Source organism: Bdellovibrio sp. SBM16, from assembly GCF_056175625.1.
The window spans coordinates 57,224-105,060 of the sequence record NZ_JBJKJG010000003.1 but is presented as its reverse complement, the minus strand read 5'-3'; the positions used below and the strand labels follow the sequence as shown (position 1 = coordinate 105,060).

Sequence of the window (47,837 nt, the reverse complement as noted above, 5' to 3'; positions counted from 1 at the left end):
CTACTTGTTTTTAGTGACTTGCGCTGTGTGATAAACTGTTAAGTGAGAAGAGCCTGATAAACTGTTAGGTGAAAAGAGCCAGAAGAACTGTAAAAAAGCCTAAATGGCGGAAAGTGAGGGATTCGAACCCTCGAGCCCCGCGAAGGGCTGCCAGTTTTCAAGACTGGTGTATTCAACCGCTCTACCAACTTTCCGTCGATTGTTTTATAAAAAATGAGGTCGCGGTTCAATGAGTTTTTCGCAAATCAGCATTTCAACGCTACGCACATAAAAAGCTAAATCCCCAAGACAGACGCCCTTTTTGCATAAGAAAATTTCAATATGAAAATAAATGACTGGGTTTATACCTTTGATGCCGAATTGGAGTTGTTCAAAAACTTCTCGTTGCCCGTTAGATCAACAGTTTTGCGCCTGAACAGCGGCGAAAGCATTATGATCTCACCGATTGATTTTACCGAGGCAGATTGGGCCGAAATTAAGCCAGCACTGAAGGTAAAGCACATTGTAGCCCCGTGTGATTTGCACCATTTATATGTCAAACCGGCCAAGCATAAACTTAAAGAAGCTAAGCTGTGGGCCGGTAAAGAGTTAACCCAGAAACGTAACGATCTGACCTGGGATTACGAGCTGGTGCCGAAAAATTGGACAATGTCAGACGAAATTGAACTGATTCCAGTGTTGGGCGGAAGCACCCACGAAGTTCTGTTCTACCACAAAAAAGCCAAATGCCTGGTGGTGACCGATCTGATTTTTAATTTACATAACCGCAAAGGTTTTATCAGTTGGGTGATCCAACACGCGTTCGGCACCTGGAATAAACCGGCAGTAAGCCGCTGGTTTAAGACAACGATTAAAAATAAAAATGAGTTTAAAATTACGCTGGAAAAAATCTTATCGCTGGATATCGAGATGCTCGTGATGGCGCACGGAAATATTATCACGGAAAATGCGAAGGGCGTTTTAACCAACGCCCTTCGTGAAAGAAAGTTTATTTAGTTCAGCGACCGCCGATTATTTAATTTCGGTCTTATTGCCCATGTAGCCGCGTAAGACTTTCGGGATTTCGATTGAACCGTCCTCGCGCTGGTAGTTTTCAAAGATGGCAATCAGTGTTCTACCGACTGCTAAGCCGGAACCGTTTAAGGTATGCACGAACTGCGGCTTACCGCCATCTTTTGGTTTAAAGCGGATATTTGCACGGCGGGCCTGAAAGTCCTCGAAGTTTGAGCACGAACTGATTTCACGGTACGTGTTCTGTCCCGGCATCCACACTTCCAGATCGTAAGTTTTAGCCGACCCAAAACCCATGTCGCCGGTGCAAAGTAAAGATTTACGGTAAGAAAGTTCTAGTTCGGTAAGTACTCTTTCAGCATGTGAAGTTAACTGTTCATGGATCTCATAAGACTGAGACGGATGGCAGAAAGTCATTAACTCAACTTTATTAAACTGATGCTGGCGGATTAAACCTTTGGTGTCTTTACCGGCGCTGCCGGCTTCAGATCTGAAACATGGTGAGTAAGCACAAAACGATTGTGGTAACTGCTCTTCAGTTAAAATTTCGTTATTGTAATAGTTAGTAACCGGAACTTCGGCCGTTGGAATCAGACAGTAATCAGTTCCTTCTAATCTAAACACATCTTCTTTAAATTTCGGAAACTGGCCAGTGCCGACAAAGCTATTACTGTTTGCCATAAACGGTGGAATCATTTCAGTGTAACCATGCTGGGTCGAGTGCATATCCATCATAAACTGGATTAAGGCACGTTCCATCTGAGCCGCGGCCCCTTTTAAAAAAGTAAATCTTGCGCCGGCAACTTTGGCAGCACGTTCAAAATCCAAGACATTTAGTTTTTCGCCAAGTTCGATATGTTCTTTGGCTTTGAAAGAAAATTTCTTCGGTTCACCGACAGTCTTAACAACTTTGTTGTCGTGTTCAGACGAACCCACCGGAACAGACGCGTGTGGTTTGTTCGGGATTGTTAATAATAAGTTGTAAACCTGTGCATCAGTTTCAGCGGCCTGTGTTTCAAGTTCTTTTACGCGCGCTTTTAGCTGGTCAACCTGAGAAAGAATATGCGAAGCATCTTTACCTTCGCGTTTAAGCTGGCCGACTTCGGCGCTTAATTTATTCTGGCGGGCTTTTTCGGTTTCTGCGGTATTGATCATTTCTTTGCGGGTAATGTTTGCCTTCATGATCTGTTCTAAGATATCCGTGGAAGCTCCGCGATTAATTAAACCTTGCTTGTATTCGTCAAAGTAAGAGGTTCCGTTTTCAGCTTTTTTTTCTAACAGCTTAATATCAATCACAAAATTTCCTTGGTTCTAAAGTGGTCACACGCTTAAGGCGTTGGTTAATTTACGCACCTATGGTGCGATCATAATATACATACGAAGCACAGTGCCAATCAACACACAGATGAGATCAAAGATCAAAATCTGCATCATGCCGAAGCGGCTGAGGGATTTAAAGATGGCCGCGGTAAAGACAATCGTTAAAAATAAAAGCATAAAGGTGCCGGACTGAGTCAGTTCCTGGATAATTAACGATAAGACCAAGCCGATAAAGAAGCCGGACACCAGGCGTAACATAGCATGCGCAAAACTGTGAGAAGCGTTCTTAGCTCCGACTTGCAGGTCATTGGAAAAGCCTTTAAATTTTTCTCCCAGAGTCATGATGAGTTATCCCCCTAATGAAGATATTTTATCTTCAATTTGTTTTCTGTCCAGAGCATTTGGCGAAAGTTCGATATAAAGTTTAAGTAAATCACGGGCTTGCCTGCGATCGCCTTGGGCTTCCATAATAAAACCTTTTTCACGGTAAAGCGGGGCAAAACCGCTTTCTTTGCTACGGGCGATTTCTAACATATCAAGGGCAATATCTAAAGCCTCGCTTTTGCGGTAACAAGAAGCGGCCTTTACATACAGGTCGGCCGATGTCGGGCGCAGGCGAATACCTTGTGAGTATTCAGCCGCACACTCTTTGAACTGTTCTTTGCTGTTGTAAACCTCGGCTGCAAGCAGATAAGGATCGGCAATGCCCGGGTTTTTTGTCTTTTCTTCTTTGATCATTTCCAGTGCTTTATCAAATTCAGCTAAAGCAAAATGGCAGCGGGCCAAGAAATAAGAAATGCGCGGGTAACTTGGATTAACCCGTTTAACCATTTCAAATTTTTTGTAGGCGCTTTGAATAACCGCGCTGGGATCTTTACTGCCTGGATTTTCAAGTTCCAGCTGCGCTGTCGCAAATAAGGGCTCAACATCGGATGGATCCAATACGGCGGCATCCATGTAGTATTTCTGCGCGGTTTTAATTTCATTCATAAACTGATTACAACGCGCAAGTCCCATTAGGGCTTTTTTATTTTTGGGATCAGCTTCGATAATCTGCAGGTAAATATCAGCCGCCGAGCGGTATTTTTCCTGCAGTTCATAGAACTCTGCTAAGCCCACGCGGTAATCGATAGTGTACGGGAAGGTTTCGATTAATTTTTTGAAATTAGTTTCAGCGGCAAGATTACCCTGTTTAGCGTAGAGGTATTTAGAGTAGGTAATTTGCGCTTCCGGTTTTCCGGGCTCAAGATCGACGGCTTTGCTTGCGTATTTCTGTGCATCTTCTAAATATTTGGTTCTTAAGTTTTTATCTTCCTGGTTTTTTCCGTCGGCCGAGGTGCGTGTTGGTGCGTGCAGGTATAGGTTGATATTCGCATTTGCGATTAAACTTAACAGCTCAACATCGGCATCATACATCTTTAACGCCTTTTCGCCGTAAGTAATGGTGGTCGTCATGCTGTTTTTTCTGAATTCAACCAGCGCCTGGGTTTTTACGATATCAAAATTATTACCGGTTGCTTTTAAACCATCTTGCAAAGCCTTAGTCGCTTCGCCGAAGGCAAACTTCTGCGACAGATAATCAGCCTTTTGTGCGTAGGCCTGGGCCAGTTTGGTATCGGCTCTGATCGCTCGGTCTACCCAAAGAAGAGCTTCGCGCGTTTGATTGATCGCCCATAAACTCTTGGCCGCTTTTAGCGCAGGCTCGGCATTGGTTTTATCAAATTCAAACGCGGCTTTGTATTGCGCCTGTGCCGCCAGATGATCGCCCGATCTTGCGAACTGATCACCTAAGAATACTAACTCGGCCGATTGATTATTGCCGCGGTCTTCACCGCCTAACGACATGACAAGTTCTTTGATCGCACGGTGACTCGGGCTGATGGTTAATGCAAACTGACCGACTTCAAGTGCTTTTGAATTATCTTTTCTGGCAATTAACAGCTGGATGAACTCCAGCAGTGCTTCCATATGAAAGCTTTTTGGCAGCTTGCTATCGATCGCATAAGCGCGGTTAAACAGGTTGAATGCTTTTTCATTAGAAGCGTTTTTCAGCTCAACCAAACCCATACCGTAGAGCGCTCCCTTGTGTTCAGGGTAATCGCGCAGAATATTTGTGTAAGCATCTTTAGCTTCGTTGTATTTGCCTTGTTTAAACATCGAACGCGCCAATGCAAACTGGGCCCACGCCCAACCTGGAAACGATTTTACCGCTTCGGTATAATAAGCTTCGGCACTGATATGATTGTGCATTTCTTCAAGGATTTGCCCTTTGATCAGGTATAAAAACGGAAACAGGATAAAACGTTCACCATTTTGCTGATCTAAGGTTCTTTCAATTAAACCACGCGCATCGCGCGGTTGTCCCTTGGCTAACAGATAGATCGACTGGCAGGTGTCAGAGTAGCTTGAGATCGGGTTAATCGTGCGGCTCATTTGCGTTACAATGGTAATCGCTTTTAAGTCGTTCGAGTTTTGTTTGGTGTAAGGCCAAAGCTGTTCGTACACCACACACAGTAATCCCAGAGACTCTAAATCATTTGGGGCATTTTCAGAAGCCTGTGCCAAAAACTTCTGTGAATCACGGGTATTTTCTAAGGTTCCGGTTTTGATCAGTTGGATGGCTTTGGCTTTTAAAGCTTTAACTTCGTTATCGGTTAAAGTTTTTTGTGCTCCGCGCGTCGGGGCAATCAATACCCAGCCAGTGTTTTGTTTAGGATCTGGTTTAATCAGGTAATAAAGTGCAGCCGCAATGACAACGATCAAAATGATAAAAGGAAAGAATTTTTTTGATTCTTTTGCCTGAATCGTTTTGAGCTGCTGCATTTCGATTGTTAATTGCTGATCGCGCGCAACCAAGAGTGCATTGTTATCCGGAGGTGCAATCGTTGAAACACCGGTCGTACGGGCTACAGCGCGATCAGGAATAATTGGCGATGTCGGTTTTTTTCTTTCTTCTTCAACGAGTTGTTTGATCTCGTCTTTAAATTCCGCAACCTCCGGCTCGGGCGGAGGTGGTTCCTCAACGCCTTCAGAGCGCGATTGAATCTGCGTTTCTGCATCCATCTTGGCCGCTTTTTTTTCGTCGCGCTCGGTTGGATTTTCAAGAGATTCTAACAGGGCTTCGTAAAATTCGTGAACCTTAGCGAGCGGACGCCATTCGGCGCTGGGGTGTTGTGCTACTTCTTCTTGGCCGGTTAAAATACCTTCCACGATCATCTTGCTGATCGATTCACTCGGGAACGGCCCCTTGATTTGGCCATTCTCCATTTTGACTCTCCACTGATCGTTAAAATTAACTCGTTTCCCCATCATTTCTATTATGAAATGGATTCGAAATTCTGACATTTAAATCGTATAAATTCGGACCCAACTTATGACCAAAGTCCATCAATGGAACCAGAGGCCGGTTCCAAGTTGGAACTATTTGATTTCACTGGGGTTTTAATAAGAATTTTAGGGCATTTAAATGGACTCTTGCGCGTGTCTCAAGTTGGCACATCAGTTGCTTTAGACAATTTGCATGAAATGGGTTGCGGTAGCATACATCATCGCGGTTTTGGTGATCTCAGCGAAAGCTAAGGCCATCAGCGACGAGCAGCTAGTAAACACAACTTCATTTTCAGATTCAGATACGGTTTTTGATTACCAAGCGAAGATCTCTGAATAGCTAATTCAGGATCCCCTCCCAGGATAGGCATCAGAGCTTTGTTTGGTAAATATAGATTCTTAATTTCAAAATCACTGCTTAACAGCGGCCGATTTTTAAAAGGCAAGTTTGTGGCCCCTCCTCGAACTTGCCTTAATTTTTTTCCCCGACAATAAAATTTCGACTTCGTTGCTGGCGCTGGCGGCCTATTGCACGCGTTTGATTTTTGCGCCTAGAGAAGAAAGTTTTCCTTCTAGATTTTCGTAGCCGCGGTCTAAGTGGTAGATACGGCCTACCAAGGTTTCACCTTTAGCAACTAAACCGGCTAACACTAAACTTGCCGATGCCCGTAAGTCAGTGGCCATGACCGGGGCGCCAGATAAGCCGCCGGGTTTACCGCGGACAACTGCGACCTGGGTTTTTGGGGTGATGTCAGCGCCCAAACGCATTAATTCATTTACGTGCATGAAGCGGTTTTCGAAAACTGTTTCTGTGATCACACTGGTGCCGTGTGCGACGGTCATTAACGCCATAAACTGCGCCTGTAGGTCGGTTGCAAATAGCGGATGTGGTGCAGTCGTGATATCAACCGCTTCCCATTTGTCTTGTGGAAGTACTCGGATCGAATCTTTTGTTGTTTCGATTTTAAAACCAGATTCGCGCATTTTATTGATGAGTGCTTCTAAATCCTGGGGGTTACATTTTTGTACAAGCACATCCCCTTTAGTGATGGCGCCGGCGATCATTAATGTTCCGGCTTCGATACGATCTGGCATAATGCTGTGGCGGGCTGGTGTTAATTTTTCAACGCCTTCAATACGCATCACACTTGTACCGTGCCCGGTGATTTTCGCACCCATTTTATTTAGGTAAATCGCAAGATCAACAATTTCGGGCTCTTTAGCTGCATTTTCGATGATCGTTGTGCCTTCAGCTAAAGTTGCGGCCATCATTAAATTTTCGGTACCGCCGACGGTTGTTTTTTCAAACAGCACGGTTGCGCCTTTTAATTTTTTACATTTGGCTAAGACATAACCGTCTTTAAGTTCAATCTCTGCACCTAAAGCTTTCATCGCATCTAAGTGAAGATCAATCGGACGTGTACCGATCGCACAACCACCCGGAAGCGAAACTACCGCTTCACCGTATTTCGCCAGAATCGGACCCAAACAAAGAATGCTGGCGCGCATTTTTCTGACTAAATCGTAATGGGCTTCAAATGTTTTTAATTTGGTGACGTTTACGCGAAACGTGTGACCATCGCGTTTTGATTCACAACCTAAACTCTGTAAAAGTTCTGCTGTTGATTCGATATCCTTTAACAGCGGAACATTGTCGAACGTGTGTTCGCCTTCAGCTAATAGAGTAGAAAATAAAATCGGTAAAGCTGCGTTTTTTGCACCGCTGACTTCAACAGAACCTTTTAAAGAAACACCACTGGTAACAAGCATTTTATCCATAGCGGATATTATGCTCTTGCTTTAATGATTCGATCAAGTCCTGACAAATCTTTTAAAACGGCAACATCTTTCAGGCCGGGGATATCGGAAAAATATTTTTTCATGGCCGGTCCCTGAGTGTGGCCCATTTCAAAAAGCATTAGGCCTTGGTCGTTAAGGCAAGGGGCAAACTTTGTCGACCAAGTTTTTAGATCTTTTAAACCCTGATCATCCGCAAATAAGGCCGAGGCGGGCTCATATTTACGCACGTTGGGTTCAACTTGTGTGTCTCCCGCATCGATATAAGGCGGGTTTGCCACGATGTAGTCGAATTTACCCAGTTCGCCAGGGTTTAAGGTGCTCACATCTGCATGGATCGCTTCGCTGCGCTCGCCAAGGTCAAGTAATGCGATATTTTGTTTAAGCAGAGCAAAAGCTTCAGCTGATTTTTCAATAGCAATCAGTTTTCCTAGCGGGATGTGCTTTAGAATCGACAGGCCGATACATCCGGTGCCGGCGCCTAAATCCAGAATGCGGATCTGATCACGCGGATGTTTCTTAAAATCATTTAAAACTTCATCGACGATCATTTCGGTTTCGGGCCGCGGGATTAAAACTCCGGCTCCTACTTTGAAAATGTGGCCGTAAAATCCTTTTTCGCCGATGATGTAGGCGACGGGCTCGCCCGCGGTTCTGCGCTTAACATACTCGCGGCACAGATTTACTTCGGCTTCAGTAAGTGGTGAATCAAATTTAACATACAATTGAATACGCGGCATATTGAGAGCGTGGGCAATCAATAATTCCGCATCCAAACGTGGGGTATCGAAGTTTTTATCTTTGAAGAACTGAATTGTTTTTTGCAGGACATCATTCAGTTTCATGTCGATTCCTAGTAGGCGTTAGACGATTGTTTTTTTAACTGTTCCGCCTGGAAGTGAGCATTAATTGGATCGATTAACAATTCAAACTTACCACCCATCACCTGATCTAACTGGTGAATCGTTAAACCGATGCGATGATCAGTGATACGCGTCTGAGGAAAGTTATAAGTGCGGATACGCTCTGAGCGATCGCCAGTTCCGATTTGATCTAAACGGGCATCAGAAGCTTCTTTCATACGTTTTTCGTCTTCGATGGATTGTAATTTTGCAGCTAGAATCTGAAGTGCTCGCTCTCTATTGCTAAGCTGAGACTTTCCCTCTTGGCATTTAACTTCGATTCCTGTTGGGATATGAACGATACGGACAGCTGATTCCGTTCTGTTGACCGACTGTCCTCCAGCTCCTTGCGAACGCATGGTTTCAATATGAAGATCACTTTGGTTAAGTTTAATATCTTTAACTTCAACCTCAGGAATAACCGCAACTGTTACAGTTGAAGTATGGATACGACCAGCAGCTTCAGTTTTAGGTACACGCTGTACACGGTGAACGCCAGATTCGTATTTCATTTTTGAGTAAACCGATTCGCCAGAAATTGAAACGATAACCTCTTTAGCGCCGCCAACGTTACCCTGTGAGTAAGATACCATTTCAGCTTTCCAGCCCATAGTACTTGCGTAGTGAGCGTAACCACGGAAAAGTTCATCAGCAAATAACGACGCCTCATCGCCACCGGCACCGGCACGAATCTCAAGTAGAATGTTTTTATCGTCGTTAGGGTCTTTAGGTAATAAAGCAATTTTTAATGCGTCTTCAAGTTGCGGAATTGCTTCTTCAAGTTCTTTAACTTCTTCGCGGATCATTTCGCGCATTTCAGGATCTTGTTCGGCGGTAAGAAGTTCTTTGCTATCTTTTAAGTTCGCGGTTTTCTTTTTGTAATCGCGGTAAAGGATGACGATTTTTTCCAGTTCAGCCAATTCTTTCATTAGCGCGCGATACTTGGTCTGATCAGACGCAATATCAGGACGCTGAAGTGACATATTCACTTCTTCATATCTTGATTCTACTGAGTCTAATTTTGAAAACATGGTCTAAGCTCCGGCGTTACTGAGTGGATAATATTGAATTCCAGAAAAACAAAAAGCGGCCATATAAGCCGCTTTTCTAAATAAATAACCTTGCGAGAATCTATTTGCCTGTAGCTGATTTCGATCCGAATTTCTTTTTGAAACGATCGATACGGCCTTCGGTATCAAGTACGCGTTGTTTACCAGTGTAGAATGGGTGAGAAGCAGAAGAGATCTCAACTTTGATAAGTGGGTATTCTTTGCCGTCAGTCCATTTAGTAGTTTCTTTAGAGTCTAACGTTGTTGTTCCTAAAAATTGGAAGTCACAAGAGATGTCTTTGAACACAACAGTCTTAACTTTTGGATGTAATCCTTCTTTCATATTATCCTCTATCTTTAATCGTAAATTCGAGAACCTAGGTGATAGCATAAAAATTGGCCCAGGCTCAAGCGGAAATCCGCGTTATTTTGCCTATTTGCCGGTGATTTCAAGGCAAACAGGCCAAAGCTGAATGGCCGGGACCACCGTTACCCTAGAATTAAGAGCACTTTTGTTTATATGTAAGTATTTGAAATCACTTGGATATAGCGGAACACAATAAAATTATGGCGGGATGCCTATGGTCTGCTGGAGTTCTAACCGATGAGAGGTCCGATAGACTTAGGTCTATGAAGGGATGCAGATCTATGAAAAAGGCTCACAAGTTTTTAATGGCATTAGTGATAGCGGCTGCTGTACCGGCGCAGGCCGGCTGGTTTGACGATGACGACGACTATGTAGCTATTTGTAAAACCAAAGCGCTAAAAATCAAAACTAAGGCAGCTATGGCCTGTGCTGAGGGTGATGAGGTTGCCTGTGAAGCTCAAGAGGCTATGCAAGACCGTAAGTATGACGAAGAAGGCTGCAAAGCTATCTCCATCACACATAAAAAACTTACCGGTAAATAGTTAGAATTATTCCACACCGTCAAGGTTGGTGACTAGCAACGAATCCAGATACAGACAACCATCTGGGTTTGTTGCCACTTTTAATAAAGCGACCACATCAGACCCTTTATTGATTTCGATAAAGGTATTCATTGAATCAGTTTTTTCTTCACTGCTTAAGCCAACATTTGAAGATTGGTTTAAAGCATTAACCAGGCTCTTCGTTATTTCTTTTAAGCTTTCGGGACAAGAAACATCTGAATCGCGTAAACCTAATTCAGGTACGTGATTACTCCATAACATCTGCTTTAAAAAAGCGAGATCTTTGCTTTGTAACTGTTGAATTACTTTTTCAAGATCTGCAGATTTGGTGCAGCTAAACGTAGCGTCGGCTGCATAAGCATCAAGATAAGCCGTTAACGTTGATTTAGAGTCACAGGTGATCGGACCCATGTTAACTTCCCAAGCCGGGATTTCTGCTTCGGCTTTCTTTAATAAGTTAATCGCTTGAGTCACCTTATCTCCGCCCATTTTTTTATAACAAGCGGCTACTTCAAAAACGATATCGGCGTACTGCCCGTCACTATCCAGAGATTTGGGGGCTTCCAGCGAAAAACTGTAACCGGCACAATTTCCGATTTTAGCTAAAAACTCTGATTCTTGTTCTTCGCAAGAATCCAGCTTATCGATCTTATCAACTGAAGCCTGACATTCAATTTGAAGTGAAGTTGAAATTTCGGCCGGAGCCTGGAAGGCATCCTGGCCGATGGTTACATCGGTGCCCGGCAGATTGATCTTACTTCCCAATAAAAATTTATAAAGAATAACAAAGATCAGTAAACCACCGACAAACAAGGTCAGTGGCAGTACTAATTTCTTGATCAGCGGACGGTTATCGCCGGATTGGTTTTTTTTATCCATTCATGCTCTTCAAGAAATCAGCGTTGGTTTTTGTTTTTTCCAATTTATCCATTAAGAATTCCATGGCATCAACTACGTTCATCGGCGCTAATACTTTACGTAAAATCCAAAGACGCGATAAATCGCCTTTTTCGATCAATAGATCTTCTTTACGGGTTCCTGATTTGTTGATGTCCATACAAGGGAAAATACGTTTTTCCATCAGCTTTCTGTCTAATTGGATCTCTGAGTTGCCCGTACCTTTGAATTCCTCAAAAATAACCTCATCCATGCGCGAACCGGTATCGATTAACGCCGTTGCGATGATGGTCAGTGATCCGCCTTCTTCGATATTTCTGGCAGCACCGAAGAAACGCTTGGGTTTGTGTAACGCATTTGAATCCACACCGCCCGATAAGATCTTACCAGATGGCGGAACAACCGTATTGTAAGCACGCGCTAAACGCGTAATCGAATCTAACAGGATAACAACGTCATGTTTGTGCTCAACTAGGCGTTTTGCCTTTTCTAAAACCATTTCAGCAATTTGTACGTGGCGCGTTGGTGGTTCATCGAAGGTTGATGAAACGACTTCGCCTTTTACCGTACGCTGCATATCCGTTACTTCTTCCGGACGCTCATCGATTAATAGCACGATGAGTTTTACTTCAGGGTGATTGGTAGTGATCGCGTTGGCGATTTTTTGTAGTAAAACTGTTTTACCTGTTTTCGGCGGGGCAACGATCAAAGCGCGTTGGCCTTTACCTAAGGGAGACATCATATCAACGATACGAGTAGTCATCTCATTAGGTGTGCTTTCAAGTTTTAACTGCTTGTTCGGGTATAACGGCGTTAAGTTGTCGAATAAGATTTTATCTTTAGAAGCTTCTGGAGCTTCGTAGTTTAAAGAATCAACTTTGATTAAGGCGAAATATCTTTCACCTTCTTTAGGAACACGAACAGTACCGGTTACGAAGTCGCCGGTACGTAAGCCGAACTTGCGCATTTGTGACGGAGAAACGTAAATATCATCTGGTCCCGGTAAGTAATTGTAATCAGGAGAACGTAAGAAACCGTAACCATCCGGTAAAATTTCTAATACGCCGGAACCGAAAATATCACCCAGCTTAGCTGCGCGTTTTAAAATTTCGAACACCATATCTTGGCGGCGCATACCTGCAGCGTTTTCGATTTTTAATTTGGTAGCGAGATCAGTTAATACCTGGATGTTTTTAGATTTTAAATCTTTAGAGTTTAACCAGCTTTTTTCTTCGTCAGTTAAATTAATGTCTGCTAAGTCAATTTCTTCTACCGGAGTGCCTTGTTGCTGAGGCGGTTGGCTGTGGCCACCTTGTTGCTCGTCGCGGTCGCGGTAGTCACGGCGTTGGTTTTGGTTGTAACGGCCGCCACCTTGCTGCTGACCATGTCTTCCGCCGCCTTGATTTCTATTTTGATTGTTGTCGTATTTTCTGAAGTCACGGCGTTGTTGGTGTTGCTGCTGCCCTTGTTGTTGCTGTTGTGAACCTGGATTTTCGCCTGAAGCCGCTGGTGCTGCGCTAGCTGCCGGAGTTTCTTGTGCTGCTGCGCTTGGGGCATCTGCCGTTTGCGCTACGGGAGCCGGTGCTTCTTGGGCTGGAGCTGAGGCCTCTGCACTTGGTCCGCTGTCTGCGGTTGCTTCAGTATTCGTTTTTCTAAACTTTTTCTTAGTAGGTTCGATGACAACTTCTTTTTTAGCCAATTGGAGCTCCTGGAATGTGGATCTATTTTTAAATAGGATTTAGTAGAAAAAAATAAGAGATTATTTTTAAAATATCGCTGTGGGCCTAATTAAAGTCAATCAATTTGAAACATGGAACATTTTTATCGTCTCAATTCGAGAAAAACTCTAAATCTTTCAAGTACTTAACCGATAAATACTCACAGGTATGCGGACCACCCGGACTTCAACATTGAGGAACGAAACCACGTATCTAAACAAGGAGTATCAAGTGGATACAATGACCCCAGCACCTAGAACGCCGCTGCATTTAGATGTCAGTTTTAGAAGAAGCTATGCTCGTCAGGATTCAGTAGCTGTGCTTAGAAACATCAGTTTATCGGGAGCTTTTTTAGAATTAGCCAACCACGATTTACGTGTTGATGAAAAAATTAATCTTACTTTCGTTGTTGCCCAACGCGAGAGAAAAATTACCGCCCAGATTGTGTGGAAAAACTCTTTAGGGGCCGGCGTTAAATTTTTGCCGCAGAATAATCGCGACGTCCAAATCGTCGATGATCTAATTTATTTCGTGGAAACGAAACGCATGGGCCATCGCGGAATTTTAGACGGCATCCTGAAAAAAGCTGCGTAAAAATACTGTTCCAAAATTAACAAATAAAAAAGGCTTGGTGTTTAAACCAAGCCTTTTGTTTTTTGATTTCAATTTAGAATTACGTTCCTAAACCTTCACCCATTTGAGCATCATTGCCATGGGCGCGGTTGGCCTGGGCTTTTTTACGTTTAACCAGTACAAATGCCAGGGCACCGAATAATAACACCCCGATACCTAACATGGTCATCATATCATCGCCACCTTCGGCAGCGGCCATCTCATCACCTTCTTCAGAGCCTGCCGGAGCTTTGGCAGCTTGCTCTTCTGGCGGCGGAGGCGGAGGAGTCTGTGCAAATTGCGAATCATCTGGTGGTGGAGGCGGCGGCATTGCTGCATCTAAAGCCGGATCCGCAGGTGGAGCTGTGTTTGCTGCCATCGCGTCTGTTGGCGGAGGCGGTGGCAGGTCAGCTTGCGGCGGAGGCGGCGGAAGATCGTTCATCGCCGGTGGTTGTGGAGGAGGCAACATCTCAGCCGGAGGCGGAGGTGTCGGATTGTTTGCGATGATATTGTTAACTGCAGCTTCCGGAGTTTTCGGAGGTTCTGCGGCCGCCATAGTCGGCGGAGTGATCGAAGAAGGTGATTTCCAGTATTTGAACGTTTCGCCTTCTGCTAATTTCGTTTTTGATTCAATCGCGTTAGTCGACCAAACTTCTTTCCAGGCATTGTCATAACCTAAAAGCTTTTTAGCCACTTTTCTTAAGTTATCACCTTTTTGCGCAACGTAAGTCTCAGGAATCATGCCTGTGTCTTCGTAGTATGTGATGGTTTTAGAAGAATCTGTCGGGCGGTTCGGAGAAACATAGGCGATTTTATCGCCGGCGCGAGGAGCACGGGCTTTTAAGAATGAGTTGATCTTTTTAAGCTCTTTTGTTTTATCAGATCCGTAGATCGTCATGCTGATGTCTTTTAATTTTTCTTTCGGACGGGCAATGTAAATTGTATTTACGAAGCCATCACCGAAAGCGTATGGAGTCGCGTCAGCAACTTTTTTAAGAGATGTTGTGCCGGCAGAACCTTTTACAGCTGTCGGTTTAACATCGGCGATTTCTTGTGTTGGAGTCTCTTCAACCGGAGCCTCTGTTGCTGCAGCCGGAGGAGGAGTCATTGCAGTTGCAGGAGGATCTTGCGGAGTTTCTGTCGGTTGTTCGTTCATGGCTGCTGTCAAACCATCATCGACAGGAGCTAAAGCATTTGGATCATCTAAGCTTAAATCAGACGGAGGTAAATCGCTGCCAGCAAGAGTATCTGCCGGCACATCAGCCGGAACATCTGATGGTGGAGCTTCTAAAGAGCTTTCATCTAATGTTGGAGCTGCTGCGATATCAGTAGGAGGAGGATCTTGCATTGCTTGGTCTAGCGATAAATCAGTTGATGCCGTCGTGTCAGCCGGTGCTTCACCTAGCGCTGCTTCTAACGAGCTATCAGTTGATAAGCTTTGTTCAGGTGCTGTGCCGTCTAAAGCCTGTGCGCTGCCATCATCTAATGAAGGCTCTTCAGCTTCAATTTTCTCAACGTCTGCATTTTCAACAAACTCAGCATCATCTTGAGCTTTGTTCGCTGTACACGCAGAAAATTGCGCCATAAGGCCAAGTGCTGCTAAAACCAGTAACAGTTTTTTCATATTTTTTATCCTCATCCTTGAAAATAATTGCGACTCGAGGTCTTTACTTTCTTACCATAATATTACAACACGAAGAATGTGTTGCAGCAAAGCAGATGTATTGATCATTACTAAAGCTGGACTTGACGAAAGTTGTTGGCAAAAAGCAAATACGGAGTTGTGGCTGGACCTAGGTCGCGAAATGTTTACTGAGAACGAGGTAATACCAACAAGTCCCCGATTTTAATGCGGTTTTTTGTAAACCAGCCCTGATTCATTTCAAGCGCGTACATGGCCGGCTTCGAGCTTGGATAAGAAGGAAATTCTTTTTGCAGGCTGGACGTGGCTTTCATGTCGATGATGTCGATGATCTTTTTGTCTTTGCCGATATAAGCGATACTTAAGTCGATATAAGTGTTCTTCATCCAGAAACTTAAAGGCTGTTCGCTATCAAAGATAAATAACATGCCGGTGTCGGCGCCCATTTTTTCACGGTACATTAAACCGCGTTCGTGCTGTTCGCGTGTGACGGCGATTTCCACGGTAATTTTTTTTGTTCCGATTTGAATCTGTTTTTTATCAAATGAAATTTTAGGATTTGTGGCAAATACCTGCGATACAAAAAAGAAACTAAGTATTAAAACGTTTCGCCAGTTCAAGTGCGACACCATAACGTACTCCTCGGGTTGAGACAGAAAGCTTATTTAGATTAAAAGCTTTTAACGTCTCAAGTAAAGTGATAACGCCGACAATGATCACATCAGCACGACCTTCGGGAAATCCGGCAGCGATTTTTTCAGTGACTGACATTGGTGTTAACTTTTTTAGCCAGGCCTCTAGTCCTTGTTGGGTTAAAACATAACCGTCGATCTTGGCCGCATCAAAACCACCCAGCTCAACCTGCGCGATGGTGGTCGGCGTTCCGGCTACGGCCAAAATTTCTTTTGGCTGGCTCGGGGCCAGGTTAATAATTTGCAGCAGTTGCCCGCGGATAAAATTTTGCAGGTTGTCGATTTCTGATTGCGGGGTCGGCTGTGCAGAAATAAATTTTTCAGTTAAGCGCACACAACCGATATCTAAACTTTTTCCGGACAGGATTTTCTGATCTTCACCGAAGATAAACTCGGTCGAGCCGCCACCGATATCAACGACCAGACGTGATCCGGTAGAAGTTAAACCAGAAACTCCACCGCGGTAAGTGATCTCGGCCTCTTTATCACCCGGGATAATTTCCAGCGGGATATCTAAATCTTTGCAGATTTTAAAAAGCTCTTCCTGGTTTTCGGCATCGCGGGCCGCCGATGTGGCCATGGCCAAAACAGCCTCTGGCTTTTCGCGATCCAATGTTTTCTTAAAGTTTGTCAGGGTATTTTTTGCTCTGACCAAGGCATCGGGGTGAAATCTTTTACTGGCCGATAATCCCTGGCCAAGTCTCACCATCTCAACTTCATCAGAATAGATCTTTGTGATCTTTTGGTTCTGCACTTCAGAAACAAGACACAAGAATGTATTTGAACCTAAATCAAGACTGGCAAGTTTCATTTTATTCCTTAAGTTTCTTCATTAAAATTTCGTTCACAATGGCAGGATTGGCTTTGCCTTTTGAGGCCTTCATGATTGCTCCGACAAAAAAGCCAAGCACTTTATCTTTGCCCGCTTTAAATTCGGCGACCTGACTTGGGTTGGCGGCTACAACCTCAGCGACGATCTTTTCAATTTCGCCAGTGTCTGAGACCTGCACTAAACCTCTGGCTTTGATAATTTCGGCCGGAGTTAATCCTGAATCCCACATTTCTTTAAAAACTACTTTGGCGATTTTTCCGGAAATGGTGCCTTTGTCGATTTCAGTAATCAGCGCTGCAAGGTTTGCGGCCGATACTTTTGATTTATGGATTGAAAGTTTATGATCATTTAATTCACGTAAAAGTTCAGTGATCATCCAGTTGGCCGTAGCTCTGTAATTGCCGCAGGCTTTACCACACGCCTCGAAATAATCCGACAGTTCACGCTCTTCAGTTAACAGGTGCGCATCGTTTGGATTTAACTGCATGTCTTTCACAAAACGCGCGGCGCGCGCCAGGGGCAGTTCAGGTAAAGAATTCCTCATCATCTGCAGCTGGGCATCAGTTACGATAACCGGCAACAGATCCGGATCGGGAAAATAACGGTAGTCTTGTGCATCTTCTTTGGTGCGCATGGTGAATGTGCGGTTTTTATCCGGATCGTACAATCGGGTTTCCTGCACAATTCGTTCGTTGCTCTCGATGGCATCAATCTGGCGGTGAATTTCGTATTCAACAGCTTTTTCCACAAAGCGAAACGAGTTGATATTTTTTAGTTCGACCTTGGTTCCGAACTTAGTATCGCCTACGCGGCGAACCGATACGTTACAATCGCAGCGCAACGAGCCTTCTTCTAAGTTACCGTCGCAGACATCCAAATAACGAACAATTGAGCGGATAGAGCGGCAATATTCAGCTGCTTCCTGGGGTGAATGCATTTCCGGTTCAGAAACAATTTCAAGTAAAGGTATACCGGCACGATTATAATTAATTAACGTGTACTGGCCAAAGTGGGTTGATTTTCCCGCATCTTCTTCTAAATGTGCGCGGGTAATGCCAACGGTTTTTGTTTTGCCACCGACTTCAAACTGAATCGAGCCTTTTTCGCAGATCGGTTGGTCATACTGTGAAATCTGATACCCTTTTGGCAAATCAGGATAAAAATAATTTTTTCTGGCGAACACTGATTTTTGACGGATGTTACAGCCAAGAGCCAAACCGGTTTTGATCGCATATTCGACGGCTTTTTTATTTAATACCGGTAAAGTGCCGGGCATACCGACTGAAACCGGCGAAGTATTTTCGTTATCGGCCGAATCAAATGTGGTTGCATCGGCGCAAAAAATCTTTGAATCAGTTTTTAACTGCACGTGCACTTCAATGCCGATAACTGCCTCAAAACCGCGGAAAGAAGGATTGCTAGTAGACACTTGGAGTTTTTCCTTTCACCGGTGAATTTTGCTCTAATGCATAAGCTACATTTAGAATTTTTTGTTCCTGAAAGTGATGGCCGGTTAACTGGATACCGATTGGCAGTCCGTCTGTTGTTAAACCAAACGGCACACTCATACCCGGAAGACCGGCTAAGTTTGTCGAAGTCGTAAAGATATCGTTTAAATACATTTTTAACGGATCATACACGCGCGTGCCGATTTTGAAAGTTGGTGTAGTTGAAACCGGCGAAATGATGGCATCACATTTTGCAAACGCCTCGTCATACTGGTTTTTTAATAACCGGCGCACCTGGCAGGCTTTATTGTAATAGGCATCAAAATAACCCGACGACAGACAGAATGTGCCCAAAATAATTCTGCGTTTTACCTCTTTACCAAATCCTTCGGCGCGCGTCTGCGCGTAAAATTCATCGAGCGGCAATGCTGCTAAATCTTTAAAGTCAGAGCGATATCCGTATTTTACCCCATCATAGCGCGCTAAATTTGACGATGCTTCTGATGCTGAAATTAAATAATACATCGATACGGCATACTTGGTTAACGGGATAGAAACTTCAACAAATTCTGCACCTAAACGTTTTAAAGTTTCTAGCGCTTGTTCGTAAGTTTTTCGGATATCCGGGTGAACAAGTTCAGAGTTGTGATACTCTTTGACGATTCCGATTTTTTTACCCTTCATGTCGGCTGAAAGATTTTTAGAAAATGCTTCAACCGGTCGGGTTGAGGTGGTGCCATCAAGATCATCTTTGCCGCAGATAACTTCTAGGGTTAATGCCGCATCTTCAACAGTTGAAACCATTGGACCCGCCTGATCGAGCGACGAGGCAAAAGCGACGATACCATAGCGGCTGACACGGCCGTAAGTTGGTTTAATGCCGACGATACCGCAAAAGTTTGACGGTTGGCGGATAGATCCGCCGGTATCCGTGCCGATAGTTCCCATCACGAGCCGTGCAGCCTGGGCGGCAGCTGACCCGCCCGAACTGCCACCGGGGACATATTCAGGATTCCACGGGTTTTTACACACGCCGTGAAATGAACTTTCATTGCTTGAGCCCATGGCAAATTCGTCAAGGTTCAATTTTCCAATCACCGTGGCACCGGCGTTTTTCAGGCGCGCCACGACTGTTGCATCGTACGGTGGCACAAAGCCGGTTAACATTTTTGAAGCGGCCGTAGTTTCGATACCTTTGGTGCACAGTAAATCTTTAATGCCGAAGGGTACACCAGCCAGCACCCCGACACTTTCGCCTTTTGCGATTTTTTGGTCGATTGCTTCGGCCTGTCTTACGCAGTCTGGGTTAAGTTTAATAAATGCATTTAATTGCGGGTTTAGTTTCTCTGAGCGGGCAAAGAAATATTTCGTCACTTCAACTGCCGAAACTTTTTTCTCAGCGATCGCGTTGCGGGTTTCTGTCATCGAAGCTGTTAATAAATCCAAAGAAGAACTCATGGTTAAACCACCGGTGGAACTTTAAAAAGGTTACCCTGTTTATCAGGAGCGTTGGCGACCATGTCTTCCGCGTGATAAGTCTGTTGTACGCAGTCTTCGCGTAAGGTGTATTCGATTTCTGACGGGGTAATCAACGGCTCAACACCTTCGGTATTGATCGAAGAAATTTCGTCAAAGTGCAGAATAATTTTTGAAAGCTGTTCGCTGTACTCATTGGCCTGTTCGGGCGTCAGGTGCAGGCGCGCTAAATTAGCTATTTTTTGAATCACATCTTTATTGAATTTGCTGTCAGACATAGAGATCCTTTGTCGCTCAACAATATATCCAAATTTCAGTGCAGTTGTAACGAGAAAAATGTTAGATTTCTGCCTATGTCCAAAACCAGTAAAACTGCAGCCAGCGCGCAGATCAAACGTCAGCATACAGAGCTTAAAGAGAAGGTTAACTACCACAATGAGCGTTATCACACTTTGGATAAGCCCGAGATCTCTGACTATGAGTTTGATCAAATGTTTAGCGAATTGCTAAAGCTTGAAGAGCAGTATTCGGGGCTGGATTTATCAGACTCACCTTCGCAGCGTGTAGGTGGCGAAGCTATTGCCGCTTTTAAAAAGGTGGATCACCGGTTGCCGATGATCTCGTTGGCTAACAGCTATAACGAAGACGACATCAAAGAGTTTAATGCCCGCATCAAAAAATTCTTAAGAAACGATAAAGACGTCGAATATTTCGCCGAACTTAAATTAGACGGTCTTTCGATGGAACTGGTGTACGAAGACGGCCAGTTGGTGCGAGCTTTAACCCGTGGTGACGGTGTTACCGGCGAGGATGTGACCCATAACGTAAAAACGATTAAATCGATTCCGTTAAAAATTTCGCATAAAAAGCTTTTAGAGGTACGCGGTGAAGTTTTAATCGATAAAAAAGATTTTGTTGAGATGAATCAGGCCTATGAAGAAGCAGGTCAGATGGTTTTTGCCAATCCCCGCAATGCGGCAGCCGGCACGATTCGCCAGTTAGATCCGAAAATTGCGGCTTCGCGGCCGTTAAAATTCTACGCCTACGGGCTTGGGGCCTTTGAAGGCATTGCCTTTGATTCGCAACAAGATATTGCAGTTAAACTGGCCGAGTTAAAATTTCCGGTGATCAATCGTAAATTTACTGAATGTACGACAAATGAAAAAGAATTGATTGAATATTACCACTGCATCAATCAGCACCGCGCGCAGCTGCCGTTTGATATCGACGGCATCGTGATTAAAGTAAACTCACTGTCACTTCAGGAAGATTTAGGTATGGTGGCGCGTTCTCCTCGCTGGGCAACGGCGGTAAAATTTCAGCCTGAGCAGGCACAGACCGTAATTGAAAATATCGTGGTGCAGGTAGGCCGCACCGGAGCATTGACCCCGGTGGCCGTGATGAAGCCGGTTAAAGTCGGTGGGGTTACAATTACCAACGCCACTTTACATAATCAGGATGAAATTAACCGTAAAGACGTGCGCATCGGTGATACTGTCGTTGTTCAGCGTGCCGGTGATGTTATTCCTGAAGTCGTGCAGGTTATCTTGGATAAGCGGCCGAAGAATTCTGAAAAATTTGAAATTCCTTCTCACTGCCCGACCTGCGGTACAAAAGCCAGTAAAGAACCGGATGAAGCTGTTCTTCGCTGTCAGAACGCCTTTTGTAAATCAATTTTGATCGGGTCACTGATTCACTTCGTCTCTCGTCGTGCAATGAACATGGAAAAAGTTGGGGATAAGTTAATTGAAGCCTTTGTCGAGCGCGAGCTGGTTAAAAGTTTTTCTGATTTATATAAACTTACCGCAAAAGATCTTCAGACGTTAGAACGTCAAGGCGAAAAGTCGATCGAAAATATCTTAAACTCGATTGAAAAATCACGCCAGACCACACTGGCCAGATTTATCTATGCATTGGGTATTCGCTTTGTCGGTGAACAGACAGCAAAATTATTGGCCGACCACTATGGGACGATTGAAAATTTTATGAAAACCGATGCCGAAGAATTAGAAAAGGTTCCAGAGATCGGCGAAAAAGTATCGGCCACAATTTTGAAATGGCTGCACGATAAACGCATGCAGGCCGAAGTTAAAACTTTGGCAAAATACATGACCTTCGAAGCTCCGAAAAGAAATCTTGAAGGTAAACTGACCGGCATGAGTTTCTTAGTCACCGGAACACTTCCGGTTAAGCGTAATGAAGCTCACGAAAAAATCGAAGAAAACGGCGGTAAGCTTCTATCTGGTGTATCGGCGAAATTAAGTTATTTAATCGTCGGTGATGATCCGGGCTCAAAAGTCGATAAAGCCCAGTCGGTCGGCGTAAAAATTATTTCTTGGGAAGAGTTTTTAGAACTATTAAAATAAAAAAGCCGAAGTTACTCACTCCGGCTTTCAATAAGTCTTAAAATATTAAGAACTAAATATGGTCGATGATAATGTCACGAGCCATAACAGTTTTGCGGCCGTCAGCTTTAGCTGATTCGATGCCTTTTGCGCAAAGACGCTCAACTGCTTTAGTTAACATGTCGATTGTTTCGGCAGACGTGTTCATTTGACCTTTTTCTTTGATGAATTTTTTTACTTTGCTAGTTACCACTAAGATATCTTCAGACATGATGCCTCCAATTAAAATTGATTTAACCTACCCTTAAAATGCTTACACACGACTTTAGTGATGACAAATACTAATATAATGCTTAATAGCCTTTTGCTGCGCCGCATTTCAAAAAGGCACGGCCTGCCTAAGTTTTGCGGTGAAATTGAATTAGCTCGGCTTTGCGCACTTCGGGGTTTTCTTCGGATGGATAAATCCAGACGTAGTTGTTGCGTTCGGAAGCCTGCGTACATTCAACATCGGTAAAGGCCGGAGACCAGGTGCCCGAATTTAAATGTTCAACCGAACCATAAAATTCATGGCGCGGGATATGGGTATGACCATAGACGATCCGGTGAACACCGGTGATTTCAGATTGCTGGGCAAATAATAATTCATCCGGTTCTTTGTAGGTGCTAACCAGTGATGTGATCGAACGGGCGTAAAAAAGAAAAAACGGAATCAATAGTAAAATCGGCACAAATACCCAGTACAGCGAAATACCGAATAATAACTTTAACTGGGTGGTAAAAATAAAAACTCCGGCTAAACCAAACAAGATCATAAACGCACGATCAAGCCATAATTCTTTGGCGATTAGCCACGGGTTCTGGGTTGCCGGAGTCGCAAAATATTCCTGTAAACCACGCACCACTTTCGGGGTGGTGTTGGAATCTTTCGCGGCTTTTTCGACGATGTCTTCCATTTTTTCTAATGGCTTATACACTTCACCGAAGCGGTCAAAGGTGACGTGAATCAACGTGGCTATCGCGCCCCAGAACCATGTCCAGATAATCAGTGGCTGGGTCAGCAGTAAATAGCGGAAGAAAAAACGTAAATACTCGCTCACCGACATGATGTAGTTTTTTTCGATGTGCGGGTTAAATAAACCCATACCGTTCATGATATAGCGGCAGGCCACATTGCCAAACGGCAGACGGATACGCAGCTCATTGTAACTAATAATAAATGGATTGAGCGGATTTTCACACAGGCAGTACGGGTCTTGCTGATGCCCGTGTTCAACCAACGTATCGTTTTCACTAATATAAAACCACTTTACAATCCTGACCCGTTTTACATCTTCGGGCCCTAGATTTAAGACATCAAAAAATGTTTTCTGTACTTTCGGAAAATGCAATTCGACATCGTGATTACCCGGGATCAAAATTAACGAATGCCCTTTTTCGACAAAGCGGCGAAGTGCATTAACAAATTCAGCATGCTCTTCTAAAACCACCTGCATTTTAAAGACCGACCGCTCTTCGCGCGGAAATAATCCACGGCGGGTTTCGATCCAGTGAAATTTGTAAATCGGCGCGATCGGGTAAGCCATCACGCTGTCAAAATCAAAAATATCGCCGTTTAAGATAAGTTCGATGGGTTTGCCGCCGGACTTACGGTCGATTTCATCTAAAAAATCGATAAGTGCGGGATCCATAAAGAATTGCTTGGTCTTAAATTTTTTCCAAAGCGGATGGCGCACCTGGTGTTTGGGGCGCGAAGGTTCGGCGTCAGTTAAATGAAGATCGCTGATAATTGCGGTATACTTTAAACTCATAAGTCTAACTGCGTCTCCTTGGCAATCCGCCGATGACATTATTTCATGGGTCTGTTTTAATGTCACGGATGCAAAAATTAGAAAAATTTAAAAAACCTTTTGTTGTTGTAGGTCTGGGTAAATCCGGAATGGCGGCAGTGCAGTTGCTGCAGACCGCAGGATTAAAAGGGGATGAAGTTTTACTTTTCGACGAAAAAAAAGACGGCGATTTAAAATCGTGGGATGATATTGCCAAGCTATCTCCGGGAACACTGGTGGTTTCACCGGGGGTTCCGCTTAAAGGGCCGCCTATTCAGAAGCTAAAAGCCTTAAACTGGGCCATTACTTCTGAAATTACCCTGGCCTGCCAGTTTTTAACTGACGAAAAACTGATTGGCATCACGGGCTCGGTGGCCAAAAGCACAGTAACATCGCTGGTCGGCACTGCACTTAAAAGCGAAGATGCAAACGCCTTTGTCGGCGGAAATTTAGGTTACCCGTTTTGTGAGTATGCCGTCGGTTTACTGCAGGGAAAACCCAAAGCCCGCTATGTTGTGCTTGAGTTATCGAGCTACCAGCTAGAAAACTGCAGAGATTTAAAATTAGAAACTTCGGCCATTACGTTTTTATCCGCTAACCATTTAGAGCGTTACGCATCGGCTGATGAATATTACATGACCAAATGTCAGATCGGTTCGATCACCAACAAAGTCTGTGTGTTAAACAGCGCTTCTGAAGACAACGTGAACTATGCGCCACGTGTGCCGGGTAAAACGTTACTCACTTCGAGTAAAACTTTTGCCCACCCAGAGCTGTTGCAAAAGGTAAAACTTCTAGGTTCGCACAATAAAGATAATTTCTGTGTCGCCTACGAGCTGGTGAAAGCTATGGGCTTATCAGATAAAGCCGTGCAGGCGATGTGTGATTTTACCGGCCTTGAACACCGTATTGAATTCGTCGCTGAACACAAGGGTGTTGTGTATATCAACGACAGTAAAGCCACGGCCATGGATTCTGTGTTAGTCGCCGTAAAAGCCGCGCAGGAAAAAGCGGGCTCAGGTACGGTGTATTCATTGCTTGGCGGAAGAGATAAAAATCTTCCGTGGGAAGAGTTACAGGTTTTAGCCAAAGAAAAGCAGATTCAACCGGTGTTCTTCGGTGCCTGTGGTGAACTGGCACGTACGAAAATGCAAATGCCGGAGCGACCATATTTTGCCAAGCTTAACGATGCCCTGGATGAGGTGTTTAATAAAACCAAGTCTTCAGATGTGGTGTTGTTAAGTCCGGGTGGGACAAGTTTAGATGAGTTTAAAAACTTTGAAGAACGCGGTAATTTCTTTAAAGAAAAAGTTAAAAACTTTATTCAGAAAAATGGCTAACAAATAAAACTGAAGGACGGCTGTAGAACACCGTTGAAAAGCTTCTTTCAGTTTTCTGATCCTGTAAGATAAGCTCTTGAATACCTTGTTTTAAGTTAAATGCGACAAACCCGCCACCGGCAGTTTGTTTCGGCACGATATTGCCGGCCTGGTCAAAGAACACCAGGTGCGCCGGATTAAAACTTTCACTGGCTACATGCACATCAAAATAATTATTCGGCGTAAAACCGACAAACGTTGAAGTCTCCGGTTCGATCTGAATCTGAGCCTGCGCGGTTACGTATTCAAGAAACGCTTCTTTGATTTGCGGTAAGTGTAAGTGGTCTTTCGAAAGACTTTGGATATAAACATAGGCTGCGTAATCACGAATCAGCGGGCGGTTAACTACTTCGGTCAGGCCGTACTGGGCGTGATGGCGGTAACGCAGCAGTTCGCCTTCTAAGGATAGAATATCTTTTTGCCCAGGAACAAATAGCTCAGTCATGATCTGCTCGCCGGTGAAAGAGTCAAAGCTTCTGGCGATAACCGAGGTTGGCAGCGCTGAAGAATAAATTTCTTGGTAAGTAACGGTATCGGCTGCAACCAAGTACTGTTGGGTACCTAAGCGGCGGTCACCCATATAAGCCGTGATCTCATACACACCGTCGTTTAAACCAGGGATAATGAAATAGCCGTTTTCAGAAGAGTAGTTCTGCGACTGCTGCGGAATTAAAAACTGATCTAAGTAGTAAGGTTCAAGACCCGGTTGGTTTTCAATCATGACCTGGGCACCTTGAACCGGTTTACCATCGACAAGTATCCGGCCGATGATAATTCCCGTTTCAGGCAAATATTGAATCTGTAACTGTTGTGATAAGTAATCGACCGCACCTTCAACCCACTTGCGTGAGAACAGAACGGTATCGCTTCGGTCTGCCGCAGAACGCACAGAAAGTGTCGAAGCTACATTGCCGGTTGTGTCTTTGATAAAGCCAAGTGTTGACGAATGTCTCGCGACATTGGGATAGACGTCATCGGTTTTTTTTAGATCATAATGACCTGAAAAAAAGCTTGCCTGTAAATTTTTATCTGAAAGTTTTCTTTGATCGACTGAGCGTCCGTTCATCGCAAATGCCGAAGGGCGGCCTAAACGTAACGTCGGACCTTCAAAAAAAGTACCGCTGCGTTTTAAGTTGTAAATTTTCTGGCGGTCTTCACCAATTAAAATGCCAGTGCGGTCTTTGACTTCGGCTACGATTTCACCTTCAAAAGCACCGACTGCGATCTGGTAAAGCCCCGCGCGCAGATCAACCTGGCCGATCTCAATCTGCTGGCCTTCAAATACGCGTCTTAAGACAACCAAGTGGTCGACGATGCCAACACCGTCTTTTAATTCAAAGTGACCGCGGATAACAGCACCTTCTGACATTTGTGTAAACGTCGGGGTCACTGAAGACTGCGGTTGTTTATTTAATAGCGCGTGAATCTGGCGATCGGCTTCAGCATGCAATTCAGCTTTATCGATCTTGATTTCGGCAACCGAGGCAACTGCCGCAACTTCTTCGGTGTTTTCGGTTGAAAGCTGAACCACACGGCTATGGCTGGCTAACTCACGCAGCTCTTGTTGTTTTGCCACTTGCAGGTTTTTCTGAATAATCTGTGATTGCTGAAATAGATTGTAGGCCGGCGTATTACGCTCTTGCGTAATTGTTAATGGTTTTGTGACCATCACAATATTTGATTTTTCTATCTTCGGAGAATAGAAAAAAGTCAGAGGTAGAATAAAGGCCAGTAAATACGCCATCTACTTACAGGATATTTAAAAGACCTCTTCGGCGTCAATGGCCTGATAAGTATCGAGACTTTTGTTAAGGGCGCGCTTAATTTCCAGAGCCCGCTTGTGAGTTAGCGGTTCGTCAATACCTTGGTCGACAAAAGCCATGGTTTGCAGGTCTAAAACCTCTTTATTAACCTGGACGCTGATTTCATAGGGCCGGCGCGGTCCCAAGATCACGACTTTGGTGTAGTAACGGGCTTTGATTTTTTTAGTTTCGTCGAGCTCTTCAAATTTGCGGTCATGAAAGGTCGAGGTCATTTCGCGGCCGTTAAGGCTTATGAGACGCGGTTTTCCGATGATTGCGGTTACAACTTTTCGCGTTTCAGGAACCGGAAGGGTTGAATCTTCAATATAATAGGCTGTTGTCTGACAGCCTGTTAAAAATATTAAAAAAAGAAACGCGCTTAAAAACTTCACTCTTTTAAATTATTCCGACTATTTTTTATTCCAGTCAGCTAAAAACATTTCGATGCCTTTAGTTGTTAACGGATGTCCGGTCATTGATTGCATCACTTTAAACGGGATGGTGGCGATATCTGCACCCATGATCGCGGCATGCTGGATATGCATCGGTGATCTGACAGAAGCCACCAGAACTTCAGTGGCGAAATCGTAGTTTTGATACATTTGTACGACATCAGCGATCATGCTCATGCCATCTGTTCCCACGTCGTCTAAACGGCCGACAAACGGAGAAACCATCGTCGCACCCGCTTTAGCCGCCAATAACGCCTGCACCACAGAGAAAACCAAGGTAACGTTAGTTTTGATACCCATGGCTGTGAATTTTTTAACGGCGATCATGCCGTCTTCACACATCGGAACTTTAACAACCACGTTGTCAGCTAATTTTGCCAACACTTGGCCTTCTTTAACCATTTCATCGGCTTTTAATGAAATCACTTCGGCTGAAACAGGGCCCGGAGTTATTTTACAGATTTCTTTGATCACTTCATGAAAATCGCGGCCTGATTTGGCGATTAAAGAAGGGTTTGTGGTCACACCGTCTACCCAACCACGTTCGTTGGCCATTTTAATTTCGTTAACATCAGCTGAATCGATAAAGAATTTCATTAGTTATTTCCTTTGCGCGTCTGCGACGCGACTTTCCTTTTTTTAGCAGGGCTGTTCGCTTGCATGAGATCGTCCATAGAATATAAACCCGCAGGCTGTTTGACAATCCACTTTGCAGCTTTGAGTGCACCTTCAGCAAACACTGTGCGATTTAGAGCATTATGCTCGAGTTTAATCATTTCACTTTGCGATGCTGCGGTAATGGTATGAATGCCGAAAACACCGCCTAGACGGTGGCCCACTGCCGGAGCAATTTTTTTGCCCACCGCTTTTTCCAGGTCTTGGTGTAAAGTCACCGCCGTGCCAGACGGGTTATCTTTTTTCTGCGTATGATGAATTTCGTCTAAAGCAAAATCAAAATGCGAAACGGTTGCTAACGCTTTGATAGCCTGGCGCACAGTCCATAAACCTACGCTCATGTTGGAAGACCAGAATAGCGGTATCTTTTTGCTGGCCGCTTCAACTTTGGAGAATTGTTTGCCTTCAAAACCGGTTGATCCGCTGACCAAAGGTTTTTTCACTTGTTGCAGCACTGCCAGTAAAGCCATTAAACCTTCAGGGCGAGAAAAATCAATCCATACATCGACCTGTTTTAACGTAGAAACCGGAACTTTGCTGATATCAGTAAAACTTGCAGCAAAATCTCCGGTGGGTTTGCTGGCAATTTCGACCAACGCTTTAAAATCGTCGTCCGCTTTAATCAGCTGTCGCAGGGCCACGCCCATTTTTCCGGACGAGCCGAAAAGGCCCAGGTTAATTTTAGCCATTACAGTAATCCTAACGTTTGCATCTCAGCCGTGATTTCAGCATGAAATTTTGCATCTAAGGTGACTAACGGTAAGCGCATCTCTGGGGATTTGATAATGCCTTTTTTATAAAGCATCCATTTTACCGGGATCGGGTTGGCTTCGCAGTACATCAGTCCGATTAACTTCTGATATTTTTTAAAATCAGCCTCAGCATCAGAAACTTTTCCTGACAGCATTAACTCTGTCCAGCGGGTACATTCTTTGGTGATCAGATTAGACATTACAGAAATAATTCCCTGGCCGCCAATTTTAAGAAAGTCGATGTAAGTTCCATCGTCGCCCGAAAGCATTAAGAAGGATTTCGGCAGGCGGTTAATAAGCTCCTGATCGAATTTGATATCGCCGGTGGCTTCTTTGATGCCGATGATATTTTTTATTTCGGCAAGTTCAGAAACCGTATCAGCGGTCATGCCGGTGATGGTGCGGCCCGGAACGTTGTAAAGAATAACCGGAACCTCAGAAGCTTTAGCTACAGCTTTGAAGTGTTCTACTAAACCGCGCTGCGGAGGTTTATTGTAATAAGGCACAACAACCAACGCTGCGTTGGCGCCAAGCTCGGAGGCTTTTTTAGTGGCTTCGACAGTTTTGGCAGTTGAGTTAGAACCAGTGCCCAGGATTAACGGAAAATTCACTCCCGCCTGCGCCCGCACTAAAGAAAAAATTTTGCTCACTTCAGAAGTCGTTAAGGTCGGGCTCTCCGCCGTTGTGCCGTTAACAACAAAACCCTTGATACCGTTTGCAAGCTGATAGGCGACAAGCTTCTCTAAGGATGCGTAATCTACTTCGCCGTTTAAAAACGGGGTAACTAAAGCCGAGATGGCACCGTTAAAATCAGTTGCTCTTCGTTGCATGGTATTCTCCTATTTGAACTGCAGAGCCGGTCATAAGTGGGTTCTGCAAATCTGAAAGATTCATTTTAAGTAATCCGCCGGGCATTTCAACTAATGTTTCACTTTGCCCGCGCTTGTTTAAATTATAAAAAGCAGCGGCCATGGCTCCGGTGCCGCAGGCCTCGGTAAAGTCTTCGACCCCGCGCTCGTACGAAACGGCTTTAAGCTTGTTGGCGGCTGCATCTAATTGCACCAGGGTTACATTGGTGCCTCGTGGCTGAAAATCGGCATGAAAACGCAGTTCACGGCAGTAAGATTTTAAATCGCGGTATTTCGCAAAATCAGGAATTTCAATCACGATATGCGGAACACCGGTATCGCACCAAAAATATTTCTCGTGATTAAATTTTTGCACTGCCGTCATTCTGACTTCGAAAAGTTCTGTATCTAAAATTTTAATATCAATGGCACCGGCAATCGTTTGCAGTTTTAAATGATTACCGTGAACGTGCATGATGTTTTTGGCATAAAACGCCACGCAGCGAGTGGCATTACCGCACATCTCGGCCATCGAGCCGTCGTTATTATAAAAATCCCATTGCAGATGGTGCTGGTTTTCATCTAGCCAGGAAAGAAAAATAAAGCCGTCCGTTTTTGTAGCCTCACACACACTGCGCACAAACTTCGGCCGATCAGTCAGACTTTGTGTCTCGGTATTTTCCCAAGTGACTGAAAAAGTGTTTCCGGCGCCAGAAAGCTGGTAGGTGTGAATCATAGACTATTTATTTTTCTTTTTAGCAGGTAAAGTTTTAAGTGGTTGCACTTTTGCCGGTTGTGAAGCCGCTTCGGTTTTTTCTTCGGTGATTAAAGCCGGCTCTTCTGCAAGCGGCGGCAGGGGCTTACCTTTAATTCCGCAGGCGGTAATTGATAATAGCAATGTTAAGGCTAACACGGTTTTCATTCTAAAGTCCTTCTGCAAAAGTCGATATCAAAAAAGTATTTACGGGCCACTTCGGCAGAAACAGCTTCGCATTTTTTCTTATAAACGGTTACGACATTTAATAAATTATTAAGAGACTCTTCGCCGTAAGTATGGCGGTAAAGCTGTGCCCGCATCATGGTGATATCGACATAGTCAGGCGCCAGTTGCTGTAACCGGTCCAGCGACTCTCTGGCCAGTAAAAAATTCTTAGCCAGGATCGAACGGTCAAATTCTAAAATAGCCGACAGCAGTTGGGCATCGTAGAGTTCGGTTTTACTGTTGGGATCAAGTTGTAAACTTAAAAAGTCTGACTGGGTTTTATCCAGAGATAAAATCAAAGGTTTTAGTTCGGGGACATCCAGTGCCACGGTTTTCATTTTTTCGATAAATAAAGAATAGCGGTTGTTGCTTTTGTTGTTGGCTTTGGCCTCGGCCCACAGACACAAGAAGTTTTCGGGATCAACGCTCAGGCATTTTTGTGTATTTTTAAGAGAAGTTTTGGCCTCGTTTAAGTACTGACTGGAAGCCAGCTCAAAAAAATCCTGTGCTTCCGATGATAAAAATGAGCTTAAGACGACGAGCTTAAGCTGGATAATTCTTTTCTGAAAATCCGGCACCAGGTTGGTACGGCTTAATTCCTGGATAATTTCTAAGGCCTGCGGTCGCTGTTTTAATAAGAGTAATGAAGTGATTTTCTTTTTGGCTTCGTCGATTTTTTTTTCCTGGATTTTAACCTGCGATTTAACCAAAGAGTTTTTATTAGGGACAGCTGCCCAGGCTGGCGAGACGCCAGAAATAAAAAAAGCCGCGACGAGCGCGGCTATTTTCAATTTACAGACTATGAATTGAAAAGAAATCGACATTAATTCTTTTTAAATGAAGTTAACTCGATTGTCACCTTTCCAAGTGGGCTGTCGCTCATAGACTTAGCCATACCGTTAACTGGGATATCGCGGCCATTAACCCATTGTTCAGTGATTTGGCCGTTGTTGCCGTTATCCTGGATTTTGATGTACATAGTTTTGAAGGTGCCTGCAGGAACAGTTACTTGCGCCTCTTTTTGATCGATGATCTCATAGTTAGCAGCCGGGATTTGCTGTTCTTGGCCATCAACTAACATTTTTTTTGTTTCGCCGGTGTTCATATCGATTAAAGCTTCGATTTTTTGTTTTTGGATTAATAGGTTTACATCCTGAACTAACCAAGCTTCTGTTCTGTCAGCGTTGATTTCGCGCACGAACATTTTCATGGTGCCCGGTAAAAAACCCATAGTGATTTTGTAGTTATTCTCGTCGCCAACGTTCCAAGGTAAACCCTGAGCTACAACGTCCTGCATAACAGCTTGTTGATTAGCAAATAAAACTTCGGCTGGTGAGTTAGCTTGCGCTACTGCTGAGACAGCTAAAGTAGCTGCGATAATTAAAGACTTAAACATAGATCCTCCTTAAAGTTAAAGTCGTGATTATTGGAATGCAATAATCACATCACGAAGGCTCTGGCGATTACAAAAATATTGTTTGTTTTTATGCACGGGGTTATCAATTTAAGATCAGATTTAAGAATCTGATCTCAATTGTATTGCATTTGGCTTATCCCTGGTGATTTGCGACGAGAACAGCTCTGGGTTTACTGCCGTTGGCAGGGCCAACGACACCTTCACGTTCAAACACTTCAATCAAACGGGCCGCCCGCGGGTAGCCTAGTTTAAAACGGCGCTGGATTAATGAAGCCGAGATCGCTTTTTGGGTGGCTGCCCAGGATAAAATCTCGTCATATTTTTCGTCGTAGTCATCACCGCCGTCTAACCCATCACCGCCGCCGTACTCGGCTCCTTCGCCGTTCATACCGGCAAAGCTTGATTGCGTCGGGCCGCCTTCAAGGGCCCGCATCGCGATCGGGTCGAATTCTGGTTCGCCCTGGTCAGCCCAGAATTTGGCAACGGCATTGATTTCTGATTCTTTTAAGAATGGCCCGTGGTGACGGGCCGATTTATCAGAACCTGCCGAATACAACATATCACCCTGTGATAACAGACGTTCGGCGCCGGATTCATCTAAGATAATACGCGAATCCATTTTCGAAGCTACGCGGAACGAAATACGCGCCGGAATATTGGTTTTAATTAAGCCGGTAACCACATCCTTACGCGGCGACTGCATCGCCAGCATTAAGTGCATACCACAGGCACGCGCCATCTGGGCCAGACGCACCACTGATTGTTCAACGTTTTGTTTGTCTACAGCCATTAAATCACCGAACTCTTCCACCGCAATGACGATATAAGGCTGAGGGGTGTAGTAGTACTGTTCAAGCTTAAGAATTCCGCCCTGTTGTTCGTATTCTTGGTTTACTTTTTCGTGTTCAGCAATTTGTTCTGCCGTCAGCGATTCCATTTTTTCATTGAACTGCTCTAAGCCACGACAGCCGAACTTTGACATTGATTTATAGCGTTTCTCCATCTCTTTAACGGCCCAGCGTAACGCGAACACGGCTTTTTTCGGTTCGCGGATCGGCGGCATAATTAAGTGCGGGATATCACTGAAGGCCGCAAGATCGACCTGCTTAGGGTCAACTAAGATCATGCGTAAAGTTTTCGGAGAGTGTTTAAATAAAAATCCGGTCAGTGTAGAAACAGTAAATACCGATTTACCGGAACCGGTGGTTCCTGCAATAAGCAAATGCGGCATTTTGCGAAGGTCTACGATACGCGGTTCGCCATTGGTTTGCTTACCTAAGGCGATCGGAAGTTTCATTTCATCAGACCAGAACTTTTCATCACCCAGCAGGTCTTTTAAGTATACGGTTTCACGTGTCGTATTAGATGTTTCAATACCGACCACATCACGACCCGGAATCGGGGCAATAATACGTAAAGACTCTGCAGATAAAGCTAAGGATAAATCGTCAGCTAAATCCGATACACGGTTAACGCGCACGTCGACATTCGGCTTAAATTCGAACATCGTAACAACCGGGCCCGGTTTGGCCGCCACGATTTGTCCGCCGACACCGAAAGTTTTTAATTTTTCAAGTGTGATATCAGCTTTTCTGCGGATTTCTTTTTCGTCGATTTTAATGCGCATTAATGGCGGGTCTTCTAACAGCGATAGCTTCGGCATTGACCAGTTTTCGACGCGGCGAGGAGTTCGCACCGGAGCGACCACTTTACGACGGGCCGGTGGTTCATAAGCTGATACCTGCACGGCTGCGTCAGCAGAGTCTTCATGATCATCTTCATCTGCGTCCTCGTCTTCGTCATCCGCATCGGCGGCATTCATGCCGTTAACTGCCTCTTCGTCGATTTCCTGATCTTCTTCGTCATCTTCTTCGATGAACTTCTCTTTTACTTTGGGCTGCGCAATTAGGTTTTCAGCAACAGAAGATTCAATTTCAGCTTTTTTAGCCTCAGTTTTTTTCTCTTTGTTGGCTTCTTTGGCTTTTTCTTTTTTCAGGGCTTTAAGGGTAGGCCATTCCCAGCCGGACATGAAAGAGGTCTTATCCAGCTTGTTCCACCAAGCAAACAGTTTCTCCAGCGGGCGCTCGGCGGCTTCCTGGATGGAAAATTCAAAATAAAACACAAACAACACCAAGGACATCGTCCAGAGTAAAATCTGCGCGCCGATCGAGTTTAACAGTTTTACAAACCCCATCGAAATGCCAAGGCCCACTAAACCACCCGGGTAAATCTGGTTATCGAAGATTTTCGTGTTCGGCATATAAATAGTTACAAGCGCTGCGGTAAAGGCGATTAAGGCTACGGCCAATAAATGGCGGGCGTCTTTAAACTGGATTTTCTCACCGCGAAAACTTTCGACAGCCGCATGGAAAAGACCGGCGATACCTACCCAAACCGTTACGCCGAAGGCCTGATACAATAGATCAGCGATAAAGCTGCCTAAAAGACCACAGTAATTTAGGGTATTTAAACCTTGGCCTGTCGAGTTGAAAGAGGGGTCTTTGGGGTTATAGCTCATTAGCGCCAGGGCTAAAAACAAACCCAGGCCTAAAAAACCGATGGCGCGTACGTCTTGTTGAAATCTCTTGAAGAATGAATTCATAGTCCTTTTAGTGTAAATTCTATATAGACTTGTCGCAAAGCCCCTGAAGTCTAGTCGTGCTTTACCGGCGAAAGCTTCTTCTTGAGGGCTATCCAAAAGGCTGGTACTAAGTATGTCTTTTTTATGCAGTTGAAGATCAATGAAATATTCTATTCCATCCAGGGGGAAACCAGCTATGCCGGGCTTCCTACGGTATTTATAAGAACGACCGCCTGTAACCTGCGCTGCACGTACTGCGATACCAAATATTCGTATTACGAGGGCGAATATATGTCGTTTGAAAAAATTTTAGAGATCGTCAAGGGCTACGGCGCCGAATATATTTGTTTAACCGGCGGCGAACCCCTTTTACAGAAGGATATCCACAAACTAATCCACATTTTGTGTGATGCAGGATACAAAGTTTCGCTTGAAACCAGCGGCTCAAAATCAATAAAAGAGGTCGATCCGCGCGTTAAGGTTATTTTAGATGTAAAGACTCCAAATTCCGGCGCAGCAAATAGCTTTTTATTGGAAAACATCGATTTCTCGAATGAAAATACGGAATATAAGTTTGTAATCTGCAACCAAGAAGATTTGGACTGGTCAGAAAATTTTTGCCGTCAACATGATTTATCAAAAAAATTTACAGTGCTTTTTAGCCCTTCCCACGGCCAAGTATCTGAACAGTGGTTGGCCGAAAGAATTTTGCAAAAAAAGTTAAAAGTTAGGTTGCATTTGCAGCAACATAAGTATATTTGGTTACCCACAACTCGCGGTGTTTAGAAAAACATCATTAATTTAAAACCTACGGTATCTTCAGCCTATACCTATATGTAAGGTGCATATAGGGTCGCACGCAGTGCGATGATAGACTGAAGAGACTGTTATAAAATCAGCGAAAGCTGCTACACGACCACAACGAAAGAGGGAGTTCCATGACGCCAAATCTGAACAATTCAGAAAACCTTTTTGTAGCTAACTTACAGCAAGTTTCTTTAGAAAAACTTGTAAAAAGCAAATTGGAAGTATTATTCCAACAACAAAAAGAAGCACAAGTTGAGTTAAACGGTTTATACAATATCGTATTAGAACAAGTTGAGCGTCCACTTATCGAACTAGCTCTTAAAGCATACAACGGTAACCAAGTAAAAACGGCGTTAATGTTAGGTATCAACCGTAACACTCTTAAGAAGAAAATCGACAACTACAAGTTAAAACCTAAAAAAGGTGCTGCTGCTCAAGTAGCTACTGGCATGGTAGTTCCACAAACTATCGAAACTGCTCCAGTTCTTACTCAGTAATCTTTACTGATTAATAAAATTCTGATTCAAATTTAAGTTTGATACGAAACATTAGACATCGACAGACCACAAGTCCTCGATGTCTAATAGTTTTAGGGCTCTTTAAGAGGGGTAATTAAAGATGCAAATGGATCGCAATACATACAAAAAACAACCAGAACAGTTAGTTAATAAAATTCCACCGCAACATCTTGAGGCGGAATATTCTGTTATTGGCGGTTTGATGTTAGATAGCGACGCGCTTGATGAAGTTGCCGATCGCATTACCTTTAGTGATTTTTATAATCCTGCCCACCAAATCATTTACCAGACAATTGTAGATCTGAACCAAAAAGCGCAACCCGTAGATTTAGTGACGGTGACGAATGCGTTAATTGCGAAAAACCAGTTAGAACAAATCGGTGGATCACAGTATTTATTAAGTTTACTGGAAAAAGTAGTTTCTGCGGCGAATATCGAAGCGCATGCCGATATTATCAAAGAAAAATCAAAGCTGCGTCAGCTGATTTCTACATCGACTCATATTATTGAAAAAGCCTACAGCGGTGATTTTGATTCGGTAGCGTCAGTTATCGACTTTGCTGAAGCAGAAATGTTAAAAGTCGGAGAGGATAATACCTCTGGCGGTTTAACGAGTTCGACAGAAATCGTGACCGCGTCGATTAAAAAAATCGAAGAATTATACCAACGTAAATTAGATGTAACCGGTGTTCCGACCGGCTTTACTGAATTAGATAAAATGACTGCCGGCTTCCATCCGGGAGAGTTAATTATTATTGCCGCCCGTCCGTCGATGGGTAAAACCGCTTTCTCTCTGAACGTGGCTTCACATATGGCGCTGCGTGCAGGTAAGTCGGTGGCTTATTTCTCGGTCGAAATGGGTAAAGAGTCGTTAATGATGCGTCTTCTTGCCGGAGAATCGCGTATTTCGATGAATGAGTTACGTACCGGTCGTATCCAGGATGCGTCTTGGCCGAAGTTAATTCAGGCTGCAGGTACCTTATCAGAATCAAAATTTTTCATCGATGACACTTCGGGGATTTCACCATTCGAGATCCGCGCGAGATGCCGTCGTTTAAAAGCGCAGCACGGTTTAGACTGTATCATGATCGATTACTTACAGATCATGCAGTTAAAAGAGAAAAAAGTAGATAACCGTGAGCGTGAGATTTCAGAAATTTCTCGTAGCTTAAAAGCGATTGCCAAAGAGTTACAGGTTCCGGTTATTGCCTTAGCGCAGTTAAACCGTGGCGTAGAGGGTCGTGCTGACCGCCGTCCGATGTCTTCGGATTTACGTGAATCAGGATCGATCGAGCAGGATGCTGATGTGATTATGATGTTATACCGTGATGATTACTACGACCGTGATGATGCTGAAAAACAAGGTCACGCCGAAGTCATTATCGGTAAACAGCGTAACGGTGCTACCGGTACTGTGAAAATGCGTTTTGATGCGAAAACCAATAAATTCCGTGATGCTGATCCGGAAGCGATTTCGCCGTTACCGCCGCCACAGGCCCCACCGCCGATGCCGGGCCAGTTCGGTAAACCGAAAAACTTTGCCCCTGGGGCAAATAAATAACAATAAATTTTACTGGGGCGTGTTTGCAGATTTGATCTGGTTAACCTGCTCTTCTGTCATCTCAGGCAAGAATGTTGCGATATCACGTAGGTTCGTGCAACGGATATTAATGCGGCCCTGTTTGTCCTGTACGATCGAGCCATCAGCGCGGTAGACCGGGGCAAACTTAAAAGTCTGGTAATACTCTTTACCCTGCATTTCTTCTGAAAGGGCAAACCAGCTTTTCGCTTTCGGTAAATGACTTAGAAAAACTAAATGGCCATGAATAGTGATCTGGCCGTTGGCGGCTGTGGTTTTGCCGATAAATTTATGGGTAAAAGTTGCTCCGTCAATATATGAAAACCTGATGCCCGGCGAACTATCCTCATGCACAATGCCGCCGACTTTAAGATTTGTTTTTGCGGTAGAACAAACTAAAGCACCGCGTGACATGGCGGCCTGCACATGGGCCGGAACCGGCTCCTGTTGGGCCTGGGCGCTGACTGAAAGAAAAACTAAACTTAAAAGTAACTGTCTCATTTTAAGACCTCACGGTTTAATGTTTGTTACTTTTAAAGTTAGCAAGCCGCGGGCCCGTAGCCTGTAACTAATGCGATATAGTTGTCTCAGAAATAGAAGGCGACAGTTTTCGTAAGTCAGGCTAGCCTTATTCGGTATGTACTCAAATAGAAAATCACTCAGTTTAGGTCTGTTACTGCTTGTCACAATTGCCGCGTGTGCGATGAAAGAGAAATACCCGGTTGGCGATCACTTCGACGGGAAAAAATTTTTTCACGCCGGCTTAGAAAATGATAAAGATTTCTGGACAGTGGTGAAATGGCTGCTGTCGCGTCCCGAATTAAATTATCCTAAGTGGTTAGACAACACGTCAAAGCCACAACTTCCCTCAGATCTGGCAGCAGATAAAGTTGCAGCTACATTTATCAATCACGCCAGTTTTTTACTGCAAACAAAGAATTTTAACTTTTTGACCGACCCGATCTGGGGGCAGCGAGCAAGTCCGGTGTCTTTTTTAGGGCCGAAGCGGTTTCGCGATCCCGGAATTAAACTTGAAGAACTGCCGCCGATTCATTTTGTCGTGCTGTCGCATAATCACTATGATCATTTTAATCTTGAATCGATCAAAAGCTTACATGAAAAATTTAAGCCCGTATTTATTATGCCGCTTGGTAATGCAAAGCTGGTCGATGACATCGAAGCCATCAAAGTTGTCGAGCTGGACTGGTGGCACTCGCATACCATTAAAAACGGTGACTCGTCTGCAACCATTACGCTTGTGCCATCACAGCATTGGTCAGCCCGCGGCCTGACTGATAAACGTGAAGCTCTGTGGGGTGGCTATGTGGTTGAGTCCGATGCAGCAAAAGTTTATTTCGCCGGTGATACGGGTTTTAATCAGGAGATCTTTACTCATATCGCTGATAAATTTAATGATCTGGATTTAGCGTTGATTCCGATCGGCGCTTATGAACCGCGCTGGTTTATGAAAGTAAACCATGTTAATCCAGAAGAAGCGGTACAAATCCATTTAACACTTAAACCCAAAGTGAGTGTGGGTATGCACTATGGCACGTTTCGGTTGTCAGATGAAGCCTACGGCCAACCAGAAAAAGATCTGGCAACAGCGAAGACAAAATTATCTGTGGATAACTTTATAACCCTAGATATAGGACAGACGCAGATTTTCTAACCTAAGAGTTTTTTAAAATCCGGCGGTAGCGGAGCTTCTACATTAACCTGTGCTTTGGTGATCGGATGTGGAAAATTAAGTTGAAAAGCATGTAACATCAAGCGAGGGACTTCACTGCTCTTGCCGCCGTAGATATTGTCGCCCAGGATAGAGCGGTAGCTTTCCTGCAAGTGCTGGCGGATCTGGTGGGTGCGCCCGGTTTTCGGGGTGCACTGGATATAGTGAAACTTTTCTGTTGTCTGCAGAATTTTAAAATGTGTTTCTGCTGCCCAGCCACCGCTTTTGACAGAGATCATTCTGGTTTTTTTACCCATGCCTTTAGCCGGAGCCATAAAGTTCTTAATGATCCACTCAGAACCATCGGTATTAATTTTTTCACACTGCACCTTTTTACCGGCATCAAGTGGGTTTGGACGGCTTAAGCAGTGATAGATTTTTTCAAAGCCGTGCGACTTAAACATTTCAGTCAGTGGATGGTTTGCCGCTTTGTTTTTACTCATCAGAAAAACGCCGGAGGTTTCATAATCAAGGCGGTGATGCAGATATAAGGCTCCTTGAAGATCGGGACGAATTTTCTGCAGCTGTTCCATGACAGGTATTCTGTCTTTGTTAAAAGATGGCTGCGATAGAACCATCGCAGGCTTATTTACACAGATAATATATTCGTCTTCAAAAAGAATTTGCATGGGTTAGAAAAGGTATTCGATACCAACCAGGTATGTCGATAACTTTTCATCCAGCGAGCGTGATGGCGGGTTTTTTGTGCCGTTGCCGGAGAACGTTGCCTGAATATTGGTAAAACTGATCGAACCTTTAATATTTACGTTGGTGGTGTACTGATAAGTACCTATAACATCAAACTGGTTAAACGATGCCGAAGGGCCACCTGAGGTAACCGGCTTTTCTGCATAGTCTTCAAAGAATAAAAATTTTGCCTGCGCACCGATTGCCACATCATTTTTTAAGGTCACCGGAAACATACCACCCACAGTTAAATCAATACCGGTTAAATCAAAAGATGTAAAAGCTGTCGGTGTCGAGTCGGATACCCGTACGCTGTGGGTGTAATAACCAAGACTTGCCATAATCTGGGGGCCCCAGAAGTTTCCGTCGATTAAATATTTATAGCCAAATGAAAGATCCATTTTATTAAGTGTATAGTTTAACGAACTCGGTGCCGAGCCTGCTAGGCCGTTATCTGCCTTAAAGCTTGCTTGCTGCAGTTGCAGTTCGGCAAAATATTCCGGAGTAATCCAGATTTCAGTAGCTAAATCAAACGTTAACGCCAGCGATTTTTCTGATTCGATGCTGGTGCCGTTGACTAAAACGGCATTGTCAGAAAAATCAGTGAAGCCGCCCATAAGTGAAATTTTTCCGTATTGTGGTGTTGGAGCCGGTAACCACTCAACCGGGTTATTTTCATTAGGTAAAATTTCGGCCAATGCCGGAGCCCCTTTAGGTGCGTACTTTACACCTTCCAGCGGTAAAACTTTTGTGCCACGTTCGATAACGCCGGTTTCTTTTTCAAAGGTAATTTCGCCGAAACTCGAATCTGATTCGACCTGCGTTAAAGACACCCGCCCGATGATTTCTTTTTCAACGCTGGTCATGAATTTTAATTTAGGGTGACGGTTGATTTTTAGAATCTGTGCCAGGGTTAAAACATCGCCGTTTTTAACGCCGGCTTTGTTACCAATATTGACGGTTACGTTGTTGCCGCTGCGGCTGGTGATGTACCCGCTGTAGGGAAGTTTTGACTTTAAAGTTGCATACATTTTTGTAAGAACGTCTTTAACTTTAGCTATCTCGAACAGTTTGGCATCTTGGTACTCTTCACGCACCAGCAGTTTACCGCCATCACGGGTGTACAGGTTCATCTGAATATTTAGTCCCTGCGGGCCTTTGATCAAAAAGCACGTAACTACTGCATCAGCCTGTGATTTTTCTAAGACTTGTAAAGTCAATTGTGCGTCTTCATCGAATTCATCAACGCGTAATTCTTTTTTGGGGGCCGAAAAATCAGCCAGGGCCCAGAAATAATCTTCTTTGATTAGCGTTTTTAAATGCTCTTCGGCTGATTTTTTATAGATATTGTTTGAGTTATCATAGACCGGCGCAACAGTAACGGCTTTGATCACCAGGGCCTGATCGGCGGCACTTGTATATTTGGTCGGAAACGGGGTTTTACTTTTTACGCTGGTCGATTGCGCAAACGCCGAAAAGCCAAAAAACAAAAAACACAAAGCTGACAGTCTGATGATGTTCATAGCTATATTGTCTAACGAAAGGGGTTCGCTCGCAAGCTTGTGGCTGTGCTTTCGGCCAGCTTTAATGAACGTAGTTTGTGTTTGATTTATCATTCTATAAACTAGAGTAAGGACAACGAGGTAACCAACATGGACGAGTTCAAATTTGTTCTTAAATGCTTATTAATTTCTTGTGTAATCGTAATCTTTTCACAGACCCGGATCTCGGGCGAAACGTTAGAGAACAAAGCTTTTATATTCTTTAAACACTCAGATACGGCCCATTGGGTGCGCGCAGCTGCTGATGGCGGCGTAAAGCTCATTCGCGAAGGTGTGGCTAAGACGCAAAATTTTATTTCAGATAAATTCGGTGATAGTGTTTCTGGCTTAAGCTCGGCCTCTTACCGCCGCAGCGAATCGGTTCCTGCCGGACAGGCCAGCGCCAACACGGGACTTTTTCGTAAGCTAGAGAAAAAAGAAAAGACCCAGCAGTTGGGGGAGACTGCTGAGTCTGATTATAATGAAGACGAAATAACTGAAGAGTAAATCTTAGTTAGCTGCTTTACCTGGCTTCATGTTGCTTGAAGTACCAGTAGATGATTTAGCTAACATCTGCGCATAAAAATTTGATTTTTTATCATCACGGGCTACAGATTTAGTAAAAATTTTGCCGCACGGTAATACGATCGGTGCATTCGATGCGGATCCTGGCGTAGATAATGCCATTGAGATCGATGTGAATAATAAGCCAGCTGCTAGTGCGATAATTGATTTTTTCATGTGAGCCTCTCTTTTTAAAGGGTTCGTTATACCAGAATACATAGCGAACCGAGTGCCAAGACTCACGACTTTAGACAATAAAAAATCCCCTGTGATTTCAGGGGATTAGCAAGTCGTCTCAGTTTGAGAAACGACTAAAGTTTTGACAGCTGTTAAGCCAGAAAAAGTAAAAGCGAGGCTATTAGTTACCGGTGCCCACAGGGTCACTTGAATTTGATGAACCCTCATTACCACCAACTCCTGTTTGTTGTCTTACACCCGGACTGGCACGGCGGGTTGATGACGACAGCAAAATTTTTCCGGCAGTTTGGCAGCCGATGCAGGTTTTGGCCTGTTGTTTTCCCGCACCTAATACGGTTACGCCGGCTTGATTTACTTCTTCAACCGGTTGGCCATCACCATTAGGCTCATCACCTGCTGCGGCAGTACGGCCTTTAGGAAAAGAATCTTCAGCCGAAGCCTGGGTAGAGTAAGCAATTACCGAGAACAAAACGATCATTAATAAAGAGATTAATTTTTTCATCGTATCGCTCCTATAAGTATAATTCTTGTGTTGCCGGAGCAATCACATCTAATAAATTGTTAAAAGTGCTGGCAACCTGTGACGCAACTGCAGGGCCGTCAGCGCTATCTACTTTGGCGATATCACCGTTAGCTTTATAAGACACTTTGATCGAACCTAAACCGGGACGAGTGACGGTCTGCGGTTTACCGAAGCGCTCTTCATAATCAATCTTCACGACTTTTTTAGCCTGGTCAGTGATTGATTGAATGCGGCCTTTCATATCATACGTCATATTGATTTTTTGACCGTCTGAGTTTTCAGCGTAAGTTAAATTACCTTTAGCATCATATTTAAATGCAGTTACACGCACGACAGTCGCTTTACCTTTTTCGTTAATAAAGCTGGTCTTAACATTGGATACACGTTTGATGACCGGATCATACGAGTATTCTAATTTGGCTGTGGCCGTTGTTTTGGTTTTTGGCAGACCGTCAGCATAGTATTCAAAATCAATGCGATCGTTATTGATTTTGATCGTTACCGGCTTACCGAAAGTATCATGGTAAGTGATATCGCGGATCGAGCCATTTACATTGGTTAATAAGCGCGAGAGAACCACCTGACCGTTCGGTAATTGTTTATGCCAGAACTCGTAGCGGTTCGTGGCCAAAGTTTGCTTGCCGCAGACTTTAGTAGCCGTAGACCAGTAGTTAAATTTCGGATTCGAGGTTGAAAATTCGTATTTGTACGACTCAACACACTTATCGCGGTCAGTGAACGATAAAACCCAGTCTTTGACGTTATCGTATTTGATAGAGATCGATGTTTTATCCGGCCAGCTGGCTTTAGTTAAGTTGTGGAATTCGTTGTACTCGTAGGTGTAAACATCAGTTTCTTTTCGGGCCCAGGCATTGCGGTTCCAGATTAAGTCTTCCTGCTGGTTGTATTTGTACTCAGTCATTAAACCGTTCGGGCCGGTAATACGTTGTACTTTTTTGTTCGGGTAGTATTTAAAAGTTAATTTACGGGCATTGTTATCCGTAATTTCCATTAATAAATCTTTTTGGTAATCAAATTTTAAAAAGTTACCGTTTTTATCATACATGTGGGTTAGGCGGCCAGCGCCGTCAAAACGTTGCATACTGCCATCTGGTAACGTTCGGGTGTAAACACCCTTGGCAAAAACAACATTTTCAACTTCTTTTGCGTTGGCACTGTATTTAGTACCTTCTTTAACCGGAACGATAATCCCGAACTGGCGGGCATATTGCGAACGCAGCTCTAAATCATCATAAAGTTGCGATTCGATGTTTTTCCAGTAATCTGCCGTGTTGCCGCTGAATTTTTTATCGGCACGCATTTTCGTGATAATCTGTTTGATAGAACCTTCAACATCTTTTTTTGTCAGTTCACGCGATGAATACACGATTTCCTGACCGTCACCACACTCAGAAATTTTAATGTTACCTTCAGGTGTTGTTTCTAATTTGGTCTCGAATTCAGAACACCAGCCAAAGCCGAACAGACCGTTATAAATCGTACGTGATTTGTAAGCGCGCAATACTCGCATATCGTAGCCTGTGCCGGGTACTTCTAAGTCAGTCCACGTGTTAGAGTAACCTGCGTTATTCATATCCACTAAAGCATAAGCTTGCTGAGATAAAGTTAAAGTCGCAAAAGTCGCAGTGACCGCAAGAAGAACGTTCCATGTCTTCATCATTAGTAACCTCGTATGTCTTGAATAGCCTTACAGTTAAGGCTCTACACTTTTATTGTAACAACTTTTTTGATTACGATTCCACCAATGATTTGCAAAGCTAGCATAACGGCGAGCATAATTATGCCCAGAGTGGTTTCGAACATAGGTTTGATAAAATTAGGGTCTAGGACAAAGAAAACGATACCCATTACAAACGGGATGCAGGAAACGATGATTCCCTGCATGATGCCTTGGGCAGTCATAGCGGAAATCTTCTTCTCTAATTTCTGGCGTTCACGGATTGTCGAGACGATGGTCTGGAAAGTCTCAGCCATATTACCGCCGGTTTCTTTTAGAATGACCACCGCAGTTACAAACATCTGCACGTCTGGTCTAGGAATACGTTCGGCTAAATCAGTTAAGGCTTCTTCGAAACTTTGGCCGAATTGTGTTTGTGTAAGAACCTGATTGAATTCGGCTTTAACAGGATTAGCCATGATTTCAACAACACGTTGCATGGTTTGCTGCGGATTCGAGCCCGATTTAACCCCGTTGGCCATAATAGTTAAGGCATCGACCATCTGGCCGACAAAGGCATTACAGCGTCGTTCGTAAAGTGTTTTATAAACGATAGGTAAAACCTGAAAACCGGCGATACCAATTGATGTTCCCAGAAACAGGCCGACCGCGGCGTTTGGCCAAACCAGCATAAAAAATAGAAAGCCGACTCCGAGACTTGAAAGCAGCTGCAGACGAATAACTTTTTTCTCGTCAACATCCATACCTAAGAGCTTCATGTGCATCATGATCTCTGATTTTTTTTGTGCTCCGCTGCGGCTGATTTTGTTAAAAATCGTATCGGCGTACATATACACCGCAAAGAATACTGAGATTCCAAACAGCGGAAAAACTAACCATTCATGTCTGAAAATACTCAAATCCATACGTTACTCCACTATCCCGCTTTTTTCGGTGGTGTAGTTGGCGTTCCTGTTCCAGTTCCCGGTTTTGCTGCCGCTGCCGCCGGAGCCGCTGCTGCGGCAGGGGTTGGCTTTGGTGATTCGTTAGAGAAGATTTCCATCGGGATGTTGCCACCCTTATCTTTGATTTCTTGTACAAACGACGGAACCGTACCTGTTGCCTGGAACTGTCCGATGATGCGACGGTTTTTATCGTAACCGGTTTCTTTAAATCTGAAAATTTCGGCTAATGTTACGACATCACCCTGCATGCCGACGACTTCGGTGATACTGATGATTTTACGCGAACCGTCTGAGAGACGCACGATCTGTACGATCAGATCAACTGCACCGGCAATCTGTTCACGGATTGCACGTACCGGTAAATCTAAACCTGACATCATAACCAGTGTCTCTAAACGGGCGATACACTCACGTGGCGAGTTGGCATGTGTCGTTGTCATTGAGCCATCGTGACCGGTGTTCATTGCTTGAAGCATATCTAAAGCGGCGCCGTCACGCGTTTCCCCCACCACAATACGGTCGGGACGCATACGTAAGGCATTCTTAATTAAATCACGGATGGTGACAGCGTTTGTACCTTCCATCGAAGGCGGGCGTGTTTCTAAACGCACCACGTGTTCCTGTTGCAGTTGCAGCTCGGCCGCATCTTCCACGGTGATCACACGCTCGTGCGCCGGAATCCACGAAGATATCATATTTAATAGCGAGGTCTTACCGGAACCGGTACCGCCGCTGATAACGACGTTGTAACCGTATTCAACCGAAATACGCATGAACTCTAACATGTTCTTAGTTGCAGAACCGAATTCGATGTATTTTTCAGGGTTGATACCGCCTTTTTTAAACTTACGAATTGTCAGGGCCGGCCCGTCTAAAGCCAGAGGCTCAATCACCGCATTAACACGCGAACCGTCTTTTAAACGCGCATCCACATAAGGAGTGGCATTGTTAATCTGACGTCCAAGCGGGGTTACGATGCGTTCAATAATACGGCGCAAGTGATCATTCGAAGTAAACTTAATTCCGCTTAACTGAACCTTACCGCCTTTTTCGATAAAGATTTTGTTGGCACCGTTGACCATGATCTCTGAGATACCAGGATCGGCTAACATATCTTCTAACGGGCCAAGGCCCAATGCTTCTTCTAGCACTTCTTTGGTTAATTTTTGACGGTCTTCACGCGAAAGATCCGGAGCTTCTTTGTCGACAATCCCCGAAATATCACGCTGGGTTTTATTGCGTAATTCTTTTTCTTTACTTTCGCCTTCGTTGGCTTCTGCTAAAATCTTTTTTAAATCAATGGTTCTGATTAATTCAGAATGCACACGCAGCTTTGTTACAATCCACGGATCCATACCCTTAGCGACTTCAGGATTTGCTGCTCCCGGAGCTGCACCCGAGGCCGCTGCCGCAGGCGCGGGCTTTGGTTTTTGCATGCTCTTAAGACGTTGTAAGGTACCACCGGATAATTTTCTGACGAAATCAAAATAAGCCGCAGAGATCGGGGCTTTCGGATTTACGACAACAAACGGTTTCGATTGTGAAATTGAAGCCATGGTCGTGTTTTCATCAGACGGAATCATCGCCATCGGCGCTAAGGCCAAGTGCTGTGCGATCATCTGAGGCTGTAAACCATTCGGTCCGACTTTATTTAAAACTAACTGAAACATTTCGCGCGGAATTGACTGGGTCATTAACTCGTTGATCATTCTTTGCGTTTGTTGCACCACCAGGATTTCCGGTGTTGAGATCAGGGCAATAGCCGTAGCATCTGCTAAAATAGTGTTTTGCATCGGGCCTAAGTCGTTACCGCAGTCGACAACGATAAATTTAAAACTGCGCGAGAAAAACTCGATCAGCTTGGATAAATTATCCGGGTTAACACTTAAAATTTCTTCCGGACCGCGAACTGCGCCTATATATGAAAAGCCTGCGGGATGCTGGGTTACGATCTGCTGAATCGGAGTAGAATTCAGTGATTGGGTCGAGGTCGCAAGTTCACGCAAAGTTTTCACTGGCTTTAAGCCGGTAATAATATTCTGGTCGCCCACAGATTTAGTGTCGCAATCAATTAACAGAACCGGAGTTCTCAGCTCGGCTGTAAGAGCCGCTGTTAAGTTGGCCGCAAATACGGATTTACCGACGCCACCTTTACCGCCGACCACAGCGATTAATGCACAGTTTGAATTTATTGCCACAAATACTCCTTTTGGGCGTTACTAATCTTTAAATCGAAATTTCTTTTTTACCTGTTCAACACCGGCACTTGCTGATGATTTGATAATTGGTGTTACGAACAAGACATAATTGTTTGAATTTTTGGTATAACTTTT

The 47,837-nt window shown here is 44.2% G+C and carries 47 protein-coding genes and 1 tRNA gene (1 of these 48 cut by a window edge); 11 read left to right on the top strand and 37 right to left on the bottom strand.

What is annotated here, in order from left to right; genetic code table 11:
- Positions 1-104 precede the first annotated feature (104 nt).
- Positions 105-194, bottom strand: a tRNA-Ser gene (locus AC04MM_RS04620).
- 127 nt (positions 195-321) lie between these two features.
- On the opposite strand from AC04MM_RS04620, the gene AC04MM_RS04615 reads away from it, so the two are divergent.
- Positions 322-996: a DUF4336 domain-containing protein gene (locus tag AC04MM_RS04615; protein ID WP_475379151.1), complete on the top strand. Its 675-nt coding sequence runs from the start codon at positions 322-324 to the stop codon at positions 994-996.
- A gap of 15 nt (positions 997-1,011) precedes the next feature.
- On the opposite strand, the gene serS is transcribed toward AC04MM_RS04615, so the two are convergent.
- From serS to AC04MM_RS04600, 3 genes are read right to left on the bottom strand one after another with little or no spacing between them, the layout of a single operon-like run.
- Positions 1,012-2,307, bottom strand: a complete 1,296-nt coding sequence (gene serS, locus AC04MM_RS04610) for a serine--tRNA ligase (RefSeq protein WP_475379150.1) — start codon at positions 2,305-2,307, stop codon at positions 1,012-1,014.
- A gap of 57 nt (positions 2,308-2,364) precedes the next feature.
- Positions 2,365-2,673 (bottom strand): hypothetical protein, encoded by a 309-nt coding sequence (locus AC04MM_RS04605; RefSeq protein ID WP_475379149.1) that lies wholly within the window; start codon positions 2,671-2,673, stop codon positions 2,365-2,367.
- A gap of 6 nt (positions 2,674-2,679) precedes the next feature.
- Positions 2,680-5,598, bottom strand: a complete 2,919-nt coding sequence (locus tag AC04MM_RS04600; protein ID WP_475379148.1) for a tetratricopeptide repeat protein — start codon at positions 5,596-5,598, stop codon at positions 2,680-2,682.
- A gap of 253 nt (positions 5,599-5,851) precedes the next feature.
- On the opposite strand from AC04MM_RS04600, the gene AC04MM_RS04595 reads away from it, so the two are divergent.
- Positions 5,852-5,998, top strand: coding sequence for a hypothetical protein (locus tag AC04MM_RS04595; protein WP_475379147.1), 147 nt, complete (start codon positions 5,852-5,854; stop codon positions 5,996-5,998).
- Positions 5,999-6,183: 185 nt separating this feature from the next.
- Here AC04MM_RS04595 and murA read toward each other — a convergent pair whose 3' ends face one another.
- The 4 genes from murA to AC04MM_RS04575 form a co-directional block, all read right to left on the bottom strand.
- Positions 6,184-7,437 (bottom strand): UDP-N-acetylglucosamine 1-carboxyvinyltransferase, encoded by a 1,254-nt coding sequence (murA, locus tag AC04MM_RS04590; RefSeq protein ID WP_475379146.1) that lies wholly within the window; start codon positions 7,435-7,437, stop codon positions 6,184-6,186.
- Positions 7,438-7,445: 8 nt separating this feature from the next.
- Positions 7,446-8,300 carry a peptide chain release factor N(5)-glutamine methyltransferase gene (prmC, locus tag AC04MM_RS04585; protein WP_475379145.1) on the bottom strand — a complete coding sequence of 285 codons (855 nt, stop codon included), beginning with the start codon at positions 8,298-8,300 and terminating at the stop codon, positions 7,446-7,448.
- 8 nt (positions 8,301-8,308) lie between these two features.
- Positions 8,309-9,388, bottom strand: a complete 1,080-nt coding sequence (prfA, locus tag AC04MM_RS04580) for a peptide chain release factor 1 (RefSeq protein ID WP_475379144.1) — start codon at positions 9,386-9,388, stop codon at positions 8,309-8,311.
- Positions 9,389-9,488: 100 nt separating this feature from the next.
- Positions 9,489-9,749, bottom strand: a complete 261-nt coding sequence (locus tag AC04MM_RS04575; RefSeq protein ID WP_475379143.1) for a type B 50S ribosomal protein L31 — start codon at positions 9,747-9,749, stop codon at positions 9,489-9,491.
- A gap of 305 nt (positions 9,750-10,054) precedes the next feature.
- Here AC04MM_RS04575 and AC04MM_RS04570 point away from each other — a divergent pair, with 305 nt between their 5' ends.
- Positions 10,055-10,315 carry a hypothetical protein gene (locus tag AC04MM_RS04570; protein WP_475379142.1) on the top strand — a complete coding sequence of 87 codons (261 nt, stop codon included), beginning with the start codon at positions 10,055-10,057 and terminating at the stop codon, positions 10,313-10,315.
- Between the two features lie 6 nt (positions 10,316-10,321).
- On the opposite strand, the gene AC04MM_RS04565 is transcribed toward AC04MM_RS04570, so the two are convergent.
- Positions 10,322-11,215: a hypothetical protein gene (locus AC04MM_RS04565; RefSeq protein WP_475379141.1), complete on the bottom strand. Its 894-nt coding sequence runs from the start codon at positions 11,213-11,215 to the stop codon at positions 10,322-10,324.
- A complete protein-coding gene (gene rho, locus AC04MM_RS04560; protein ID WP_475379140.1) occupies positions 11,208-12,932 on the bottom strand; it encodes a transcription termination factor Rho in 1,725 nt (574 codons plus the stop codon). Before rho ends, AC04MM_RS04565 begins: the two co-directional genes overlap by 8 nt.
- A 259-nt stretch (positions 12,933-13,191) precedes the next feature.
- Between rho and AC04MM_RS04555 the strand changes: the two genes are divergently transcribed.
- Positions 13,192-13,545 (top strand): PilZ domain-containing protein, encoded by a 354-nt coding sequence (locus AC04MM_RS04555; protein ID WP_475379139.1) that lies wholly within the window; start codon positions 13,192-13,194, stop codon positions 13,543-13,545.
- Between the two features lie 79 nt (positions 13,546-13,624).
- Here the strand turns inward: AC04MM_RS04555 and AC04MM_RS04550 are convergent, their stop codons facing one another.
- From AC04MM_RS04550 to gatC, 6 genes are all read right to left on the bottom strand, one after another.
- Positions 13,625-15,187 carry a hypothetical protein gene (locus AC04MM_RS04550; RefSeq protein WP_475379138.1) on the bottom strand — a complete coding sequence of 521 codons (1,563 nt, stop codon included), beginning with the start codon at positions 15,185-15,187 and terminating at the stop codon, positions 13,625-13,627.
- Positions 15,188-15,372: 185 nt separating this feature from the next.
- Entirely contained in the window at positions 15,373-15,837 is a 465-nt protein-coding gene (locus tag AC04MM_RS04545) for a DUF192 domain-containing protein (protein ID WP_475379137.1), read from the bottom strand.
- Entirely contained in the window at positions 15,797-16,708 is a 912-nt protein-coding gene (locus AC04MM_RS04540) for a Ppx/GppA phosphatase family protein (RefSeq protein WP_475379136.1), read from the bottom strand. The genes AC04MM_RS04545 and AC04MM_RS04540 overlap by 41 nt, the downstream gene beginning before the upstream one ends.
- Position 16,709: 1 nt before the next feature.
- Entirely contained in the window at positions 16,710-18,158 is a 1,449-nt protein-coding gene (gatB, locus tag AC04MM_RS04535; protein WP_475379135.1) for an Asp-tRNA(Asn)/Glu-tRNA(Gln) amidotransferase subunit GatB, read from the bottom strand.
- A complete protein-coding gene (gene gatA, locus AC04MM_RS04530; protein WP_475379153.1) occupies positions 18,148-19,623 on the bottom strand; it encodes an Asp-tRNA(Asn)/Glu-tRNA(Gln) amidotransferase subunit GatA in 1,476 nt (491 codons plus the stop codon). The genes gatB and gatA overlap by 11 nt, the downstream gene beginning before the upstream one ends.
- A 14-nt stretch (positions 19,624-19,637) precedes the next feature.
- The gene (gene gatC / locus AC04MM_RS04525; RefSeq protein WP_475379134.1) at positions 19,638-19,931 is read right to left on the bottom strand and encodes an Asp-tRNA(Asn)/Glu-tRNA(Gln) amidotransferase subunit GatC; all 294 of its coding nucleotides are present in this window, start codon (positions 19,929-19,931) and stop codon (positions 19,638-19,640) included.
- Between the two features lie 75 nt (positions 19,932-20,006).
- On the opposite strand from gatC, the gene ligA reads away from it, so the two are divergent.
- The gene (ligA, locus tag AC04MM_RS04520; RefSeq protein ID WP_475379133.1) at positions 20,007-22,019 is read left to right on the top strand and encodes an NAD-dependent DNA ligase LigA; all 2,013 of its coding nucleotides are present in this window, start codon (positions 20,007-20,009) and stop codon (positions 22,017-22,019) included.
- 52 nt (positions 22,020-22,071) lie between these two features.
- Here ligA and AC04MM_RS04515 read toward each other — a convergent pair whose 3' ends face one another.
- Entirely contained in the window at positions 22,072-22,269 is a 198-nt protein-coding gene (locus tag AC04MM_RS04515; protein WP_409478753.1) for a hypothetical protein, read from the bottom strand.
- A gap of 127 nt (positions 22,270-22,396) precedes the next feature.
- The gene (locus tag AC04MM_RS04510) at positions 22,397-23,809 is read right to left on the bottom strand and encodes a metallophosphoesterase (protein WP_475379132.1); all 1,413 of its coding nucleotides are present in this window, start codon (positions 23,807-23,809) and stop codon (positions 22,397-22,399) included.
- 68 nt (positions 23,810-23,877) lie between these two features.
- On the opposite strand from AC04MM_RS04510, the gene murD reads away from it, so the two are divergent.
- Positions 23,878-25,167 carry a UDP-N-acetylmuramoyl-L-alanine--D-glutamate ligase gene (gene murD, locus AC04MM_RS04505; protein WP_475379131.1) on the top strand — a complete coding sequence of 430 codons (1,290 nt, stop codon included), beginning with the start codon at positions 23,878-23,880 and terminating at the stop codon, positions 25,165-25,167.
- On the opposite strand, the gene AC04MM_RS04500 is transcribed toward murD, so the two are convergent.
- From AC04MM_RS04500 to AC04MM_RS04455, 10 genes are all read right to left on the bottom strand, one after another.
- A complete protein-coding gene (locus AC04MM_RS04500; RefSeq protein WP_475379130.1) occupies positions 25,148-26,878 on the bottom strand; it encodes a carboxypeptidase-like regulatory domain-containing protein in 1,731 nt (576 codons plus the stop codon). The genes murD and AC04MM_RS04500 overlap by 20 nt on opposite strands.
- 87 nt (positions 26,879-26,965) lie before the next feature.
- Entirely contained in the window at positions 26,966-27,400 is a 435-nt protein-coding gene (locus AC04MM_RS04495; RefSeq protein ID WP_475379129.1) for a hypothetical protein, read from the bottom strand.
- A gap of 18 nt (positions 27,401-27,418) precedes the next feature.
- The gene (gene fsa, locus AC04MM_RS04490) at positions 27,419-28,057 is read right to left on the bottom strand and encodes a fructose-6-phosphate aldolase (protein ID WP_475379128.1); all 639 of its coding nucleotides are present in this window, start codon (positions 28,055-28,057) and stop codon (positions 27,419-27,421) included.
- Positions 28,057-28,824: a 4-hydroxy-tetrahydrodipicolinate reductase gene (gene dapB, locus AC04MM_RS04485; RefSeq protein ID WP_475379127.1), complete on the bottom strand. Its 768-nt coding sequence runs from the start codon at positions 28,822-28,824 to the stop codon at positions 28,057-28,059. The genes fsa and dapB overlap by 1 nt, the downstream gene beginning before the upstream one ends.
- Positions 28,824-29,717: a 4-hydroxy-tetrahydrodipicolinate synthase gene (gene dapA, locus AC04MM_RS04480; protein ID WP_475379126.1), complete on the bottom strand. Its 894-nt coding sequence runs from the start codon at positions 29,715-29,717 to the stop codon at positions 28,824-28,826. The genes dapB and dapA overlap by 1 nt, the downstream gene beginning before the upstream one ends.
- On the bottom strand, positions 29,698-30,471 hold the full coding sequence (gene dapF / locus AC04MM_RS04475; protein WP_475379125.1) for a diaminopimelate epimerase: 774 nt from the start codon (positions 30,469-30,471) through the stop codon (positions 29,698-29,700). Before dapF ends, dapA begins: the two co-directional genes overlap by 20 nt.
- Before the next feature lie 3 nt (positions 30,472-30,474).
- Entirely contained in the window at positions 30,475-30,657 is a 183-nt protein-coding gene (locus tag AC04MM_RS04470; protein WP_475379124.1) for a hypothetical protein, read from the bottom strand.
- Complete coding sequence (locus AC04MM_RS04465) at positions 30,654-31,427, bottom strand: hypothetical protein (protein ID WP_475379123.1); 774 nt, start codon at positions 31,425-31,427, stop codon at positions 30,654-30,656. Before AC04MM_RS04465 ends, AC04MM_RS04470 begins: the two co-directional genes overlap by 4 nt.
- Positions 31,428-31,540: 113 nt before the next feature.
- Positions 31,541-32,113 (bottom strand): hypothetical protein, encoded by a 573-nt coding sequence (locus tag AC04MM_RS04460; protein WP_475379122.1) that lies wholly within the window; start codon positions 32,111-32,113, stop codon positions 31,541-31,543.
- A gap of 154 nt (positions 32,114-32,267) precedes the next feature.
- The gene (locus AC04MM_RS04455; RefSeq protein ID WP_475379121.1) at positions 32,268-34,736 is read right to left on the bottom strand and encodes a DNA translocase FtsK; all 2,469 of its coding nucleotides are present in this window, start codon (positions 34,734-34,736) and stop codon (positions 32,268-32,270) included.
- Between the two features lie 123 nt (positions 34,737-34,859).
- On the opposite strand from AC04MM_RS04455, the gene AC04MM_RS04450 reads away from it, so the two are divergent.
- The 3 genes from AC04MM_RS04450 (at position 34,860) to dnaB (ending at position 37,601) form a co-directional block, all read left to right on the top strand.
- Positions 34,860-35,501, top strand: coding sequence for a radical SAM protein (locus AC04MM_RS04450; protein ID WP_475379120.1), 642 nt, complete (start codon positions 34,860-34,862; stop codon positions 35,499-35,501).
- 152 nt (positions 35,502-35,653) lie between these two features.
- Positions 35,654-36,019, top strand: a complete 366-nt coding sequence (locus tag AC04MM_RS04445) for a helix-turn-helix domain-containing protein (protein ID WP_409478767.1) — start codon at positions 35,654-35,656, stop codon at positions 36,017-36,019.
- A gap of 121 nt (positions 36,020-36,140) precedes the next feature.
- The gene (dnaB, locus tag AC04MM_RS04440; RefSeq protein ID WP_475379119.1) at positions 36,141-37,601 is read left to right on the top strand and encodes a replicative DNA helicase; all 1,461 of its coding nucleotides are present in this window, start codon (positions 36,141-36,143) and stop codon (positions 37,599-37,601) included.
- 9 nt (positions 37,602-37,610) lie between these two features.
- Here dnaB and AC04MM_RS04435 read toward each other — a convergent pair whose 3' ends face one another.
- Complete coding sequence (locus AC04MM_RS04435) at positions 37,611-38,120, bottom strand: hypothetical protein (protein ID WP_475379118.1); 510 nt, start codon at positions 38,118-38,120, stop codon at positions 37,611-37,613.
- Positions 38,121-38,256: 136 nt separating this feature from the next.
- Here AC04MM_RS04435 and AC04MM_RS04430 point away from each other — a divergent pair, with 136 nt between their 5' ends.
- Positions 38,257-39,291 (top strand): MBL fold metallo-hydrolase, encoded by a 1,035-nt coding sequence (locus AC04MM_RS04430; RefSeq protein ID WP_475379117.1) that lies wholly within the window; start codon positions 38,257-38,259, stop codon positions 39,289-39,291.
- Here the strand turns inward: AC04MM_RS04430 and AC04MM_RS04425 are convergent.
- Both AC04MM_RS04425 and AC04MM_RS04420 read right to left on the bottom strand, forming a co-directional pair.
- Positions 39,288-39,977: an RluA family pseudouridine synthase gene (locus AC04MM_RS04425; protein ID WP_475379116.1), complete on the bottom strand. Its 690-nt coding sequence runs from the start codon at positions 39,975-39,977 to the stop codon at positions 39,288-39,290. The two genes, AC04MM_RS04430 and AC04MM_RS04425, sit on opposite strands and share 4 nt — an antisense overlap.
- 3 nt (positions 39,978-39,980) lie before the next feature.
- Entirely contained in the window at positions 39,981-41,558 is a 1,578-nt protein-coding gene (locus tag AC04MM_RS04420) for a hypothetical protein (protein WP_475379115.1), read from the bottom strand.
- A 129-nt stretch (positions 41,559-41,687) separates the two neighbouring features.
- Between AC04MM_RS04420 and AC04MM_RS04415 the strand changes: the two genes are divergently transcribed.
- Positions 41,688-42,083, top strand: coding sequence for a hypothetical protein (locus AC04MM_RS04415; RefSeq protein WP_475379114.1), 396 nt, complete (start codon positions 41,688-41,690; stop codon positions 42,081-42,083).
- Between the two features lie 3 nt (positions 42,084-42,086).
- Here AC04MM_RS04415 and AC04MM_RS04410 read toward each other — a convergent pair whose 3' ends face one another.
- The 6 genes from AC04MM_RS04410 to AC04MM_RS04385 all read right to left on the bottom strand — a co-directional run.
- Positions 42,087-42,317, bottom strand: coding sequence for a hypothetical protein (locus AC04MM_RS04410; protein WP_475379113.1), 231 nt, complete (start codon positions 42,315-42,317; stop codon positions 42,087-42,089).
- Between the two features lie 181 nt (positions 42,318-42,498).
- Positions 42,499-42,840: a hypothetical protein gene (locus tag AC04MM_RS04405; protein WP_475379112.1), complete on the bottom strand. Its 342-nt coding sequence runs from the start codon at positions 42,838-42,840 to the stop codon at positions 42,499-42,501.
- A 10-nt stretch (positions 42,841-42,850) separates the two neighbouring features.
- Entirely contained in the window at positions 42,851-44,542 is a 1,692-nt protein-coding gene (locus AC04MM_RS04400) for a DUF6531 domain-containing protein (protein WP_475379111.1), read from the bottom strand.
- A gap of 41 nt (positions 44,543-44,583) precedes the next feature.
- Positions 44,584-45,465 (bottom strand): type II secretion system F family protein, encoded by an 882-nt coding sequence (locus tag AC04MM_RS04395; protein WP_475379110.1) that lies wholly within the window; start codon positions 45,463-45,465, stop codon positions 44,584-44,586.
- 11 nt (positions 45,466-45,476) lie between these two features.
- Entirely contained in the window at positions 45,477-47,702 is a 2,226-nt protein-coding gene (locus AC04MM_RS04390; RefSeq protein WP_475379109.1) for an ATPase, T2SS/T4P/T4SS family, read from the bottom strand.
- A 21-nt stretch (positions 47,703-47,723) separates the two neighbouring features.
- On the bottom strand, positions 47,724-47,837 hold the final stretch of the coding sequence (locus tag AC04MM_RS04385; RefSeq protein WP_475379108.1) for a BON domain-containing protein. The gene runs 1,494 nt beyond the window's last position; the window shows 114 of its 1,608 coding nt (coding positions 1,495-1,608); its start codon lies beyond the right edge, outside the window; its stop codon occupies positions 47,724-47,726.

Coding starts and splice junctions, on each gene's coding strand:
- AC04MM_RS04455 (WP_475379121.1), bottom strand. CDS start 34,736: ATGAATTCATTCTTCAAGAGATTTCAACAAGACGTACGCGCCATCGGT.
- AC04MM_RS04445 (WP_409478767.1), top strand. CDS start 35,654: ATGACGCCAAATCTGAACAATTCAGAAAACCTTTTTGTAGCTAACTTA.
- dapB (WP_475379127.1), bottom strand. CDS start 28,824: ATGGCTAAAATTAACCTGGGCCTTTTCGGCTCGTCCGGAAAAATGGGC.
- AC04MM_RS04435 (WP_475379118.1), bottom strand. CDS start 38,120: ATGAGACAGTTACTTTTAAGTTTAGTTTTTCTTTCAGTCAGCGCCCAG.
- AC04MM_RS04565 (WP_475379141.1), bottom strand. CDS start 11,215: ATGGATAAAAAAAACCAATCCGGCGATAACCGTCCGCTGATCAAGAAA.
- AC04MM_RS04605 (WP_475379149.1), bottom strand. CDS start 2,673: ATGACTCTGGGAGAAAAATTTAAAGGCTTTTCCAATGACCTGCAAGTC.
- prmC (WP_475379145.1), bottom strand. CDS start 8,300: ATGAAACTGAATGATGTCCTGCAAAAAACAATTCAGTTCTTCAAAGAT.
- dapA (WP_475379126.1), bottom strand. CDS start 29,717: ATGCAACGAAGAGCAACTGATTTTAACGGTGCCATCTCGGCTTTAGTT.
- AC04MM_RS04425 (WP_475379116.1), bottom strand. CDS start 39,977: ATGCAAATTCTTTTTGAAGACGAATATATTATCTGTGTAAATAAGCCT.
- AC04MM_RS04575 (WP_475379143.1), bottom strand. CDS start 9,749: ATGAAAGAAGGATTACATCCAAAAGTTAAGACTGTTGTGTTCAAAGAC.
- murA (WP_475379146.1), bottom strand. CDS start 7,437: ATGGATAAAATGCTTGTTACCAGTGGTGTTTCTTTAAAAGGTTCTGTT.
- gatC (WP_475379134.1), bottom strand. CDS start 19,931: ATGTCTGACAGCAAATTCAATAAAGATGTGATTCAAAAAATAGCTAAT.
- AC04MM_RS04595 (WP_475379147.1), top strand. CDS start 5,852: ATGAAATGGGTTGCGGTAGCATACATCATCGCGGTTTTGGTGATCTCA.
- fsa (WP_475379128.1), bottom strand. CDS start 28,057: ATGAAATTCTTTATCGATTCAGCTGATGTTAACGAAATTAAAATGGCC.
- AC04MM_RS04395 (WP_475379110.1), bottom strand. CDS start 45,465: ATGGATTTGAGTATTTTCAGACATGAATGGTTAGTTTTTCCGCTGTTT.
- AC04MM_RS04400 (WP_475379111.1), bottom strand. CDS start 44,542: ATGATGAAGACATGGAACGTTCTTCTTGCGGTCACTGCGACTTTTGCG.
- AC04MM_RS04615 (WP_475379151.1), top strand. CDS start 322: ATGAAAATAAATGACTGGGTTTATACCTTTGATGCCGAATTGGAGTTG.
- AC04MM_RS04540 (WP_475379136.1), bottom strand. CDS start 16,708: ATGAAACTTGCCAGTCTTGATTTAGGTTCAAATACATTCTTGTGTCTT.
- AC04MM_RS04420 (WP_475379115.1), bottom strand. CDS start 41,558: ATGAACATCATCAGACTGTCAGCTTTGTGTTTTTTGTTTTTTGGCTTT.
- AC04MM_RS04550 (WP_475379138.1), bottom strand. CDS start 15,187: ATGAAAAAACTGTTACTGGTTTTAGCAGCACTTGGCCTTATGGCGCAA.
- AC04MM_RS04555 (WP_475379139.1), top strand. CDS start 13,192: ATGACCCCAGCACCTAGAACGCCGCTGCATTTAGATGTCAGTTTTAGA.
- AC04MM_RS04450 (WP_475379120.1), top strand. CDS start 34,860: ATGCAGTTGAAGATCAATGAAATATTCTATTCCATCCAGGGGGAAACC.
- prfA (WP_475379144.1), bottom strand. CDS start 9,388: ATGTTTTCAAAATTAGACTCAGTAGAATCAAGATATGAAGAAGTGAAT.
- AC04MM_RS04545 (WP_475379137.1), bottom strand. CDS start 15,837: ATGGTGTCGCACTTGAACTGGCGAAACGTTTTAATACTTAGTTTCTTT.
- murD (WP_475379131.1), top strand. CDS start 23,878: ATGCAAAAATTAGAAAAATTTAAAAAACCTTTTGTTGTTGTAGGTCTG.
- AC04MM_RS04470 (WP_475379124.1), bottom strand. CDS start 30,657: ATGAAAACCGTGTTAGCCTTAACATTGCTATTATCAATTACCGCCTGC.
- AC04MM_RS04510 (WP_475379132.1), bottom strand. CDS start 23,809: ATGAGTTTAAAGTATACCGCAATTATCAGCGATCTTCATTTAACTGAC.
- AC04MM_RS04405 (WP_475379112.1), bottom strand. CDS start 42,840: ATGAAAAAATTAATCTCTTTATTAATGATCGTTTTGTTCTCGGTAATT.
- AC04MM_RS04415 (WP_475379114.1), top strand. CDS start 41,688: ATGGACGAGTTCAAATTTGTTCTTAAATGCTTATTAATTTCTTGTGTA.
- AC04MM_RS04600 (WP_475379148.1), bottom strand. CDS start 5,598: ATGGAGAATGGCCAAATCAAGGGGCCGTTCCCGAGTGAATCGATCAGC.
- AC04MM_RS04460 (WP_475379122.1), bottom strand. CDS start 32,113: ATGTTTAAGTCTTTAATTATCGCAGCTACTTTAGCTGTCTCAGCAGTA.
- AC04MM_RS04515 (WP_409478753.1), bottom strand. CDS start 22,269: ATGTCTGAAGATATCTTAGTGGTAACTAGCAAAGTAAAAAAATTCATC.
- dapF (WP_475379125.1), bottom strand. CDS start 30,471: ATGATTCACACCTACCAGCTTTCTGGCGCCGGAAACACTTTTTCAGTC.
- AC04MM_RS04410 (WP_475379113.1), bottom strand. CDS start 42,317: ATGAAAAAATCAATTATCGCACTAGCAGCTGGCTTATTATTCACATCG.
- dnaB (WP_475379119.1), top strand. CDS start 36,141: ATGCAAATGGATCGCAATACATACAAAAAACAACCAGAACAGTTAGTT.
- AC04MM_RS04430 (WP_475379117.1), top strand. CDS start 38,257: ATGTACTCAAATAGAAAATCACTCAGTTTAGGTCTGTTACTGCTTGTC.
- AC04MM_RS04570 (WP_475379142.1), top strand. CDS start 10,055: ATGAAAAAGGCTCACAAGTTTTTAATGGCATTAGTGATAGCGGCTGCT.
- ligA (WP_475379133.1), top strand. CDS start 20,007: ATGTCCAAAACCAGTAAAACTGCAGCCAGCGCGCAGATCAAACGTCAG.